Source organism: Sphingomonas sp. Y38-1Y (assembly GCF_032391395.1).
Lineage (GTDB): Bacteria > Pseudomonadota > Alphaproteobacteria > Sphingomonadales > Sphingomonadaceae > Sphingomonas.
Map to the genome: position 1 here is coordinate 2252974 of NZ_CP135916.1, position 55640 is coordinate 2308613.

At 68.4% G+C, this 55640-nt stretch carries 54 protein-coding genes (1 of these 54 running past the window's edge); 30 read left to right on the top strand and 24 right to left on the bottom strand.

The window, feature by feature from the left end; translation table 11 throughout:
- Nucleotides 1-12 precede the first annotated feature (12 nt).
- Nucleotides 13-1155: a phenylalanine--tRNA ligase subunit alpha gene (pheS, locus tag RS883_RS10785; RefSeq protein ID WP_315760204.1), complete on the bottom strand. Its 1143-nt coding sequence runs from the start codon at nt 1153-1155 to the stop codon at nt 13-15.
- Between the two features lie 104 nt (nt 1156-1259).
- On the opposite strand from pheS, the gene RS883_RS10790 reads away from it, so the two are divergent.
- On the top strand, nt 1260-2255 hold the full coding sequence (locus RS883_RS10790) for a quinone-dependent dihydroorotate dehydrogenase (protein ID WP_315760205.1): 996 nt from the start codon (nt 1260-1262) through the stop codon (nt 2253-2255).
- Here the strand turns inward: RS883_RS10790 and RS883_RS10795 are convergent.
- The 3 genes from RS883_RS10795 to hppD all read right to left on the bottom strand — a co-directional run bounded on the left by RS883_RS10795 (nt 2245) and on the right by hppD (nt 5162).
- Nucleotides 2245-2616 (bottom strand): Rieske (2Fe-2S) protein, encoded by a 372-nt coding sequence (locus RS883_RS10795; RefSeq protein ID WP_315760206.1) that lies wholly within the window; start codon nt 2614-2616, stop codon nt 2245-2247. The genes RS883_RS10790 and RS883_RS10795 overlap by 11 nt on opposite strands.
- Nucleotides 2613-3890, bottom strand: coding sequence for a homogentisate 1,2-dioxygenase (gene hmgA / locus RS883_RS10800; RefSeq protein WP_315760207.1), 1278 nt, complete (start codon nt 3888-3890; stop codon nt 2613-2615). The genes RS883_RS10795 and hmgA overlap by 4 nt, the downstream gene beginning before the upstream one ends.
- A gap of 204 nt (nt 3891-4094) precedes the next feature.
- Complete coding sequence (hppD, locus tag RS883_RS10805) at nt 4095-5162, bottom strand: 4-hydroxyphenylpyruvate dioxygenase (RefSeq protein ID WP_315760208.1); 1068 nt, start codon at nt 5160-5162, stop codon at nt 4095-4097.
- 124 nt (nt 5163-5286) lie between these two features.
- On the opposite strand from hppD, the gene RS883_RS10810 reads away from it, so the two are divergent.
- The 10 genes from RS883_RS10810 to RS883_RS10855 all read left to right on the top strand — a co-directional run bounded on the left by RS883_RS10810 (nt 5287) and on the right by RS883_RS10855 (nt 13120).
- Nucleotides 5287-5820 (top strand): superoxide dismutase family protein, encoded by a 534-nt coding sequence (locus RS883_RS10810; RefSeq protein ID WP_315760209.1) that lies wholly within the window; start codon nt 5287-5289, stop codon nt 5818-5820.
- A gap of 330 nt (nt 5821-6150) precedes the next feature.
- A complete protein-coding gene (locus tag RS883_RS10815; RefSeq protein ID WP_315760210.1) occupies nt 6151-6978 on the top strand; it encodes a DUF6597 domain-containing transcriptional factor in 828 nt (275 codons plus the stop codon).
- Nucleotides 6979-7034: 56 nt separating this feature from the next.
- Nucleotides 7035-7469, top strand: a complete 435-nt coding sequence (locus tag RS883_RS10820) for an SUF system Fe-S cluster assembly regulator (protein WP_315760211.1) — start codon at nt 7035-7037, stop codon at nt 7467-7469.
- On the top strand, nt 7466-8944 hold the full coding sequence (gene sufB, locus RS883_RS10825) for a Fe-S cluster assembly protein SufB (RefSeq protein WP_315760212.1): 1479 nt from the start codon (nt 7466-7468) through the stop codon (nt 8942-8944). The genes RS883_RS10820 and sufB overlap by 4 nt, the downstream gene beginning before the upstream one ends.
- Nucleotides 8941-9243, top strand: a complete 303-nt coding sequence (locus RS883_RS10830) for a hypothetical protein (protein ID WP_315760213.1) — start codon at nt 8941-8943, stop codon at nt 9241-9243. The genes sufB and RS883_RS10830 overlap by 4 nt, the downstream gene beginning before the upstream one ends.
- A 30-nt stretch (nt 9244-9273) precedes the next feature.
- Nucleotides 9274-10017 (top strand): Fe-S cluster assembly ATPase SufC, encoded by a 744-nt coding sequence (gene sufC / locus RS883_RS10835; RefSeq protein ID WP_315760214.1) that lies wholly within the window; start codon nt 9274-9276, stop codon nt 10015-10017.
- A 20-nt stretch (nt 10018-10037) separates the two neighbouring features.
- On the top strand, nt 10038-11087 hold the full coding sequence (locus RS883_RS10840) for a SufD family Fe-S cluster assembly protein (protein ID WP_315765072.1): 1050 nt from the start codon (nt 10038-10040) through the stop codon (nt 11085-11087).
- Nucleotides 11084-12298 carry a cysteine desulfurase gene (locus RS883_RS10845; RefSeq protein ID WP_315760215.1) on the top strand — a complete coding sequence of 405 codons (1215 nt, stop codon included), beginning with the start codon at nt 11084-11086 and terminating at the stop codon, nt 12296-12298. Before RS883_RS10840 ends, RS883_RS10845 begins: the two co-directional genes overlap by 4 nt.
- Entirely contained in the window at nt 12298-12765 is a 468-nt protein-coding gene (locus RS883_RS10850) for an SUF system Fe-S cluster assembly protein (protein WP_409977343.1), read from the top strand. The genes RS883_RS10845 and RS883_RS10850 overlap by 1 nt, the downstream gene beginning before the upstream one ends.
- 1 nt (nt 12766) lies before the next feature.
- Nucleotides 12767-13120, top strand: coding sequence for an iron-sulfur cluster assembly accessory protein (locus RS883_RS10855; protein WP_315760217.1), 354 nt, complete (start codon nt 12767-12769; stop codon nt 13118-13120).
- 3 nt (nt 13121-13123) lie between these two features.
- Here the strand turns inward: RS883_RS10855 and RS883_RS10860 are convergent, their stop codons facing one another.
- A complete protein-coding gene (locus RS883_RS10860) occupies nt 13124-13540 on the bottom strand; it encodes a DUF2147 domain-containing protein (RefSeq protein ID WP_315760218.1) in 417 nt (138 codons plus the stop codon).
- A gap of 55 nt (nt 13541-13595) precedes the next feature.
- Here RS883_RS10860 and RS883_RS10865 point away from each other — a divergent pair, with 55 nt between their 5' ends.
- Nucleotides 13596-14483 (top strand): S-methyl-5'-thioadenosine phosphorylase, encoded by an 888-nt coding sequence (locus tag RS883_RS10865; RefSeq protein ID WP_315760219.1) that lies wholly within the window; start codon nt 13596-13598, stop codon nt 14481-14483.
- 73 nt (nt 14484-14556) lie between these two features.
- On the opposite strand, the gene RS883_RS10870 is transcribed toward RS883_RS10865, so the two are convergent.
- From RS883_RS10870 to RS883_RS10895, 6 genes are all read right to left on the bottom strand, one after another.
- Nucleotides 14557-15168, bottom strand: coding sequence for a hypothetical protein (locus RS883_RS10870; RefSeq protein WP_315760220.1), 612 nt, complete (start codon nt 15166-15168; stop codon nt 14557-14559).
- 108 nt (nt 15169-15276) lie between these two features.
- A complete protein-coding gene (locus RS883_RS10875) occupies nt 15277-15684 on the bottom strand; it encodes a hypothetical protein (RefSeq protein ID WP_315760221.1) in 408 nt (135 codons plus the stop codon).
- 105 nt (nt 15685-15789) lie between these two features.
- Nucleotides 15790-16710: an Hsp33 family molecular chaperone HslO gene (locus tag RS883_RS10880; RefSeq protein ID WP_315760222.1), complete on the bottom strand. Its 921-nt coding sequence runs from the start codon at nt 16708-16710 to the stop codon at nt 15790-15792.
- Between the two features lie 280 nt (nt 16711-16990).
- A complete protein-coding gene (gene argF / locus RS883_RS10885) occupies nt 16991-17908 on the bottom strand; it encodes an ornithine carbamoyltransferase (RefSeq protein WP_315760223.1) in 918 nt (305 codons plus the stop codon).
- Nucleotides 17909-18045: 137 nt separating this feature from the next.
- A complete protein-coding gene (locus tag RS883_RS10890) occupies nt 18046-19242 on the bottom strand; it encodes an aspartate aminotransferase family protein (protein WP_315760224.1) in 1197 nt (398 codons plus the stop codon).
- A gap of 260 nt (nt 19243-19502) precedes the next feature.
- On the bottom strand, nt 19503-20333 hold the full coding sequence (locus tag RS883_RS10895; RefSeq protein WP_315760225.1) for an ABC transporter permease: 831 nt from the start codon (nt 20331-20333) through the stop codon (nt 19503-19505).
- A 75-nt stretch (nt 20334-20408) separates the two neighbouring features.
- On the opposite strand from RS883_RS10895, the gene RS883_RS10900 reads away from it, so the two are divergent.
- The 4 genes from RS883_RS10900 (at nt 20409) to fdxA (ending at nt 24489) form a co-directional block, all read left to right on the top strand.
- On the top strand, nt 20409-21089 hold the full coding sequence (locus tag RS883_RS10900) for a GcrA family cell cycle regulator (protein ID WP_315760226.1): 681 nt from the start codon (nt 20409-20411) through the stop codon (nt 21087-21089).
- A gap of 203 nt (nt 21090-21292) precedes the next feature.
- Entirely contained in the window at nt 21293-23815 is a 2523-nt protein-coding gene (locus tag RS883_RS10905) for a helicase-related protein (RefSeq protein WP_315760227.1), read from the top strand.
- Nucleotides 23808-24110 (top strand): RNA-binding S4 domain-containing protein, encoded by a 303-nt coding sequence (locus RS883_RS10910; protein WP_315760228.1) that lies wholly within the window; start codon nt 23808-23810, stop codon nt 24108-24110. The genes RS883_RS10905 and RS883_RS10910 overlap by 8 nt, the downstream gene beginning before the upstream one ends.
- A 37-nt stretch (nt 24111-24147) precedes the next feature.
- Nucleotides 24148-24489, top strand: coding sequence for a ferredoxin FdxA (gene fdxA, locus RS883_RS10915; RefSeq protein ID WP_315760229.1), 342 nt, complete (start codon nt 24148-24150; stop codon nt 24487-24489).
- 288 nt (nt 24490-24777) lie between these two features.
- On the opposite strand, the gene alaS is transcribed toward fdxA, so the two are convergent.
- On the bottom strand, nt 24778-27426 hold the full coding sequence (gene alaS, locus RS883_RS10920) for an alanine--tRNA ligase (RefSeq protein ID WP_315760230.1): 2649 nt from the start codon (nt 27424-27426) through the stop codon (nt 24778-24780).
- 53 nt (nt 27427-27479) lie between these two features.
- Complete coding sequence (locus RS883_RS10925; RefSeq protein ID WP_315760231.1) at nt 27480-28355, bottom strand: alpha/beta hydrolase family protein; 876 nt, start codon at nt 28353-28355, stop codon at nt 27480-27482.
- 214 nt (nt 28356-28569) lie between these two features.
- On the opposite strand from RS883_RS10925, the gene RS883_RS10930 reads away from it, so the two are divergent.
- On the top strand, nt 28570-29898 hold the full coding sequence (locus RS883_RS10930) for a dicarboxylate/amino acid:cation symporter (protein WP_315760232.1): 1329 nt from the start codon (nt 28570-28572) through the stop codon (nt 29896-29898).
- 39 nt (nt 29899-29937) lie between these two features.
- On the opposite strand, the gene RS883_RS10935 is transcribed toward RS883_RS10930, so the two are convergent.
- Entirely contained in the window at nt 29938-32448 is a 2511-nt protein-coding gene (locus RS883_RS10935; protein WP_315760233.1) for a TonB-dependent receptor, read from the bottom strand.
- Between the two features lie 225 nt (nt 32449-32673).
- Between RS883_RS10935 and RS883_RS10940 the strand changes: the two genes are divergently transcribed.
- The gene (locus tag RS883_RS10940) at nt 32674-33141 is read left to right on the top strand and encodes an Hsp20 family protein (protein ID WP_315760234.1); all 468 of its coding nucleotides are present in this window, start codon (nt 32674-32676) and stop codon (nt 33139-33141) included.
- Between the two features lie 226 nt (nt 33142-33367).
- Here the strand turns inward: RS883_RS10940 and RS883_RS10945 are convergent, their stop codons facing one another.
- Both RS883_RS10945 and secG read right to left on the bottom strand, forming a co-directional pair.
- A complete protein-coding gene (locus RS883_RS10945) occupies nt 33368-35002 on the bottom strand; it encodes a CTP synthase (protein ID WP_315760235.1) in 1635 nt (544 codons plus the stop codon).
- A 95-nt stretch (nt 35003-35097) separates the two neighbouring features.
- Complete coding sequence (gene secG, locus RS883_RS10950) at nt 35098-35493, bottom strand: preprotein translocase subunit SecG (protein ID WP_425475054.1); 396 nt, start codon at nt 35491-35493, stop codon at nt 35098-35100.
- 264 nt (nt 35494-35757) lie between these two features.
- On the opposite strand from secG, the gene RS883_RS10955 reads away from it, so the two are divergent.
- Genes RS883_RS10955 through argC form a run of 3 tightly spaced genes read left to right on the top strand, consistent with a single transcriptional unit; the run spans nt 35758 to nt 37842 of the window.
- Nucleotides 35758-36084, top strand: coding sequence for a MarR family transcriptional regulator (locus RS883_RS10955; RefSeq protein WP_315765077.1), 327 nt, complete (start codon nt 35758-35760; stop codon nt 36082-36084).
- The gene (locus tag RS883_RS10960; RefSeq protein WP_315760236.1) at nt 36014-36913 is read left to right on the top strand and encodes a hypothetical protein; all 900 of its coding nucleotides are present in this window, start codon (nt 36014-36016) and stop codon (nt 36911-36913) included. The genes RS883_RS10955 and RS883_RS10960 overlap by 71 nt, the downstream gene beginning before the upstream one ends.
- Nucleotides 36910-37842: an N-acetyl-gamma-glutamyl-phosphate reductase gene (gene argC, locus RS883_RS10965; protein ID WP_315760237.1), complete on the top strand. Its 933-nt coding sequence runs from the start codon at nt 36910-36912 to the stop codon at nt 37840-37842. The genes RS883_RS10960 and argC overlap by 4 nt, the downstream gene beginning before the upstream one ends.
- Before the next feature lie 102 nt (nt 37843-37944).
- Here the strand turns inward: argC and RS883_RS10970 are convergent, their stop codons facing one another.
- Entirely contained in the window at nt 37945-39852 is a 1908-nt protein-coding gene (locus tag RS883_RS10970; RefSeq protein WP_315760238.1) for an EAL domain-containing protein, read from the bottom strand.
- 101 nt (nt 39853-39953) lie between these two features.
- On the opposite strand from RS883_RS10970, the gene moaA reads away from it, so the two are divergent.
- Together moaA and RS883_RS10980 are read left to right on the top strand one after the other, a co-directional pair.
- The gene (gene moaA / locus RS883_RS10975) at nt 39954-40952 is read left to right on the top strand and encodes a GTP 3',8-cyclase MoaA (RefSeq protein ID WP_315760239.1); all 999 of its coding nucleotides are present in this window, start codon (nt 39954-39956) and stop codon (nt 40950-40952) included.
- Nucleotides 40949-41725 carry an NAD kinase gene (locus tag RS883_RS10980; protein ID WP_315760240.1) on the top strand — a complete coding sequence of 259 codons (777 nt, stop codon included), beginning with the start codon at nt 40949-40951 and terminating at the stop codon, nt 41723-41725. Before moaA ends, RS883_RS10980 begins: the two co-directional genes overlap by 4 nt.
- Before the next feature lie 6 nt (nt 41726-41731).
- On the opposite strand, the gene RS883_RS10985 is transcribed toward RS883_RS10980, so the two are convergent.
- Entirely contained in the window at nt 41732-41956 is a 225-nt protein-coding gene (locus RS883_RS10985) for a hypothetical protein (RefSeq protein ID WP_315760241.1), read from the bottom strand.
- A gap of 252 nt (nt 41957-42208) precedes the next feature.
- Between RS883_RS10985 and RS883_RS10990 the strand changes: the two genes are divergently transcribed.
- The 4 genes from RS883_RS10990 to RS883_RS11005 all read left to right on the top strand — a co-directional run bounded on the left by RS883_RS10990 (nt 42209) and on the right by RS883_RS11005 (nt 46737).
- Entirely contained in the window at nt 42209-42952 is a 744-nt protein-coding gene (locus RS883_RS10990) for a DUF1080 domain-containing protein (protein WP_315760242.1), read from the top strand.
- Nucleotides 42952-44658, top strand: coding sequence for a GMC family oxidoreductase (locus RS883_RS10995; RefSeq protein ID WP_315760243.1), 1707 nt, complete (start codon nt 42952-42954; stop codon nt 44656-44658). Before RS883_RS10990 ends, RS883_RS10995 begins: the two co-directional genes overlap by 1 nt.
- Nucleotides 44655-45347 (top strand): gluconate 2-dehydrogenase subunit 3 family protein, encoded by a 693-nt coding sequence (locus RS883_RS11000; protein WP_315760244.1) that lies wholly within the window; start codon nt 44655-44657, stop codon nt 45345-45347. Before RS883_RS10995 ends, RS883_RS11000 begins: the two co-directional genes overlap by 4 nt.
- 64 nt (nt 45348-45411) lie before the next feature.
- Nucleotides 45412-46737: a Gfo/Idh/MocA family oxidoreductase gene (locus RS883_RS11005; RefSeq protein ID WP_315760245.1), complete on the top strand. Its 1326-nt coding sequence runs from the start codon at nt 45412-45414 to the stop codon at nt 46735-46737.
- Here the strand turns inward: RS883_RS11005 and RS883_RS11010 are convergent, their stop codons facing one another.
- On the bottom strand, nt 46738-47088 hold the full coding sequence (locus RS883_RS11010) for a VanZ family protein (protein WP_315760246.1): 351 nt from the start codon (nt 47086-47088) through the stop codon (nt 46738-46740).
- A 137-nt stretch (nt 47089-47225) separates the two neighbouring features.
- On the opposite strand from RS883_RS11010, the gene RS883_RS11015 reads away from it, so the two are divergent.
- Nucleotides 47226-48224, top strand: coding sequence for a bile acid:sodium symporter family protein (locus tag RS883_RS11015; RefSeq protein ID WP_315760247.1), 999 nt, complete (start codon nt 47226-47228; stop codon nt 48222-48224).
- Nucleotides 48225-48233: 9 nt separating this feature from the next.
- On the opposite strand, the gene RS883_RS11020 is transcribed toward RS883_RS11015, so the two are convergent.
- Together RS883_RS11020 and RS883_RS11025 are read right to left on the bottom strand one after the other, a co-directional pair.
- The gene (locus RS883_RS11020; protein ID WP_315760248.1) at nt 48234-49265 is read right to left on the bottom strand and encodes a lysylphosphatidylglycerol synthase domain-containing protein; all 1032 of its coding nucleotides are present in this window, start codon (nt 49263-49265) and stop codon (nt 48234-48236) included.
- Nucleotides 49262-50500, bottom strand: a complete 1239-nt coding sequence (locus RS883_RS11025) for a glycosyltransferase family 1 protein (RefSeq protein ID WP_315760249.1) — start codon at nt 50498-50500, stop codon at nt 49262-49264. The genes RS883_RS11020 and RS883_RS11025 overlap by 4 nt, the downstream gene beginning before the upstream one ends.
- A 109-nt stretch (nt 50501-50609) precedes the next feature.
- Here RS883_RS11025 and RS883_RS11030 point away from each other — a divergent pair, with 109 nt between their 5' ends.
- Together RS883_RS11030 and RS883_RS11035 are read left to right on the top strand one after the other, a co-directional pair.
- Entirely contained in the window at nt 50610-51287 is a 678-nt protein-coding gene (locus tag RS883_RS11030) for a response regulator transcription factor (protein ID WP_315760250.1), read from the top strand.
- The gene (locus RS883_RS11035; protein ID WP_315760251.1) at nt 51284-52624 is read left to right on the top strand and encodes a sensor histidine kinase; all 1341 of its coding nucleotides are present in this window, start codon (nt 51284-51286) and stop codon (nt 52622-52624) included. The genes RS883_RS11030 and RS883_RS11035 overlap by 4 nt, the downstream gene beginning before the upstream one ends.
- Nucleotides 52625-52823: 199 nt before the next feature.
- Here RS883_RS11035 and RS883_RS11040 read toward each other — a convergent pair whose 3' ends face one another.
- The 3 genes in view from RS883_RS11040 to RS883_RS11050 are tightly spaced (each overlapping or abutting the next) and all read right to left on the bottom strand, a layout consistent with a single transcriptional unit that may run on beyond the window.
- On the bottom strand, nt 52824-54185 hold the full coding sequence (locus RS883_RS11040) for an LLM class flavin-dependent oxidoreductase (RefSeq protein ID WP_315760252.1): 1362 nt from the start codon (nt 54183-54185) through the stop codon (nt 52824-52826).
- Entirely contained in the window at nt 54182-54895 is a 714-nt protein-coding gene (locus RS883_RS11045) for an ABC transporter ATP-binding protein (protein WP_315760253.1), read from the bottom strand. Before RS883_RS11045 ends, RS883_RS11040 begins: the two co-directional genes overlap by 4 nt.
- Nucleotides 54892-55640 carry the 3' portion of an ABC transporter permease gene (locus RS883_RS11050; protein ID WP_315760254.1) on the bottom strand. 148 nt of this gene lie beyond the right edge of the window, so 749 of the gene's 897 nt are visible here — the last part of the coding sequence; its start codon lies off the right edge, out of view; the stop codon is at nt 54892-54894. Before RS883_RS11050 ends, RS883_RS11045 begins: the two co-directional genes overlap by 4 nt.

The window sequence follows — 55640 nt, forward strand, 5'->3', positions numbered from 1 at the left end:
GACGTGTGTGGGTCAGGCGGCGACGCCGACACCGCCCGACAACGTCGGTACGTCCAGCGCCCCAAAGCCGTAATGGCGCAGCCAGCGCAGGTCGCCGTCAAAGAACGCGCGCAGGTCGTCCATGCCGTATTTGAGCATCGCCAACCGATCGACGCCGGTCCCGAACGCGAAACCCTGCCACTCGCTGGGATCGAGGCCGCACGCCTCGATCACCTTGCGGTGGACCATGCCGCTGCCCAGCACTTCCATCCAGCCCTCGGATCCGCCGATCACGCGCTTGCCGTTCACGATCGAGTAGCCGACATCGACCTCCACCGACGGTTCGGTAAAGGGGAAGTAGCTGGAGCGCAGGCGCAGGACGATGTCGTCGCGCTCGAAGAACGCCTTGAGGAACGTCTCCAGCGTCCATTTGAGATGGCCGAGCGTGATGCCGCGATCGATCACCAGCCCCTCGATCTGATGAAACATCGGCGTGTGCGTCGCATCGCTGTCGCTGCGATAGACGCGGCCCGGCGCGATGATGCGGATCGGCGGCTTGTCCTTCAGCATCGTGCGGATCTGCACGGGGCTGGTATGCGTACGAAGCAGCATCCGCGCAGCGCGGCCCGCGGCGCTGGCGGAGCCAGCGCCGTCGGACGGCGGGCTTTGCCCGCCGCCGGCCGTGCTCGGTTCCTCGCAATAGAAGGTATCGTGCATCGCCCGCGCCGGGTGGGTCTCCGGAATGTTGAGCGCGGTGAAATTGTGCCAGTCGTCCTCGATCTCCGGCCCGCTCGCCACTGCGAATCCCAGGTCGGCGAAAATCTCGGCAAGCTCGTCCATGACCTGGCTGACCGGATGCACGCTGCCCGCGGGCACACGATCGGCGGGAAGCGTCATGTCGAGCGTCTCGGCCGCGAGCTTCGCATCGAGCGCAGCACGCTCCAGCGCCGCCTTGCGCTCGCCGATCGCGGCGGTCACCGCTTCGCGCAGGCCGTGGATCGCCGGGCCCTCGACCAGCCGCTGCTCGGGGGTCATCCCGCCCAGCGACTTGAGGAGAGAGGTGATGCGCCCCTGCTTGCCCAGTGCCTCGACACGGATCGACTCGACCGCATCGGCGCTGTCGGCGGCGGCGACGCGCGCGATCAGGTCAGTTTGGAGGGTCTCAAGCTCGCTCATCATCATCCTTTGCGGTCCGACACGACCATTGCCGCCTCGAAACGCCATGCCGCGCGACAAATCAACCCTAGCGTGAGTCCGGAGCGGCTGGCAGGAGCGCCGACATGCCCGCGCCCTTCTATCGCCCTGCCCTGTTCGCGCTCGATCCGGAAGCGGCGCACCGCCTGACGATCCGGATGCTGTCGGCCTGGGGCAAGGCGGGGACGCCGTTCGCGCCGAGCGTGACCGCGGCGCCGGTGCGGATCGCCGGGCTCGACTTTCCCAATCCGGTGGGGCTCGCAGCGGGCGTCGACAAGGATGCCGAGGCGATCGCCGGCTTCCTCGCGCTCGGCTTCGGCTTCGTCGAGGTCGGCACGCTGACGCCGCGGCCGCAATCGGGCAATCCGAAGCCACGGCTGTTCCGGCTGGTCGAGGACGAGGGCGTCGTCAACCGGATGGGCTTCAACAATGGCGGCATCGACGCCGCACTGCCCCGGATCGCAGCGGCGCGGCGCCGGCATGGCCTGCTCGGCATCAATGTCGGCGCCAACAAGGATTCGGAGAACCGCATCGCCGACTATGCGGCGGCAGTGGCAAAGGCGGCGCCGCTCGGCGACTATGTGACGATCAACATCAGCTCGCCCAACACGCCGGGCCTCCGCGACCTCCAGTCGCAGCCGGCGCTCAGCGAGCTGATCGCGGCGAGCAGCGAGGCGCGTTTGGTCGGGGGCAAGCGAGTGCCGTTGTTCCTCAAGATTGCGCCGGACCTCGACCGCGGCGGACTGGACATCGTCGCGCGCGCGGCGATCGACGGCGGCATCGACGCGCTGATCGTGTCGAACACGACGATCTCGCGGCCCGATACGCTGCGGTCCGCCAATGCACGTGAGGCGGGCGGGCTGTCGGGCCAGCCGCTCGCGCCGCTCGCCCGCCAGATGCTCGTCGCGGCGCGGGCGGCGACGGGCGGGTCGCTGCCGCTCATCTCGGCCGGCGGGATCGGCTCGGCCGAGGAAGCGCAGGCGCGGCTGGATGCGGGCGCGTCGCTGGTGCAGATCTATTCGGCATTGGTCTTTCAGGGGCCGGGGCTTGCGGCCCGGATCGTCCGCGGGCTCAGGCGGTAACGATCTTTCCGTCCTGAACTGTAACCGGCCACGACGTCAGCCGCGTGCCGGGGCACGGGCCGCCCAGACACTCGCCATCCTCGATCCGGAACACCGCGCCGTGCCAGGCGCAGACGATGCGCGATCCGTCGGGGCTGAGGTAATCGTCGAGCGACTGGGCGAGCGGCACGCCCATGTGCGGACAGCGATCGACATAGCCGATGACGTCATGGCCCCGCCGCACGACAAAGCCGTGGAAGCGCCCGGCCCGAAGCTGGAGCACGAAGTTGCGCGCCGCGCCATCGGCGATCAGGTCGATCGACCCCAGCGTGACACCCGCCGGCGTCTCGAACACGCGCGCGCCGGCCGGCGGTTCGCTCATCCGGGCAGCTTCGCCTTGGGAAAGTCGGCCCAGGCCGCGTCATAGTCGGGCTGCGAAGTCTCGCTGGCGTGCCGCGTTGGGCGATAGGGCCAGCAGCTTTCGACCATGAACGCCATCGTGCCGTCGATCCGGTGCGGCTGGAGGTCGGCGGCGCTCGCCTTCTCCCAGGTCGCGAGATCGGGGCCGTGCCCCGCCATCAGATTGTGGAGGCTGAGGCCACCGGGCTGGAACCCCTCCGCCTTGGCATCATAGGCGCCGTGGATCAGCCCCATCGCCTCAGACATCACGTTGCGGTGGAACCAGGGCGGGCGGAACGTGTCATCCGCTACCATCCAGCGCGGTGGGAAGATGACGAAATCGGCATTGGCGCGGCCGGGCACGTCGCTGGGGCTGGTCAGCACCGTGAAGATCGACGGATCGGGATGGTCGAAGCTGACCGTATTGATCGTGTTGAATCGCGTCAGATCGTAGCGATAGGGCGCCAGGTTCCCATGCCATGCGACCACGTCGAGCGGGCTGTGGTCGAGCGTCGTCGTCCAGAGTGAACCCATGAACTTCTGCACGACCTCGACCGGTTCGTCGCGATCCTCGAACCAGGCGCCTGGCGTCTCGAAGTCGCGGGGATTGGCGAGCCCGTTGGCCCCGATCGGGCCGAGATCGGGTAAGCGGAACAACGCGCCGTGGTTCTCCGCGACATAGCCGCGCGCCGCGCCATCCGGCAGCAGCGCGCGAAAGCGGACGCCGCGCGGGATGACCGCCACCTGCCCGGGCGAAAGGTCGATGCGGCCCATCTCGGTTAGGAGCGTCAGCCGGCCATGCTCCGGGATGAAGAGGAGCTCGCCGTCCGCATCCTGAAAAACGCGCGCGTCCATGTCGCGATCGGCGGCGTAGATGTGGAGCGCCACGCCCTCCAGATCGGCGGGATCGCGACTGGCGAGCATCGTCGTCATGCCGTCGATCAGGTCGACGCCGGTTGCCATCGGCTGAGGATCCCAGCGCAGGCGATTGGGCGCGAGCGGCGCGTCGTCGGTGCCGGGCGCGAACCTGGTGGCGCCTTCGTAGCGGACGAACGGCGGATGCTCGGCGGTGGGGCGAAGCCGATAGAGCCACGAGCGCCGATTCTCATGCCGCGGCGCGGTGAAGGCGGTGCCGGAGATCTGCTCGGCATAGAGGCCGAAGGCCGGCCGCTGGGGCGAGTTGCGCCCGACCGGCAGCGCACCGGGCACCGCCTCGGTCGAGACATGGTTGCCGAAGCCGGGGATGTATTCGGTCATCGCTACCTCTCCTCCCTCTCCCCTTGAGGGAGAGGGTTGCGCAGACTTAGGCCCATAGGCCTTAGTCGAAGCTGGGTGAGGGGTAAGTGGTCGCATCCGCGACCACGCGAGCCAGCGGCTCGCTTACCCCTCATCCAACCTCCGCTAGGCCGCTTCGCAGCCAAGCTTCGGTATCCTTCTCCCGCAAGGAGAGAAGGTTTGGCGTTACGCGTCGACCGTAATCACCCCGCGCCGAATCTGATCCAACTCGATCGACTCGTACAGCGCCTGGAAGTTACCGTTGCCGAACCCTTCATTGCCCTTGCGCTGGATGATCTCGAAGAAGATTGGGCCGAATTGGTTCTCGGTAAAGATCTGGAGAAGGATGCCCTCCTCACCGACATTGCCGTCAATGAGGATGCGGTTCTTGCGAAGCCGCTCCAGGTCCTCGCCATGCCCGGGCACGCGCTTGTCGACGAGTTCGTAATAGGTCTCGATCGTATCCTGAAGCTTCACGCCGCGCTCGCGCAGCTTCTCGACGGTCGAGAAGATGTCGTCGGTGGTGAAGGCGAGATGCTGGATTCCCTCGCCATTATAATCGCGGATGAACTCCTCGATCTGGCTCTTGTCGTCCTGGCTCTCGTTGAGCGGGATGCGGATCGCCTTGTCGGGGGCGATCATCGCCTGGCTGAACAGGCCGGTCGCCTTGCCCTTAATGTCGAAATATTTCTGCTCTTCGAAGTTGAAGATGCGATTGTAGAACTCCGACCAGACGCGCATCTGCCCGCGCTTCACATTGTGCGTCAGGTGGTCGAGCAGATCGAGGCCGACCGAGTTGCGCGCCTCCGCTTCCTCGGCGCCGTCGACCATCGTCCAGTCGTCATAGAGGCTGCCCGCATCGCCGTGGCGGTCGACGAGGTACAGCATCGATCCGCCGATCCCCTCGACCGCATAGCCTTCGCCCAGCGAGCCGCGGCTCGCATCCGCCGGCTTGGCGCCGCGCGCGACGGCGTTGTCGAACGCCGCCTTCGCATCGGCGACGCGGAACGCCATGCCCGCGGCCGACGGCCCGTGCGCCTCGCGGAACTCGGCGGCGTGGCCTTCTGCCATGCGGTTCAGCAACAGGTTGATACGGCCCTGCTTGTAGCGGACGACGTCGCGGGTCGGGTGCTTGGAAAAGGCGGTGAAGCCCATCTGCTCCAGCTGCGCGGCCATGCGATCGGGGTCGGGCGAGGTGAACTCGCAGAACTCGAACCCGTCGAGCCCCAGCGGGTTGACGTCCATATGGTCCATGGCGGCACTCTCCAGATGGTATCAGTTGATACCACTATCGTACGCGCGACGCGACGGGTCAAGTCGTGAGCGGAACGACTCGCGGCGCGGCGCATTCGGCTGAAACAAAAGGCAGGAGGAAAAGATGCGGATCGACAAGGCGATGCTGGTCGGGGCGGCGCTCGGCGCGGCGATGCTCGGCGGATGCACCATGAACAACGGTTCGGGCGGCGGCAGCGAGCCGAGCGCGGTTGCGGATCTCGTCACGGCAAATGGCCAGTCGGTCGGCCGTGCGACCGCCACCGCGACGTCGGGCGGTATCCAGATCATGGTCGATGGGCGCAACATGCCTCCCGGCCCGCACGGCGCGCACGTCCATACCGTCGGCCGCTGCGACGCGCCGACGTTCGAGTCGGCCGGCGGCCATTGGAACCCGGACACGAAGAAGCATGGCATGCAGAACCCGGCGGGCCCGCACGCCGGCGACATGCCCAACCTGGACGTGGCGAGCGACGGCACCGGTACGCTGACCTTCACACTGCCCGGCGGCACCTTCGACGGGCTGTTAGACGCAGACGGATCGGCGATGATGATCCATGCCGGCCCCGACGACATGCGGACCGACCCATCGGGGAACAGCGGCGGCCGAATCGCCTGCGGCGTCTTTCGCCGCGCCTGATCCGACCGCATAACGATCATGTTGCCGAAACGCCTCGCCAAGCGGTGTCGGATTGGCAGAGCCCGTATCTTTGTCATTTCCGTACAAGACCGACTCGGCGAACCGGGCCTAGAGCAACCCCGCGACCCAAGAGGTTCCTAACAGGGGCCTTTTTCTCAGGGCGGTCTCCTCGTGAGGGGAGACCGCTCTTTTTTTGTGTCGTGGCGAGGCGTTGCCGCGCAACGATGCGTAAACGGCACTTTCCCGTCGCATCAAAGTAAACCAAAGCTTACCGGGCGGCAGCGATCCGGTGGGGGCACTCGGACGTCTGTCGCCAAATGGGGCGCACGGATGCAGCTTGAGTTCCTGCAGCCATCGCCGGCGATCGCGTCGCTGGTGACGGTCTTCTATTGGTATCGGTCGGACGACCGAGTGGTCGAGGGGGTCGAGCGCGCCGATGTCGGCCAGGTCCGCTTCATGCTGAAGGGGACGGGCGAACTCCACTTTGCCGACGGCTATGCCGAGGCGTCCACCCCGATCATGATCAACGGCCCCGGCACCGGCGCCGCACGATATCGCGTCGACGGGCCGTTCCACTGCTTCGGCATGGCGCTGCGCCCGGTCGGCTGGTTCTCACTGATCGGCGTGCCCGCGCATGAGCGCGCCGACCACGTCACCGATGGCGAGGCGATCTTCGGTCCCGATGGCACCGCGCTGCTCGAAACGCTGCGGACGCTCGACACGATCGAGGCGATGGCGGCCGAGGTCGAGCCGTTCCTGCTGGCCCGCGCCCGCCCGATCCCGGCTGAGCATCAGCGCCTGTGTGAATCGGTCCGCGCCTGGCTCGCCAGCAGCGACGCGCCGCGAATCCAGGCATTGTTCGACGCGATCCCCCTCTCCTCTCGTCAGGTCGTTCGGCTGGTGAACCAGTATTTTGGCGCACCGCCCAAGCTCCTCGAACGCAAGTTCCGCGCACTGCGCGCCGCCGCCGCGCTGGCGGACGGTGCCGAACCGCGGATGGTGGCAGAGGTTTTCTACGACCAGCCGCACATGATCCGGGAGATCCGCCACTTCACCGGCCACACCCCCGGCACGCTCGCCGCGAAGATGGATCCGGTGCTGGCGATGACGCTGGCGCCCACCGCCTTCAACGAACTGGCGCCGCCGGACCGGGGTTGACCCCGCGTGCTCGCGGTCCCATTTGGCAATCGGAACGAAAACGTCCGATTGGAACCATGCGCCTTTCCGCCCAGGCCGACTATGCCGTCGTGATGATGCGCGCCGCCGCCCGCCAGTGCGGGTCGGTGCGCCTCAATGCGACGCTTCTCGCGGCGGAAACGGGCCTGCCGCTGCCGACGGTGCAGAAGCTCGTCAGCCGGTTGTCGGCAGCGGGTCTGATCGAGAGTTCGCGCGGCACCGGCGGCGGCTTTCGCCTCGCCCGGCCGCCGGCGGCGATCACGCTTGCCGACATCGTCGAGGCGATCGAGGGGCCGATCGCGATGACGCCCTGTGTCGAGCATGGTCGGCACGACTGCGCGATCGAGGGCGCGTGCGAGGTCCGCCCGCATTGGGATGCGGTGAACGGCGCCGTCCGCGGCGCGCTCGCCGGCGTCACCTTGAGCCATCTGATCGGCGCGCATGAGCCTGCGCGCCTTGGAGTTGAAGCATGACCGAGACTGCCGTGGCGGTGAAGAACGCCGAGGCGCTGGCCGCCGCCAACAAGAAGTATGAGTGGGGCTTCGCGACCGAGGTCGAGCAGGAATTCGCGCCCAAGGGGCTGAGCGAGGACACGGTTCGCTATATCAGTGCCAAGAAGAACGAGCCCGAGTGGATGCTCGAATGGCGGCTGAAGGCGTTTCGCCTGTGGCAGACGCTGGAGGCGCCGGACTGGGCCAAGCTGAACATCCCGCCGATCGACTATCAGGACGCGTACTATTACGCGGAGCCCAAGCAAAAGAAGACGATCCAGTCGCTGGACGAGCTCGATCCGGAGATCCGCCGCACGTACGAGAAGCTGGGCATCCCCATCGCCGAGCAGGAAGTGCTGGCGGGGGTCGAGGGCGCACGCAAGGTCGCGGTCGACGCGGTGTTCGACAGCGTCAGCGTCGCGACCACGTTCCGCGAGGAGCTGAAGCGCGCGGGCGTGATCTTCCTGTCGATCAGCGAGGCGATCCGTGAGTACCCCGATCTCGTCCGCCAGTGGCTGGGCAAGGTGGTCCCTCAGCGTGACAACTACTTTGCGACGCTCAATTGCGCGGTCTTCTCCGACGGCACCTTCGTCTACATTCCGGAGGGTGTTCGCTGCCCGATGGAGCTGTCGACCTATTTCCGCATCAATGCCGAGAATACCGGCCAGTTCGAGCGAACGCTGATCGTCGCCGATAAGGGCGCGTACGTCAGCTATCTCGAGGGCTGCACCGCTCCGATGCGCGACGAGAACCAGCTCCACGCTGCGGTGGTCGAGCTGGTCGCGCTCGACGATGCCGAGATCAAATACTCGACCGTCCAGAACTGGTATCCGGGCGACGAGAACGGCGTCGGCGGCATCTATAACTTCGTTACCAAACGCGCGCTGTGCCAGGGCAAGAACAGCAAGGTGTCCTGGACCCAGGTCGAGACCGGCAGCGCGGTGACGTGGAAGTATCCGAGCTGCGTGCTGAACGGCGAGAACAGCGTCGGCGAATTCTACTCGGTAGCCGTCACCAACGGCCGCCAGCAGGCCGACACCGGCACGAAGATGATCCACAACGGCAAGGGATCGCGTTCGACGATCGTGTCGAAGGGGATCAGCGCCGGCCGGTCGGACAACACCTATCGCGGTCTCGTCCGCGTGGCTCCGGGTGCGGAGGGGGTGCGCAACTTCACCCAGTGCGACAGCCTGTTGCTGGGCGACCAGTGCGGCGCGCATACGGTGCCGTATATCGAGGTCCGCAATCCCTCCGCGCAGATCGAGCATGAGGCGACGACCTCGAAGATCAGCGAAGACCAGATGTTCTACGCTCAGCAGCGCGGCCTCGACAGCGAGGCGGCGGTGGCGCTGATCGTCAACGGCTTCGCGCGAGAGGTGCTTCAGCAGCTCCCCATGGAGTTCGCGGTCGAGGCGCAGAAGCTGCTCGGCATCTCGCTCGAGGGGAGCGTCGGGTGATCCTGGCGCTTGCCCTCGAAATGCAGGCGGTGCCGAGCGGGTCGGTCGCGGCCTATGCCGATTGCCTGTCGTCGCGGATCAATGCCGATCCGGCGATGATCGACCCACCCACCGAACTCGCCGCCCGCCTCGCCATCCACGACGCGGCGCTCAAGGCGTGCGCCGACCGCCGCCGCGCCGCCCGGCCGGAGGATGCCGCGATGCTCGATCGTGTCGACGCCTCCACGCGCAAGGTGCTCGAGGACCCGGCCTCCGCCGAGCAGGTCGACGGCGACCTGGCCGACGAACCACAGCCCTGACGTCCAATCGGAAGAAGAACAGCCAAGTCCATGCTTCAGATCGATAATCTCCACGCCGAAATCGACGGCAAGCCCATTCTCAAGGGCCTTTCGCTCACCGTGAATGCGGGCGAGGTGCACGCGATCATGGGGCCGAACGGCGCGGGCAAGTCGACCCTCGGCTATGTCCTGGGCGGCCGCGATGCGTATGAGGTGACGGACGGGTCGGTCAGCTTCGACGGCGAGGACCTGCTGGAGATGGACGCGCATGAGCGCGCCGCCGCCGGCCTGTTCCTCGGCTTCCAATATCCGGTCGAGATTCCCGGCGTCTCCAACCTTCAGTTCCTGCGCGAGGCGCTGAACAGTCAGCGGCGCGCGCGGGGGCAGGAGCCGCTGTCGGGCGGCGACTTTCTCAAGCTCGCGCGGGCGCAGGCCTCCGCGCTCGGCATGGACGCCGAGATGCTGAAGCGCCCGGTCAATGTCGGTTTTTCGGGCGGTGAGAAGAAGCGGAACGAGATGGTGCAGATGGGCATCCTCGACCCGCGCCTGGCCGTTCTCGACGAGACCGACAGCGGACTCGACATCGATGCGCTGCGCATCGTCGGCGACGGCATCAACCGCATCATGCGCGCGCCCGACAAGGCGGTGGTGCTCATCACCCACTATCAGCGCCTGCTCGATTATGTGCGGCCCGACTTCGTCCATGTCCTTGCCGACGGGCGGATCGTCCGCTCGGGTGGCGCGGAGCTTGCCGCCGATCTCGAGCGTGAGGGTTACGGAGCGATCGCGGCGTGACGCAGCTTCCCACCAACCGGATGGAGGCGTGGCGCTGGGCCGACCTCGCCGCGCTCGAAGCCGGCCGCGCAACGCCACGCGGCGAGGCGGCAGCGATCGACGGCCTGTGGATCGAGGGTGATGGCCCACGGCTCGTCTTTGAAGACGGCGTGTTCCGCCCCGGTCTTAGCAATCCGTGCGAAGTCGTGGTCGAGGCGATCACGCCAGAAACCGCGCATCCGCTTGGCGCCGCCACCGCGGGCACCGGCTGGCGACTGAGCCTCGAGGCCGAGCGCGCCGTCACCGGCGTGCAGATCGTGCACGTTGCGACCGGCGGCGAGAACCATGTGCCGGGTCTCATCGAACTTGGTCGTGACGCCGTCGCTTCGGTCGTCGAGACGTTCGTCGGCACCGGCTGGACCAACCGGCTGACGACAATCCGGCTGGCCGAGGGCGCGCGCCTGATGCGCTCGGTCCGGCTGCTTCAGTCGAGCGGTTTCGTCAGCATCCGCGAGGAGGCCGAGATCGGTCAGGCGGCGAGCCTCGCCAGCCTGTTCCTGGGCGCGGGCGGCGCGTCGAGCCGGATCGACGGCGAACTCATCGTCACCGGCGATGGCGGTTTTGCCGAAATGGGCGGCGCCCTTCTCACCCGCGGCGAGCAGCGGCATGAATGTGCGGTAACGGTCCGCCACGCCGCGCTCGACGGATCGAGCCGCCAGATCTGGCGCGCGGTCGCGGCCGATCGGTCGGTCGCGAGCCTCGCCGCGCGGGTTGATGTGGTGCGCGGCGCGCAGAAAACCGATGGCGAACAGTCACTTCGCGGACTTCTTTTGCAGCGCACGGCAACCGTGAACCTAAAGCCCGAGCTGGAGATCTTTGCCGACGACGTGAAATGCGCGCACGGCGCGACGGTCGGCGAACTCGACGCTCGCGCGCTGTTCTACCTGCAATCGCGCGGCATTCCCGAGGGGTCGGCCAAGGCGATCCTGACACGCGCCTTCGTCGCCGACGCGATCGACCGCATCGGCGAGGACGCCGTGCGCGAAGCATTCGCGGCGGATGCCGAGGCATGGCTGGCGGCGGCGCTATGAGCATTGTCACAGAGGCCCGGCCGCTCGATCGCCTCGCCGACTTCCCGGCGATCCCCGACGGTTGGGCATATCTCGACACCGCCGCGACGGCGCAGAAGCCGAAGCCGGTGATCGACGCGATCACCCGCGCCTACGACACGACCTATGCCACCGTGCATCGCGGCGTGTACCAGCGTTCGGCCGACATGACGCTCGCCTATGAGGCGGCGCGGCGGCGGGTGGCGGACTTCATCGGTGCCGCAGCGCCGGAGGAGTGCGTGTTCGTGCGCGGTGCGACCGAGGGGATCAATCTCGTCGCGCAATGCTGGGCGGCGACGCAGCTCAAGCCCGGCGACCGCATCCTCCTGTCGCAGCTTGAGCATCATTCCAACATCGTGCCGTGGCAGCTCGTCGCGTCGCGGATCGGCGTCGAGATCGACGTGGTGCCGCTGACCGCCGATCACGCGATCGATCTGGACGCGATGGCGGCGATGCTGACGCCCGCGCACAAGCTGGTCGCGCTGGCGCATGTCTCGAATGTCACCGGCGCGATCCTGGATGCCGGGCGTGCGGCGGCGCTGGCGCACGGCGTCGGGGCCAAGCTGCTGCTCGATGGATGCCAGGCGGTGCCCCGCATGCCTGTCGACGTCGCCGCGCTCGGCTGCGACTTCTACGTCTTTTCGGCGCACAAGCTGTATGGACCAACCGGGATCGGCGTGCTGTGGGGCCGCGGTGAGCTGCTGGAGGCGATGCCGCCCTATCAGGGGGGCGGCGCGATGATCGACAAGGTGTCGTTCGCCGGCACCAGCTTCGCCCCGCCGCCCGCACGGTTCGAGGCGGGGACGCCGCACATCGTCGGCGTGCTCGGGCTTCATGCCGCGATCGACTATGTAGAGGGCATTGGGCTGGACGCGATCCACGCGCATGAGAGCGCGCTGGTGGCCGAGACACGCGCGGCGCTCGCCTCGCTCAACTCGGTGCGGCTGTTCGGGCCGGAGACTTCGGCGGGCATCGTCAGCTTCGAGGTCGAGGGGGTGCATCCGCACGACGTCGGCACCATCTTGGACGAGGGACGCGTGGCGATCCGCGCGGGCCACCATTGCGCTCAGCCGCTGATGGAAGTGCTCGGCGTCTCGGCCACCGCGCGCGCCAGCTTCGGCGTCTATAACGGCCCGCGCGATGTCGCCGCTCTCGTCGAGGGAATACAACGCGTTACACGGATTTTCGGATGATGGATGAGAACATCAAGATCGAGGAAGTTGACGCGGTCAGCGCCCCGCCCCGCGCGCGCGTGAGCGACGTCGAGGAAGCACCGGCTCGCGCCGAGCGCACGCGCGACTATCTCGACGGCTTCCTGGCCGAAAAGCCGCAGGGCGTCGCCGCCGGCCAGCCCGGCGGCGCGGTCTATGACGGCATCATTGAGGCGCTCAAGGACATTTTCGACCCCGAGATCCCGGTCAACATCTATGACCTGGGCCTGATCTATGGCGTCGAAGTGTCGGAGGAGGGCCATGCCGCGGTCACGATGACGCTGACGACGCCGCACTGCCCCGTCGCCGAATCGATGCCGACCGAGGTCGAGCTTCGCGTCGGCAGCGTACCGGGCGTCGGCACCGTCGACGTCAACCTCGTCTGGGATCCGCCCTGGGACCCGATGAAGATGTCCGACGAGGCGCGCCTCGAACTCGGGATGCTTTGAGATGACGACCACCACCCGCGCCCGCCCCCAGGCGATCCATCTGACCCCGACGGCCGAGGCGCGTGTCGCCGACCTCATGTCGCGCGCGCCCGATGGCGCGATCGGCGTCAAGCTGTCGACGCCGCGGCGCGGGTGCTCGGGCCTCGCCTATTCGGTCGATTACGTGACCACCGCCAACCCGATGGACGAGCGGATCGAGACGCCCGGCGGCACCTTTTTCGTCGATGGCGGGTCGGTGCTGTACCTGATCGGATCGACGATGGACTGGGTCGAGGACGACTTCACCGCCGGCTTCGTCTTCAACAACCCCAACGCCAAGGGCGCGTGCGGTTGCGGCGAAAGCTTTACGGTCTGAAGCTTACTTGACCCGCGTCCAGGTCTGAGAGCGGCAGAACACCGCGACGCAGCCCTTGACCTCGAGATTGTTGCCCGCGGCCTTGAGCATCGAGCGATAGGTCTTGCCTGACTTCGGGTCGTAGATCTGGCCGCGCCAGTCGCTTCCCGCGTCCTTGAAGTTCGAAAGGATCGTCAGCCCCACATAAGGGCGACTGCGCAGCGCCGGGTTGGGGTTCTTGGCATCGGTCGTCGGCGCGCCCGGCGTCGGCTTCACCACCCGCTCGATCGCGCCGCACAGGTTCGCCCCGCACGGACGGATGGCGACGATCGCCTGCCCACCCTCAGTCAGCCAGCGTCCGGCGACCGGATCGGCGGCATGCGCCGGCGCGGCAATGGAGAGTGCCGAAAAGGCGGCGGCGATCAGGGCGTTGCGCTTCATGGCGATCTGACTAGGGCCTGGAAGCTGTCGCGGCAATGACTGGCGGAGGACGGACATGGGCGGATGGACGATCGGGATCATCGGCGGGTCCGGCCTCTATGACGTCGAGGGGATCGAGGACGGTCGCTGGGTCGAGGTCGAGACGCCGTGGGGGGCGCCGTCGGACGCGATCTTCACCGGGCGGATCGGCCATGTCGGCGTCGCGTTCCTGCCGCGCCACGGCCGCGGCCATCGCCTCTCGCCGGGCGAGCTCAACGCGCGCGCCAATATCGATGCGCTGAAGCGGCTGGGTGTCACCGACGTGCTTGCGGTCTCGTCGGTCGGTAGCCTGGCGGAAACGCGGGCGCCCGGCACGTTCACGATCGTCGACCAGTTCATCGATCGGACCCAGGGCCGCGTGTCGAGCTTCTTCGGCAGCGGCATGGTCGCGCATGTGTCGATGGCCGACCCGGTCTGCTCGCGCCTGTCGAGCATCGCCGCCGATGCGGCGGAAGCGGCGGGCGCGGCGGTGCATCGCGGCGGCACCTATCTGGCGATGGAAGGGCCGCAATTCTCGACCCGGGCGGAGAGCAACCTCTATCGCCAGTGGGGCTGCGACGTCATCGGCATGACCGCGATTCCCGAAGCCAAGCTCGCGCGGGAGGCTGAGCTCCCCTATGCGCTGGTCGGGATGGTCACCGACTATGATTGTTGGCGCGAGGACGAGGCGGCGGTGGACGTCGCTGCGGTGATCCGCCAGCTTTCGGCCAATGCGGCAAAGGCTCGGGCAATGGTCGTCCACCTGCTCCGCTCGCTGCCGGCCGAGCGCCCGCCCTCGCCGATCGACACCTGCCTGGACGCAGCGCTCATCACCGCGCCGAGTGCGCGGGATCCGGCCGTGATCGCGAAACTGGATGCCGTTGCCGGGCGGGTGCTCAAACCTGCTTCGTCACCCCGGACTTGATCCGGGGTCCCGCTTTTGAAGGTCGGGACAGAAGAAGAAGCGGGACCCCGGATCAAGTCCGGGGTGACGGGGTTCAGGGCAGGATCGCCGCCCACTCCGCTTCGTGGCTCCCCTCGTGGTTCGCCATGCCGGGCTTGGTCAGATAGCCGCGCTCGTCGGGGACGTGGCTGTAGATCATCCGCGACGGCGTCTCATGCCAGCCCAAGTTGAACGCCCAGCGGACGGGGAAGAACTCCATCGTGGCATAGGGCAGATGGTCGTGGACCCACCAGGCGATCCGCTTCCAGTCGCCGGGCTGGTCGAAGCGGTTGGCGAAGCTGGGCACGACGATACACGCGGTCGCGCCCATCTGCCCCTTGGCATCGCGCACGTCCCAGATGTGCGCGGCGTAGTTGCGCTCGTTCGGCGCGCAATTATGCCCCTTGGCGTTGCCGAGCTTGTTGACCTCTGCCGAGCGATAGGCCGAGCGGATGGTGATCCGCCCGAACGCGTCCTGAAGCGGTTCGAGCAGTTCGGTGCACAGCCGCTTACCCGCTTCAATCGCGAGATCGGGATTGTCGGGGATGTTCGACAGGCCGTGGATCGCCGCAACCTCCGAATAGAGGAAGTCGCGCATGAAGAAATTGGGCGACAGCTGCACGCGGCCCAATTCGGTCAGCGCGGCAACGGTCATCGGCTTGCGCACGGCTCTTATCCTTCCGCCCGCCGGCGTGTGGCGGACGGCCGGTTTAGCGGCGGCGTGGGCGACGTGGCAACCGCTCGGCGGGCGCTTCGTCCCGCCGCGGTACGCAGTTCAACAGCCGCCCAGGCGCCGGGCCTCGATCTTGCTCTCGAACGGAAGGCCGTTTGCGAGCCCCTGCGTCTCGATCTGCAACAGCCGCGGCGTCTCCACCGACAGGGTCGTGCGGCCATGACCGGCACCCGAGCAGGTATAATGTACGGTCCCGGCATCCGCCTGATTGTCGATGACGAAGCGCGAGCATTGCGCGCTGCCATGATGAAGCTGGATCAGGATGCGCGGATCGCTGATGCAGACGGTCCGCTCGGTCTTGCTGTCGACTTCGCGCAGCTGCCAGCGACCCGGCTCGATCTGGCTCAGCACCTTGAGCACCGGCGCCTGTGCCGGGGCGGCTGTCGCCACACTCGCGCCCAAAGCCAGCACGCCGCCCAGCACGGCGCGCAAGCGACGATCGAAACCCATGACTCTACTCCCCGAGATCATCGGCTGCGTCGGCGACCCCCAATTGGCCGACGCAACCGTTCAATAATCATCTGGGGAGCCGGCTGCCGAGTTGCAAGCGCTCGTTCAGCCTGCGCTCACTTCGGCAAGCGTGACCGGGAACTTCGTGGCGCAAAAGGCGCAGTCCACGGAGATGATCCCCGCCTCGTCCGCCATCTCCGCCCGCTCCGCTTCCGGGAACTTGGCGATCACCGAGCGGATGTACTCGGGGTCGCAGCGGCACCCGCGGCTGAGCTCGACACCAACCAGCGTGCGCACCTCCCGCTCTTCGTTGAACAGGCGCCAGACGAGGTTCTCGAGCGAGATCGCCGGATCGGCGAGCTCGTCCTGACCCATCGTCGCCGCCAGCGCCTCGACATGCTTCCATTCGGGCACGTCGTCGCGGACGTGCAGCCGCTCGCGGCCCTCCTCGCCCTCCGGCAGATACTGGAGGAACAGGCCGCCCGCGACCAGCTTGCCGTCCTCGTCCCGCCGGCTGCCCAGCGTGACCAGGCTCGGGATCTGCTCCGACTGCATGAAGTAGGTCTGCGCCGCCTGCGCCAGCGTGTCGCCGTCCAGCGGCACGATGCCCTGATAACGCTCGCCCGACGACGCCTGGTCGAAGGTCACCGCCAGATGCCCCTTGTTGAAGAGCGCATGAATCGACGGGTTCTTACCGAGCTGCGACAGGCGATGCGCGTCGAACTGGACATAGCCGCGGAGTCGCCCGCCCTGATAGTCGCAGACCATCAGGCTGACGATGCCGCGCTGCGTCTGCGCCTGAAGCGTGAGCTGTCCGCCGGCATCCTTGAGCGTCGATCCCAGGAGCGCGGTCAGCGTCAGCGCCTCCGCCAGCAACCGCTCGATCACCGGGGGATAGGCGTGCGCCGACAGGATCTCGTCCAGCACCGGCCCCAGCCGCGCGACGCGCCCACGCGCATGCTGGTCGGGCAGCGTGAAGCCGATCGCACGATCGATGTCGGTGGGGGGAAGCGGCAGATGGGACATGTCGATTACCGTTCGGGCTGAGCGTGTCGAAGCCCCGTCCTGCCTTCTTCCCAGCCCGAGAAGAAAGGACAGCGCTTCGACAAGCTCAGCGCGAACGGGTTGTGATGGCGAGTACCGTAGATAGGCGCGCGGCGCGGCTTCGCAACGGTCGACCGCGTAAGGAGAATAAGCGGGACCCCGGGTCGAGCCCGGGGTGACGGGAGTTGGGAGAGCTACCCTCCCCAATCTCGTCACCCCGGACCCGATCCGGGGTCCCGCTTCGTTCTCTACTACGGCAACCTCAGCCGATCTGGCCGAAGCACCAGCGCAGGATCGACTTCTGGGCGTGCAGCCGGTTCTCGGCCTCGTCCCAGATCAGCGACTGCGGGCCGTCGATGACGTCCGCCGTCACTTCCTCGCCGCGGTGTGCGGGCAGGCAGTGGAGGAAGGCGGCGCCGGACTTGGCCCTGGCCATCAGCGCGGCGTCGACCTGGTACGGCATCATCGCGGCGAGCTTGGCGTCGGCATGGGCCTGACCCATCGAGATCCAGGTGTCGGTGACGACGATGTCGGCCCCTTCGACCGCTTCCGCCGGCGTCGCGACACAGGTCGCGCGCCCTTGCCCCAGCGCGAGCACCGCCTCGTCGGGCTGAAACCCCTGCGGACAGGCGGAAACGACGTCGAAGCCGAAGAGTCCGGCCGCCTCGACGATCGAGGCGAGCACGTTGTTGCCGTCCCCCAGCCACGCGACCTTGAGCCCCGGCAGCGAGCGGCCGGTGTCGAGAATCGTCAGCAGGTCCGCCATGATCTGGCACGGGTGCGATGCGTCGGTCAGGCCGTTGATGACGGGCACGGTCGCATGGGCTGCCATCTCCTCGACCTTGGCATGGTCGTCGGTGCGGATCATGATCCCGTCGACATAGCGCGACAGGACGCGCGCGGTGTCGGCGACCGTCTCGCCGCGGCCGAGCTGCATCGTCCCGGCATCCATGACCATCGCCTGCCCGCCGAGCTGGCGCATCGCCATGTCAAAGCTGACGCGGGTGCGGGTCGAGTTCTTCTCGAAGATCATCGCCAGCACGTGTCCGGCGAGCGGCGCATCGGCATCGACGCGGCCTTTGGTCCAGCCGGTACGGGCGCGCTTGCGGTCGAGCGCGTCGGCCAGGATCGCGGCACATCCGTCGGCACCGGCATCGGACAGGTTCAGGAAATGGCGCATTTTAAATCCTCCCCGCTCGCGGGGAGGGGGACCGCCGGAGGCGGTGGAGGGGGTCTGGCCCCGCACGCACCGCTTGCCGCTCTCCCCCTCCACCAGCCTACGGCTGGTCCCCCTCCCCGCGAGCGGGGAGGATCAGGTTATTCCTCGCTGACCGGCACGTAGCTGCGTGCGGCCTCGGACAGCTTCTCGATTGCCTCGGCAATGTGCGCTTCCTCGATCACCAGCGGCGGGAGGATGCGGACGACGTTCTCGCCCGCCGCCACCGTCAATAGGCCGTGATGGTCGCGACAATGCGCGACGAAATCGCGGCTGACCGCCGGGTCCTTGAGCTTGAGCCCCAGCATCAGGCCGATCCCGCGAACGCCGTCGAACAGGTCGTCATGGTTGGGGATCATCTGTTCGAGCCCCTGGCGCAGGCGGTCGCCCTTGGCCTTCACCTCGTCGAGGAAACCGGGCTCGAGCATCACGTCGAGGATCGCCTGCCCCGCCGCCATCGCCAGCGGATTGCCGCCATAGGTGGAGCCGTGGGTGCCGAACACCATGCCCTTGGCCGCTTCCTCGGTCGCCAGGCACGCGCCGAGCGGGAAGCCGCCACCGATGCCCTTGGCGACCGCGGCAATATCGGGCGTGATGCCGTAATTCTCGTGCGCCAGGAACTTGCCCGTGCGGCCATAGCCGGCCTGAACCTCGTCGAGGACGAGCAGCAAGCCATGCTCGTCACAAGCCTTGCGCAGCCCCTGCATGAAGTCCTGGCTGGCGGGACGAATGCCGCCCTCGCCCTGGATCGGCTCGACCAGGAAGCCGGCGGTGTTGCCGTCGATCAGCGCCAGCGCGCCTTCGAGATCGTTGAACGTCGCATAGGCGAAGCCCGGCAGCAGCGGCTCGAACCCGTCGCGCATCTTGGCCTGGTTGGTGGCCGAGATTGCGCCGAGCGTCCGCCCGTGGAACGCGGTGTCGAAGGTGATGAGCGTATGCCGCTCCGGATTGCCGCTCACATGGTGATAGCGGCGCGCGGTCTTGATCGCGCACTCGACAGCCTCGGCGCCCGAATTGGTGAAGAAAACCGTGTCGGCAAAGCTGTTGTCGACGATGCGCTGCGCCAGCGCCTCGCCCTGCGGGCTGCCATAGAGGTTGCTGACGTGCATCAGCGTCGCCGTCTGCTCCTGGATCGCCTTGGTCAGGTGCGGGTGGCCGTGGCCGAGTGCGTTGACGGCGATGCCGCTCGCGAAATCGAGATAGCGCTCGCCGCGCTCGCCAATCAGGTAGCAACCCTCGCCTCGCACCGGACGCACATCGCACCGCGGGTAGACGGGCATGAGCGCTGGGATCGACATGGGATCACTCCTGACGTGAGAAAGACCGGAACGCGAAAGGGCGACCGTTCGGCCGCCCTGCCGCTCGCTCTACGACCGGGGGTGGCCGGGGGTCAAGGCGGCGAAAGAAGAACTAGGGGGTTCACGCAAAGGCGCGAAGGCGCGAAGCGATTTTGGATCACACCGCGAAGCGGCTCGAACCCACCTGCATCAGAGAGCCGCTTCGCGGCAATTAGAAGCCTCTTCGAGCCTTTGCGCCTTTGCGTGAACCAGCCTTCTTCCTAGCTCTTGATCCGCCAACCACGCCTCAGCAGCGTGTAGCAGAGCACCGCCAGCGCCACGTCGACCGCCAGCAGCACCGCCCCGCCCACCAGCACGTTCGAATCCGCCCGCTCCAGGAACCCGAAGCGGAAGCCGGAGATGATGTAGAAGAACGGGTTGGCGTGACTGATCGCGCGGAAGGTGGGGCTAAGCGCGTCAACCGAGTAGAAGGTGCCCGACAGCAGCGACAGGGGCGCGATGACGAAGTTGGTCACCGCCGCGGCATGGTCGAACTTTTCCGCCCACATCGAGGTGACGACGCCGAACAGCGCCAGCATCGCCGATCCGAACAGCCCGAACCACAGGATCGCGAGCGGATGCCGCGGCCACACGTCGACGCCCCACAACGCCATCGCCAGCCACACCGCCGCGCCCACGAACACCGCGCGCGTCACCGACGCGCCGACCAGCGCCGCGAGCAGTTCTCCGGTGGACAACGGTGGCATCAGGTAATCGACGATCGTGCCCTGGATCTTGCCGACGAGCAGCGAGAAGCTGGCGTTCGCGAACGCGTTCTGGAGCATGCCCATCACGATCAGCCCCGGCGCGATGAAGGTGGCGAAGGGCGTGCCCATCACCGTCCGCCCCGATCCGCCCAGCGCGACCGTAAAGATCACCAGGTAGAGGAGCGTCGTCACCGCCGGCGCCCAGATCGTCTGGAGCTGCACCTTGAAGAACCGGCGCACCTCCTTCACATAGAGCGCCTTCAAGCCCCCCCAATTGACGCTCCGAATCACCGGCGCGCCGGGCGGGGGCAACATGTCGTCGGTGGGCAGGGGTTCGCTGGCCATGGCCATGCGACTAGTCGGTGCGACCGGCGGTCGCAAGGCGACATGCACCGATCTGGATTTGGGAACGACATAGAGATGAGCTGGACCGAGGAACGCATCGACACGCTGACCCGGATGTGGGAATCGGGCAGCACCGCCAGCCAGATCGCCGAGGAGTTGGGCGGGATTAGCCGCAACGCGGTGATCGGCAAGGCACACCGCCTGGGCCTCAAGCCGCGCCCCTCGCCCGTCAAGTCGAACGCCGATGTCGAGGCGGCGCCCGCCCCGGTCGCCGAGGCGCCGAAGCCCGAACCCGTCGCCGCGCCCAAGCCGCAGCCCGCGCCGCCGCCGCCCGCCCCCGCGCCTCAGGCCGAAGCGGACGAGGATGACGACATGTTCGACGATGAGCCCGCCGCCGCCACGCCGGCACCGCGGCCGCAGACGGAGCTCCGCTCGGTCGGGCCGGGCGGCTTCGTCCGCCAGAACCCCGGCGAACAGGCGCCGCCGAGCACGCCCGCCCCGCCCCGCCGCCTGGTGCCCGCGCGTCCGTCCGACGCGATCGCGGGCAAGACCAGCCTGCTGGAGCTGAGCGACAAGGTGTGCAAGTGGCCGATCGGCCATCCGGGCGAGCCCGACTTCCACTTCTGCGGCGATAAGGTGAACCCCGGGTTCCCCTATTGCGTCGACCATTGCGGCCACGCCTATCAGGCACAGCTTCCGCGCCGCGATCGCCGTCCCCCGCCGCCGCTCCCTTATGGCGGTCCGCGCGTTCGCTAACGGTCCGCTTGCGGCACGTGCTTCGACAAGCTCAGCACGAACGGTGGGGTGACGAAACGCCTCCAGACCGTTCGTCCTGAGCCTGTCGAAGGCGTGTTCCAAGCGCTACGTCCGACGCACGTCCTTCGACAGGCTCAGGACGAACGGCTGTTTTGCGGTAAGCCCTTGCGTCCCGCGCTGCCCGGCCCGATGATGACCGCATCATGACGCAGTTCGCGCGTAGCCCGGTCACCGCCGTCCTGGGGCCGACCAACACGGGCAAGACCCACCTCGCCGTCGAGCGGATGATGGGTCACGCGAGCGGCATCATGGGATTTCCGCTCCGCCTGCTCGCACGCGAGGTCTATGACCGCGTCGTCAAGGTGAAGGGCGAGCATCAGGTCGCGCTCGTCACCGGTGAGGAGCGGATCGTCCCGCCCCAGGCGCGCTGGTTCCTCTGCACCGTCGAGTCGATGCCTTTGCTCACCGACGCCAGGGCCAAGGCACCCGGCGCGCTGGAGCGCGAGGCGGCGTTCGTCGGGATCGACGAGGCGCAGCTCGGCGCCGATCCCGAACGCGGGCACGTCTTCACCGACCGGCTGCTCCACGCACGCGGATACGCCGAGACGATGATCCTCGGCTCCAACTCGCTGCGGCCGATGCTGGCGGGGCTGGTGCCTGATGCCGAGGTTATCGGGCGGCCGCGCTTCTCGACGCTCAGCTATGCCGGCGCGCGCAAGCTTTCGCGGCTGCCCAAGCGGTCGGCGATCGTCGCCTTCTCGGCGGAGGAGGTCTATGCCGTGGCCGAGGCGATCCGACGGATGCGCGGCGGCGCGGCGGTCGTCATGGGCGCGCTCAGCCCACGCACCCGCAACGCTCAGGTCGCGATGTTCCAGGCGGGCGAGGTCGACTATCTCGTCGCCACCGACGCGATCGGCATGGGCCTCAACATGGACGTGGCGCATGTCGCGTTCGCCGGCCTTCACAAGTTCGACGGCCATCGCCGCCGGCGGCTGACCGTCGCCGAGATGGCGCAGATCGCGGGCCGCGCCGGCCGGCATCAGCGCGACGGCACGTTCGGTGCGCTGGTCGACGAGGGCCCCGGCGCCTTCACGCCGGAGGAAGTGCTGGCGATCGAGGGGCACAAGGTCCCGCCACTCAGCCATCTTTACTGGCGCGAGGGCACGCCCGATTTCGCCTCGATCGAGGCGCTGGTGGCCAGCCTCGAGCGGCGGCCCAGCCACGAGCTGCTGCGCGCCGCGCCCGAAGCGGTTGATTTGGCCGTGCTGAAGAAACTGGTCGAGGAGGATTGGGTGCGCCAGCGCGCGCGCCATCCGATGATCGTCCGGCGGCTGTGGGCGGCATGCGGCCTGCCCGATTTCCGCAAGCTCGGCGTCGATCCGCATGCGCGGTTCGTCGGGCGCGTGTTCAAGCATCTGTCGGAGGGGCGCGGGCACCTTCCGCACCAATGGTTCGCCGACGAGATCGCGCGGCTCGATCGGCTGGACGGCGATGTCGAGACGCTGGCGGGCCGGATCGCCGCCGCGCGAAGCTGGGCGTACATCGCGCATCGCAGCGACTGGCTGGAAGATCCGGCGCATTGGGCGGGCCGCACGCGCGAGCTGGAGGAGCGCCTGTCCGACGCGCTCCACGCCAGCCTGACGCAGCGCTTCGTCGACAAGCGCACGACCGTGCTCCTTCGCCAGATCGGCGCCGGCGCGGGGCATCTCCCCGTCGTCATCGGCGATCAGGGCGAGGTGATGGTCGAGGAGCATGAGCTCGGCCGAATCGACGGCTTCCGCTTCCGCGTCGCGCCCGAAGCGCGGGCGGCGGACAAGCGCCTGCTCCTGTCCGCGGCCGAGAAGCGGCTGGCCGGCGAGTTCGCGCGGCGCGGTACCGCGCTGGTCGATGCGGAGGATGCGGCGCTGTCGCTGGGCGAAGGCGCCACCATACGCTGGGGCGACCATGTCGTCGCGCGGCTGGTACCGGGGCCGGTGCTGACGCGGCCGCAAGTGGTGCTCGACCGCGCGCTCGACTGCCTGGATCTTGCCCTCCGCGACAAGGTGCGGGCGCGGGTGGAACGCTGGATCGAGGGGCAGGTCGCGCGGCACGTGCCCGCGCTCGTCGCGCTCGACCGCGCGTCGCGCGATCCGGCGGCGCCGGGGCCGCTGCGCGCGTTCGTCGCCGCGCTTTCCGATGCGGGCGGGCTTGCGCCGCGGGAGGCGCTCGCCGCCTCGATCGACCTGCTCGATCCGGGGCTGCGGCGCTGGTTGCGGCGTGCCGGGATCGTGCTCGGCACCCTCGACGTCTTCGATCCGCGACTGCTCAAGCCCGAGCCGACGCGCTGGCGCGATGCGCTCGCCGCCGCGCGGGGCAGGAATCCGGCCGAGCCTGCGCCGCCGGGCGCGACGGTGCTCCCCCGCCCCGCGCCCGGCTTTCGCCGCGTCGGCGGGCAGTTCGTTCGCGTCGACCTGGTCGAGCGGATCGCCCGCGCGGCGCACGACGCGCGGGAGGGGCGCAAGCCCTTCGTCCCCGACCCTGCGCTGGCGACCTCGATCGGGCTGTCGCCGGAAACCTTTGCGCGCTTGATGGCGATGCTGGGCTTTCGCCACGGCACGCGCGGCGACGAGCCGCCCGCCTGGACCTGGCGCGGCCGGCCGCGACGGCGGGAGGCGGCGCCCGTGGCTGCGCCGCGCCCGGGCAACGCGTTCGGCGCACTGGCCGAGCTGGACTTCGGCCGTGGCTGACGGCCAGCGCCTCGACCTGTTCCTGTGGTACACGCGTTTTGCCAAGACACGGAGCGCCGCACAGGCGATCGCGGAGGCAGGCACGCTGCGGCTCGACGGGCGGCGGATCGATCGTGCGCATGCGTGCGTGCGGGTGGGGTCGATCCTCGCCTTTCCGTGCCACGGCCGCGTGCGCGTGATCCGCGTCGAAGCGCTGCCGAACCGCCGCGGACCCGCGCCCGAAGCACAGGCCTGTTACGCGGACCTGGACCCGGGCGCCGCCAAGGGCGTTGACGCACCAAGCGCCGCCGCATAGGCGGGGCCCGCGATTTCCGACTGGAGCTGACCCGACAATGACCTACGTCGTCACCGACGCCTGCATCCGCTGCAAGTACATGGATTGCGTCGAGGTCTGTCCGGTCGACTGCTTCTATGAGGGCGAGAACATGCTCGTCATCAACCCCAGCGAGTGCATCGACTGCGGCGTGTGCGAGCCCGAATGCCCGGCCGAGGCGATCCTGCCTGATACCGAGAGCGGGCTGGAGAAGTGGCTGGAGCTCAACAACACCTTCTCCGCCCAATGGCCCAACGTCACGCGCAACGCGCAGCAGACGCCGCCCGACGCCGACGAGTTCAAGGGCGTCGAGGGCAAGTACGACAAGTATTTCTCGCCGGAGCCCGGCGCGGGGGATTGAGGTTTTCCCGCAATTGAACTGAAAAGGGCGCAGCGATCGGTCGCAGCGCCCCTTTTCAGTTTAGAGGAGAGAGAAGCGGGACCCCGGATCAGGTCCGGGGTGACGATAGTGGGTTGGATGCACCCACTCCCCAAACGTCATCCCGGACCTGATCCGGGATCCCGCTTCTTCTGGTAATCGACGCCGCCGCCCGTTCGTCCTGAGCTTGTCGAAGGACGTGTCGCAAACGCCAGCGCTCGTTACACGTGCTTCGACAAGCTCAGCACGAACGGGTTGGGGGCGCTCGCGTTACCCCGCCAGCGCCGCCTTCACCGCTTCGATCGCCGCCGCGCCCGCCGACCCGTCCGGCCCGCCGCCCTGCGCCATGTCGGGCCGCCCGCCGCCGCCCTGGCCGCCGAGTGCCGTGACCGCGACCTTGACCAGGTCGACCGCACTCCGGGCGTCCTTGAGGTCGTCGGTCACGCCCACCGCCACCGATGCGCGCCCGTCGTTGACCGCGACCAGCGCGACCACGCCCGAGCCGATCCGCGCCTTTTCCTCGTCGACCGCGCCGCGCAGCGCCTTGGCCTCCAGCCCGTCGAGCACACGGCCGACGAACGCGACGCCGCCGACCTGCTCCGGTCCCGCCGCAGGCGCACCGCCGCCGCCGCCGAGCGCCAGCGCCTTCTTCGCCTCGGCGAGCTCGCGCTCCAGCCGGCGGCGATCCTCGACCAGCGCCGCGACGCGCGCGGGCACCTCGTCCGGCGTCGCCTTCAGCACCGCCGCGGCCTCTCGCAGCTTTTCGTCGCGCGCCGCCAGATAGGCACGCGCCGCCTCGCCGGTCAGCGCCTCGACGCGGCGCACGCCCGAGCTGACCGCGCTTTCGCCGACCACCTTGAACAGGCCGATATCGCCCAGCGCACGAACATGCGTGCCGCCGCACAGCTCGAGCGAATAGGTCGAGCCGTCGCCGTTGGTGCCCATCGACACGACGCGGACCTCGTCGCCATATTTCTCGCCGAACAGCGCCATCGCGCCCTCGGCGATCGCGTCCTCGGGCGTCATCACCCGCGTCGCGACCGCGCCGTTGCCGCGGATCTGCGCGTTCACATCGGCCTCGACCGAGGCCATCTGCTCGGCCGTGACCGCGGTCGGCTGCGAGAAGTCGAACCGCAGGCGCTCGGGCGCAACCAGGCTGCCCTTCTGCGCGACGTGGGTGCCCAGCCGCTCCCGCAGCGCCTCGTGCAACAGGTGCGTCGCCGAGTGGTTGGCGCGGATCGCCCCGCGGCGGGCATGATCGACGGTCAGGTGGACGGCGTCGCCGACCTTGAGCTCGCCCGCCTCGATCACCGCCTGATGCGCGAAGATACGGCCGAGATGCTTGTGAACGTCGGTCACGGCCGCGCGCACGCCGCCCTCGGTCGTCAGGCTGCCGGCATCGCCGACCTGGCCGCCGCTCTCGCCATAGAAGGGGGTCTGGTTGACGACGATTTCCACCGCCTCGCCGGCGCCGGCGCGATCGACGCGCGCGCCGTCCTTGACGATCGCGACGACCTGGCCCTCGCCCTCCTCGGCCGAGTAGCCGATGAACTCGGTCGCGCCCGCCGCTTCGGCAAGGTCGTACCAGAGCTCGTCCGACGCCTTCTCGCCCGATCCCTTCCACGCCGCCCGCGCCGCGCGCTTCTGCTCGGCCATCGCCGCGTCGAAGCCGCTGCGGTCGACCGACAGCCCCTGCGTGCGCAGCGCGTCCTCGGTCAGGTCATAGGGAAAGCCGTAGGTGTCGTAGAGCTTGAACGCGGTCTCGCCGGGCAGCGTCGCCCCCTCGCCCATCCCCGCGGTCGCCTCGTCCAGCAGGCGCAGGCCGTTGGCGAGCGTGCGGCGGAACCGCGTCTCCTCCTGTTCCAGCGTCGTCTCGATCAGCGACTGCGCGCGCGACAGCTCGGGGAAGGCGGCGCCCATCTGCGCGACCAGCCCGCCGACCAGGCGATGCATCAGCGGGTCCTTGGCGCCCAAGAGGTGCGCATGCCGCATCGCGCGGCGCATGATGCGGCGGAGAACATAGCCGCGCCCTTCATTGGCCGGCAGCACGCCGTCGGCGACGAGGAAGCCCGACGCGCGCAGGTGATCGGCGATCACCCGGTGGCTGGCGCGCGCATCGCCCTCGGCCGGGGTGCCGGTCAGCGCGACGCTCTCGGCGATCAGCGCCTTGAAGGTGTCGGTGTCGTAATTGTCGTGGACGCCCTGCATGACCGCCGCGACGCGCTCCAGCCCCATGCCGGTGTCGATCGACGGGCGCGGCAGGTCGCCGACGATCTGGTCCGCCTCCTGCAGGTGTTGCATGAAGACGAGGTTCCAGATCTCGACGAAGCGGTCGCCATCTTCCTCGGGCGATCCCGGCGGCCCGCCCCAGATATGGTCGCCATGATCGTAGAAGATCTCCGAGCAAGGCCCGCACGGCCCGTCCGCGCCCATCGCCCAGAAATTGTCCTTGGTGGCGATGCGGATGATGCGCTCGTCGGGCAGCCCGGCGATCTTCTTCCACAGGTCGAACGCCTGGTCGTCGGTGTGATAGACGGTGACGGTCAGGCGATCCTTGGCCAGCCCCCATTCGCGCGTAACGAGGTTCCAGGCGAGTTCGATCGCGCGATCCTTGAAGTAATCGCCGAACGAGAAGTTGCCGAGCATCTCGAAGAAGGTGTGATGCCGCGCGGTATAGCCGACATTGTCGAGGTCGTTGTGCTTGCCGCCCGCGCGCACGCACTTCTGGCTGGACGTCGCGGTCGAATAGGGGCGGCTTTCCAGGCCGGTGAACACGTTCTTGAACGGCACCATGCCCGCGTTGACGAACATCAGCGTCGGGTCGTTCTGCGGGATCAGCGGCGCCGAGGGCACCTTCGCGTGCCCCTCCCCCGCGAAATAGTCGAGGAACGAGCGGCGAATGTCGTTGGTCGAGGTCATGTTCGCCGCTTATGCGACGCCGCGTCCGGGCTCAAGCATCGCGTTGATGGCCCCTACTTCAAAGCAAGCGCACGTTCGATCAGCGCCTCCGTCTCGGTCCATTGCGGGCGGCCCGGCGCGATGATGTTGAAATGGTCGCCGCCCTTGGGCTCGATCACCGTGACGCGATCGCCCTTTGCCTCGGCTTGGGCACGCCACTTGGCGACGATGTCGGGTGCGAGCACCGGCGATGCACTGACCAGATAGGTGGGCACGCCGAGCGGCAGGTGCGCCGCCGGCGACACCGACCGATAGCGCGCGGGCTGCTCCGCCTGAGTGCCGCCCATGAGGGCCTTGAGCACGGGCTGACCACAGATCGCCTCGTCCCGCCCTTCCAGCCCCGACAGGTCGGGTGGTCCGTCGACGATCACCGCCGCGCGCACCCTGATCGGGTCGCGCCCGCGAGCATCGCCCGACAGCTTCGGTCGTGCCGCCACGAACGCCGCGGCCGGCGCGCCCGCCGAGTGGCCGACGACGATCACCCGGCTGAGGTCGAGCGGATAGCGCCTGGCCACCGCACGCAGCGCGTCGGCCCCCGCTGCCCAATCCTGATAGCTTCCCGGCCAGCCACCGCCCGCATCGCCGATCGCGCGGTACTCGACATTCCAGGTCGCGATGCCCTTGGCCGCCAGCGCCGTGGCGATCGGTGCGGTCCCATCGAGCCCCTCATAGGCACGAAGGAAACAGCCGCCGTGAAAGAGGATCGCGACCGGGAACGGTCCCTTGCCCTTGGGCACGCGAAGCTCACCGAACTGCATCGGCGCCGGGCCGTATCGGTGGACAAAATCGGCCTTGGACCGCGGCAGCTTGTCAATATCTTGCGGCGACATCTCCTGCGGCGCCGCCGCCATCAGCAACAGCCCCGCCAGCCCCAGACTCATCCCCCGCATCGCCGCCCCCGTCGATCGTTTCGGCGATGCTCTCACGCGCCGCAGCGATGCGCAACCGACTCACCCGGTCCATTCCAGACCGGCGGGCAGTGAGCGACATCAGGTCGGATGGCGGCATCTGACATCGGTCGGCGGAGAGCGGCCCCAACCTCCCCGACTTGACCCGGCCCGCGCAATCCCCTTGGTTGCGGGCGGAACCAATCGGAGTGACTGCGTGGCCAAGCGGCTGACCCTCTATATCCTCATCGGCCTGGTGCTCGGCATCGTCGTGGGGCTTGCGCTAAATCTGTCTTTCACCGGGACGGAGGCGGGGGATGCGCGGCTGAAGGAGCTTGCCGGCTATTTCTCGATCGTCACGACGCTGTTCCTGCGGCTCATCAAGATGATCATCGCGCCTTTGGTGTTCGCGACGCTCGTGTCCGGCATCGCGCACATGGGCGATACCGCGGCGCTGGGGCGCGTCGGCGGGCGGGCGATCGGCTGGTTCCTGTGCGCCAGCCTGGTGTCGCTGACCCTTGGCCTGATCCTGGTCAATCTGTTCCAGCCGGGCGCGAGCCTAGGCATCCCAATTCCCGACGCAGCGGCGGCCTCTGGCGTCGACAAGGCGGCCTTCAACCTCAAGGATTTCGTCACCCACATCGTCCCCGCCTCGATCGTCGAGGCGATGGCGACCAACGAGATTCTCCAGATCGTCGTCGCCAGCCTGTTCATCGGCGTGGCGATGACCGCCGTCGGCGAAAAGGCCGCGCCGCTGCTGCGCGGGGTCGAGGCGCTGGCGCAGGTGATCCTTCAGGTCACCAACTATGTCATGCGGTTCGCGCCCTTCGCCGTCTTCGCGGCCGTGGCGGGGACGCTGGCCGAGCGGGGGCCGAGCATCATCGGCGCCCTCGCCTACTTCATGGGCACCTTCTACATCGGCATGGCGTCACTGTGGGCGCTGCTGATCGGCGTCGGCTTCCTGATCGTCGGGCCGCGCATGGCGGAGCTCGTCCGCTACATCCGCGATCCGCTACTCCTCGCCTTCTCGACGGCGTCGTCGGAGGCCGCCTATCCGCGCACGCTGGAGGCGCTCGACCGCTTCGGCGTGCCACCGCGGATCGCCAGCTTCGTGCTGCCGCTCGGCTATTCGTTCAACCTCGACGGGTCGATGATCTACATGACCTTTGCGACGATGTTCATCGCGCAGGCCTATGGCATCGACCTGAGCCTGGGGCAGCAGATCACGATGCTGCTGGTGCTGATGGTCACGTCGAAGGGCGTCGCCGGCGTGCCGCGCGCGTCGCTGGTGGTGATCGCGGCGACGCTGGCGTTCTTCGACATTCCCGAGGCGGGGCTGCTGCTGATCCTGGCGGTCGACCACTTCCTCGACATGGGCCGGTCGGCGACCAACGTGGTCGGCAACGCGGTCGCGAGCGCGGTGATCGCCAAGTGGGAAGCGGGACGACTGGATCGGCCGGAGCCCGCCGAGATCGAACCGCTGCCCTCGCCAAAGGGCGGGCCGCCAGCGACGGGGCCGGACAGCTTTTCCAAGCTGGGGGAGTAACTAGTACCCCGGCGAAGGCCTTCGCCGGGGTACAAAGTCTCAGAAGTTGAGCTTCACCGTTCCGCCGAACGTCTGCGGATCGCCCACCTGCGCCGCGATCAGGCCGGTGTTGCCGCCGGTGCCCGCGAGCAGCAGGTCGATATAATCCTGGTCGAACGCGTTCCGGACCCAGGCGAACAGGTCGAACTTGTCCGTCCGGAAGCCGGCACGGAAGTTGTGCAGCGAATAACCGTCGACATTGGTGTAGATCGACGGTGTCGGGTTCGACGACCAGTCGGAGCGGTAGCTGCCGTCATAGCCGAGGTAGAACTGCCCCGCCTCGCCGAACACATTGCCTTCGGTATTGGCCTCCGCACCCCAGGAGAACGCCCATTTGGACACGCCGGGCAGGTCCTGGCCCGAGGCGTCGACGAAGGGCGGGCTGTTGCCGCCCGGCTGACCCGGCGCGCCGACCACGCCCGAATAGCTGCACGGCCCCGTCGCGGGCAACGTCGTGCCGCCCGACAGCTCCGGCGGCGGCGGTGCGTCGCAGAACTTGACGTATTCGGCATCGGTGAACGCGCCCGTCGCGTATGCGTTGAAGCGCGCGCTCGGCCGGACTGAAAAATCGGCCTCGAGCCCGCGGCTGCGAACCTTCTCGGCATTGGCGAGATAGCCGCGAACGGTGCCGAACTGGCCGTTGCTGACGTTGGCCTGGAAATCCTTGATGTCGGTCCAGAAGCCGGTGAGGTTGAAGGTGATGCGGCGGTCCCAGAACTGCGTCTTGATGCCGCCTTCGAAGTGATCGACCTTTTCAGGCTTGATCGTCGCCGCCGCCAGGATCGGCGCGCCGTTTGCGTCGGCGGGCACGCCGTTCAGGTTGATCCCGCCCGTCTTGAACGCCCGCGAATAGGTCGCATAGAGGTTGATGTCGTCGGCCAGCTCGTACCGCAGATTGAGGTCGTAGCTGAGGTTCCAGGCGCTGAATTCCGGCTCGAAGAACTGCGACGCCTGGATGCCGCGCTGCGCCGCGGTCCACGGATCGTTGTAAGAGGGCGAACCGGGGACCGGCGAGACGACCTGACGCGTGCCGTTCGACGCGGTGCCGGTCACGACCGAGTTATAGAGCCCGTCCTTCTTGTCGTAATTGATGCGGACGCCCGGGGACACGACGAAGCGGTCGGTCACTTCCCAGTTGAGCTTTCCGAACGCCGCGATGCTGGTGTTGTCGAGGCGAATGTCGTTGACCGCCACGACGTTGTTGAGCACCGCCGGATTGGTCGACAGCGCGCTGGTCGGGGCGAGCAGCCACCGGCTCGCCGCGGGCCCGGTTTCCTGAATGCCGCTCGTCCGGATCTTCTGGTGGAAGCCGAACAGGCCGAACGTGACGTCGAACCCCGAGCCCTGGTGGTTGAAGCGGAACTCCTGCGTGTACTGGTTCTGCTTCGTCGGGTTGTTGACCTTCGTATAGATCGGCAGGCCGGTGTAATCGCGGTCGTTGGCGGGGGTCCAATCCCAGTACCGCCAGGCCGAGATCGACGTCAGCGTGTTGGCATCGTCGATGTCCCACACCAGCCGCGCCGACAGCCCGCCATGCTCGTTGCGCGCGCGAAGCTCGGCATCGACGTCGGTCACGCGATCATAGGGGTTGGTGCTCGGCACCGCATAGCCGGGAAAGTAGGAGACGAGCCCCGGATACTGGCGGTTCGCGGGTCGCTGCGTCGGACCATAGCTGCCATAGGTAAAGGCGCAGCAGATCGGGTCCTGAAGGTTCCAGTCGCCCGACAGCGTGATGTCGAGATCGGGCTTCACCTTCCAGAGCAGCGACCCGCGCACGCCGACGCTGTCCTGCGACTGGATGAACCGGCGCTGCGTGGTGTTGTAGAGCGTACCGCGCCGATCGGTGGCGGTGGCGCTCAGGCGGACCGCCAGATTCTCGGCCAACGGACCGGTGACCGAGACCTTGCCCTGCTTGAAGTCGAGATTGCCGAGCGACACCTCGGCCTTGCCGCCGAACTCGAACGACGGCGCCTGGGTCGTGATGTTGATCGCGCCGGCGGTGGTGTTCTTGCCGTAGAGCGTGCCCTGCGGTCCGCGCAAAGTCTCGATCCGCTCGACGTCGACGAAGTCCAGCGTCGCCGAGGCGATGCGGTTATAATAGACGTCGTCGATATAGATTCCGACGCCCTGCTCGAACCCGTCATTGGTCAGCCCGAACGGCGCGCCGATGCCGCGGATGTTGATGAAGGTGTTGCGCGGGTTCTGCGAATAGAATTGCAGCGTGGGCGTCAGCTGCGTCAGCCGCGAGAGATTGTAGGTGCCCTGTGCGTCTAGTGTCGCGCCGCTGACGACCGAGACGGCGATCGGCACCTGCTGGACATTTTCCTGACGTCGCCGCGCGGTGACGGTGATGTCGCCCTGCCCCGGCGCCTCGTCCTCTGCGGCCGGAACCGGATCGTCCTCGGCCGGCGCGGCGGCGACCGGCGCCGGCACGCGCGGCGGCTCTGCGGCGGCATAGACCTGGGGACTGGCGGCAAGCAGCAATAACCCTTTGACGGCGACGAGGCTCATGATGTCTTCTCCCTAGACCATCATACCTCCCATATTCCTATCGGCTTAGTCGATAAAGAACCGCTTTGCTGGTGCGAAGTCGCCATGCGGGTGGTCGTAACGCTTGAAATCAGCCCGATCCGGCCCATCTTCTTCGTGTCGTCGATGCCGAAGACCGGGTCGCCGACCACGCCGCGCCAGATGGGCGGCGCGCTTCGTCAACATTGCTTCCTTGGAGGATTTGACATGCGTCAGTTCGACTTCACCCCCTATCGCCGTTCGGCCATCGGTTTCGATCGCCTGTTCGACATGCTCGAGACGAGCACGCGCCAGCAGCAGGGGGACAATTACCCGCCCTTCAACCTCGAGAAGACGAGCGACGATCATTACCGGATCACGCTCGCGGTCGCCGGCTTCAAGGCCGACGAGATCGACATCACCGCGCAGCAGAACCTGCTGGTGGTCTCGGGCCGCAAGGGCGAGGACAATGACAACCAGCGTGGCAGCTTCCTGCACCTGGGCATCGCCAATCGCAGCTTCGAGCGGCGGTTCGAGCTTGCCGACTTCGTGCGGGTGGAGGCGGCCAACCTTGCCGACGGCCTGCTGACGATCGAACTCGTCCGCGAAGTGCCCGAGGCGATGAAGCCCAAGAAGGTCGCCATCGCGACCGGCACTCCCGCCGGCGCCGCGATCGAGCATCAGGCGGCGGCGTAACGCCCCCGCCCGCTCGGGCGATGCACCGTTCCGCTAAGGCGCCTTGCTCCCTTGGGCGTCGCGGCGAAAGGCGTCCGGACCCTCGCGTCCGGGCGCCTTTTGATTTTCGGATGAGCGTATCCCTTGTCCGTCACCCCGGACTTGATCCGGGGTCCCGCTTTCCCCTTCTCTAGCTCGAAAGAAGAAAGAAGCGGGATCCCGGATCAAGTTCGGGATGACGATGAGCTCAGACCAGCCGCGACTGCGCCACTGCCGCCGCGATGAAGCTCGCGAACAGGGGGTGCGGGTCGAACGGCTTGGACTTCAGTTCCGGATGGAACTGCACGCCGACGAACCAGGGATGGTCGGGCCGCTCGACGATCTCTGGCAGCATGTCGTCGGGCGACATGCCCGAGAAGACGAGCCCCCCCTCCTCCAGCGCGTCGCGATAGCCGGTGTTCACCTCGTACCGGTGACGATGGCGCTCCGAAATCTCGTTGTCGCCATAGATCGACGCGACGACGCTGTTGCCCGCCAGCTTGGCCGGATAGGCACCCAGCCGCATCGTGCCGCCCAGGTCGCCGCCCGCCTCGCGAGTTTCGAGGCCCTTGTCGCTCATCCATTCGGTGATGATGCCGACGACGGGCTCCTTGGTGGGCCCGAACTCGGTCGAGGACGCGTCCTCGATCCCGGCGAGGTTCCGCGCCCCCTCGATGCAGGCCATCTGCATGCCGAAGCAGATGCCGAAATAGGGCACGCGCCGCTCCCGCGCGAAGCGGACGCTGGCGATCTTACCCTCCGCACCGCGCTCACCGAACGCGCCGGGGACTAGGATCGCGTGGCACGGCTCGAGCGCGGCGGCGACTTCCGCCTCGTCGCCCTCGAACAGCTCCGCGTCGATCCAGCGGATGTTGACGCGCACCTTGTTGGCGATGCCGCCATGGACGAGCGCTTCATTGAGCGACTTGTACGCGTCCTGAAGGCCGACATATTTACCGACAACGCCGACCGTCACCTCGCCCTCCGGATTGAAGAGGCGGTCGGTGATCTCCGACCAGCGGTCGAGCGGCGGCTTCTCGCCCGGCTCGATCGCAAAGGCGCGCAGCACTTCCTCGTCCAGCCCCTCGGCATGGTACTGGAGCGGCACGGCATAGATGCTCGGCGCGTCGAGCGCGGCGATCACCGCTTCGGGCCTGACGTTGCAGAATTGCGCGATCTTGCGCCGGTCGCCCTCGGGCAACGGCTTCTCGCAGCGGCAGACGAGGACGTCGGGCTGGACACCCAGCGCCGCCAGCTCGCGCACCGAATGCTGCGTCGGCTTGGTCTTCAGCTCGCCCGCGGCGGCGATGTAGGGAACGAGCGTGACATGCACGCTGATCGACTGCCCGCGGCCCAGGTCGTTGCGAAGCTGGCGGATCGCCTCGATGAAGGGCAGCGATTCGATGTCGCCCACGGTGCCGCCGATCTCGCACAGGACGAAGTCGAGATCCTCGGTCTGGTCCTGCGCGAACGACTTGATCGCGTCGGTGACGTGCGGGATCACCTGCACCGTCGCGCCCAGATAATCGCCGCGCCGCTCGCGCTGGATGATCGTCTGATAGATCCGGCCGGACGTCACATTGTCCGACTGGCGCGCCGACACGCCGGTGAAGCGCTCATAGTGGCCGAGATCGAGGTCGGTCTCCGCCCCGTCGTCGGTCACATAGACTTCACCATGCTGATAGGGACTCATCGTCCCCGGATCGACGTTCAGATACGGATCGAACTTGCGGATCCGAACGCGATAGCCGCGTGCCTGGAGGAGGGCCGCCAGGCTGGCCGCCATGAGACCCTTGCCGAGCGACGAGACCACGCCGCCGGTGATGAAGATGTACCGCGCCATGGGAGGAAACGCCTAACGCCGAAAGTCATGGGGACCAAGCGCGCGAATCCGCGACGCCTGAAAATAGTCGCGCCTGAAACGCGATCACGAAGCGATTATTGAGCGGGCGCCGCCGTGTTGCCAGCGGGCGCCGCCTGGTTGGCGATCACCGCGCCCGCCGCCGCGTCGAGCGGATCGACGCCGGGCGCCGCCGGTGCCGGGCCGCTCGCAGGTGGCGGCGCCGCCGTCGTCGGCCGCGCCAGGCTGGTGTCGATCGAGTCGCTCTTCCGCGTCGCCGCCAGCACCGCCAGAAGGATGCTCATCGCGATGAACAGGCCCGCCAGCACCGCAGTGGCTCGGGTCAGGAAGTTCGCCGCGCCGCGCGCCGACATCAGCCCCGACGGGCTGCCGCTCGACGTCAGCCCGCCACCCTCCGACTGCTGCATCAGGATCACGGTGACGAGCATCGCGGCGATGACGGCATGCACGACGAGGAGGAAGGAGAACAGCATCGGCGGGGTCGGAATCCAAGAAAGGGACGCAGCAACCGGCGTCCGGATAGCCGCGCACATAGGCCGACAGGCGCGACGGATCAACCGGCGCCTCCACGGCACCGAAACGGACCGCGAACTGGATGAATGTGACATTTGCAAAACGGTGCGAAACCGCAGGGCCACAAGGGCGTTCAGTGCCGCAGGAAGCCTCCGTGCTTGCGGAGCTGTAACGATATGGATTCGCGCGTGAATGCGATCAGCCCTACGGCTCTATCATCCTGGATGCACACGCTGGTGGATTATGTCCGCTCGGGCGAGCCCGACCTGACCAATCGCCAAATGGCACTCCTGATGCTCGTCTATCTCGATGAAGGTCCGCATACGGTGCGGGGATTGGCCCGCGCGCTCAACGTATCGAAACCGGTCGTCACGCGCGCCTTGAACAGGCTGGGCGCGCTCGGCTATCTGCGCCGACAGCGCGACGATAGCGACAAGCGCAACATCTTCGTGACGCGCACACCGGAAGGGGCGGACTTTCTTGCAGAATTCGGGCATTTCCTCGGCGTCGACGACGGATTATCGCGGCGCAGCGGCGTCGGCAACGCGTGATCGCCACGCGCTGACGGGCCGTTCTGTCCGTCTCGACCCCCGCATCGACCCGGTTCGCCCCGACCTCACCGACCTGCGCCTCGCCGACCGAGTGTTCGCACCGCATTACGCGGCGGCGAGCGCGCGCACCGCGCTGACGATGGCGCCGCTGCGGGAGACCTCGGCGAAGGGCGCGGCGGTGCTTTCGGAACTGTTGCCCGGCGACAGCTTCGACCTGCTCGAACTGAGCGCAGGGATGGCCTGGGGTCGTTCGCTGACCGATGGCCTGGTCGGCTATGTCGACGAAGACGCGCTGGGCGAAGCGGTCGAGGCGACGCACCGCGTCGTCGCCCGCGAAGCAGCGCTGCGAGAGGCGCCCGACGCCGATGCCGCCGCGTTGGCGACGTTGCCGATGGGCAGCCGGCTGACCGCGCTGGGCGAGCGCGGCGCGTTTCTCCTGACCGATCACGGATATGTCGCCGCCGACGCGGTCGCGTCGGTCGAGGCGAGCGATCCTGCCGGGGTGACGGCCGCCGCGCTGCGCCTGCTCAGCGCGCCGGAGCGCGTCGGCGGCCGGTCCGGCGCGGGCGTCGACGGCACCGGCTTCATCTTCCTGGCCCACGACGTGGCCGGGGTCGTGATCCCGCGCCTGCCCGACCTGATCGCCGCTACCCTGACACCGGGAAGCGGCACGCCCGCCGCCGGCGACGTCGTCATGTTCGCCGATCACCTCGCGATCATGGTCGACGCGGTCAGCGCGGTGCATGTCGAGGGCAAGGTGATGCGCGAGCGGCTGTCGACCCTGGTGGAGCGGCACGGCGCGCCCGTTTCGTTCGGAAAGGCGGCATGATGCGCAGCGTCTTCATCGACGGCGCCGCCGGCACCACCGGCCTCGAAATCCGCGAACGGCTTGCCGGCCGGGCCGAGTTCCACGTCGTCGCGCTGGAGGGCGAGGCGCGCAAGGATGCCGCCGCGCGAGCGCAGGCGCTGAACGACGCCGACTTCGTCATCCTCTGCCTCCCCGACGACGCCGCGCGAGAAGCGGTCGAGCTGATCCGCAACCCGGCCGTCCGCGTCGTCGACGCGTCGAGCGCGCATCGCGTTGCCGATGGCTGGACATACGGCTTTCCCGAGCTCGAGCCGGTGCAAGCCGCCGCGATCGCCGAGGCGGCACGTGTCAGCAATCCGGGCTGCTATCCCACCGGCTTCCTCGCGCTCGTCCGGCCGCTGGTTAGGACCGGCCTGATCCCGCACGACTGGCCGATCAGCGTCAACGCCGTCTCCGGCTATTCGGGCGGCGGCAAGGCGATGATCGCCGAGTTCGAGAATGGCGAGACCGGGACGGCGCACCGCGCCTACGGCCTGTCGCTGTCGCACAAGCATCTGCCCGAAATGCAGCGCCACGCGCGCATCGCCGACCCGCCGATCTTCCAGCCCGCGGTCGCGCACACCTATCGCGGGATGCTGGTCGAGGTGCCGCTGCCGCTCCACGCACTCCCCCGCAAGCCGTCGCTCGCCGCGATCGAGGCGGCGTGGCGCGAGGCGTATCGCGACCAGTCGCTCGTCCGGGTGGCCGCGAGCGAGGAAGCGACGACGATCGAGATCGAGGCGGATGCGGGCACCGACCGGATGACGCTCCACGTTTTCGGCAATGCGGCGACCGGCCAGGCACGGCTGATCGCAACGCTCGACAACCTGGGCAAGGGCGCGGCGGGTGCGGCGGTGCAGAACCTCAACATCATGGCGGGGCTCGACCCGGTGGCGGGCCTTCTCACCTGACTCCTCGTTCGTCCTGAGCTTGTCGAAGGCCGTGCCAAGAGCGTTCCGCTTCGGGCACGTGCTTCGACAGGCTCAGCACGAACGGATTGTTGTACGGGGCCGTTACCCCACCAAGGCCGCCAGCGCCTCCAGCGCCAGCGGCGGGGCGCACAGATAGCCCTGGAAGTACTGGCAGCCCTCGGCCGCCAGCAGTTCGAGCTGCGCGTCGGTTTCGACCCCCTCCGCCACCACCGCGAGGCCCAGCGAGCGCGCCATGTCGATCACGCCGCGCACGACGATGCGGTCGCGCGCATTGCCGGCGATATCCTGCGCCAATGCCTTGTCGATCTTAAGATAGTCGAGCGGCAGCGACTTGAGATACGCAAGGCTCGAATAGCCGGTGCCGAAATCGTCGATCGCGACGCGCAGCCCGGCCCGGCGCAGTTCGGCGAGCAGCCGCGCCGCCTCGCCCAGCTCCGCCATCAGCCCGCTTTCCGTGATCTCGACCGTCAGCCGCGCGCGCGGGAAGCCGCTTGCATCCACACGGTCGAGCAGCCGGTCGGCGAAGCCGCCGCGCGCCACGTCGCCCGCGGTAACGTTGATCGAAAGCCGCAGATTTCCCAGCCCCGCCGGCCACGCCGCGGCGCGTGTGAGCGCCAGCGCCTGCACATGGTCGGACAATGCGGTCGACAGACCCGCGCGATCCGCCGCGGCGAACAGGGTCTCCGCGCCGAGCTCGCCCAATGCCGGGTGCCGCCACCGGGCCAGCGCCTCGACGCCGACAATCGCCCCGCTCGCGATCGCGACCTGCGGCTGCCAGAGCACGTCGACCTGGCCGCCCTCCATCGCCTCGCGAAGCTGGACGGCGAGCGTGTCGAGCGACGCCGCCTCGGTCGGCTCCCCTTCCCCCAGCCGCAACAGCAATGCGGCGGCGTCGTCGCCCGGCCTGCTGGCGACACTGCGCAGCTCGGCGCCGAGCGGCACGAGCTCGCCCTCGACCACGAATGGCCGCGCCAGCGCCGCTTCGATCGCGGGAGCCGCTTCCGCCAGCATATGTCGAGCGGCGATCGCGAATTCGGCGCCGCCCAGTCGCGCGACGATCGGCCGCGCGCCGGGTATCGACGCCAGCGCATCCTCGATCCGCCGCGCCGCCGACTGGATCAGCCGGTCGCCGGCACCGCGGCCATAGGCAAGGTTGACGATGTCGAGCCGCGCCAGCGTGACCGCCAGCACGTGCACTTCGCCCTCCTCCAACGCATGCTCGATCCAGCGCCGCGCGCCCGCGGCATCGCGCGCACGCGGCATCGCTTCGCGCAGCAGCGCCGCGACGTCGGGCGGGCTGCCGAGCGGCTCGATCAGCGCAAGGAGCCGGCCGGTGCGCGCGTCGAGCTGAAGGTGCTGGACCGCGCGCCCCAGCGGCGCGAGCGTCTGGACGAGCGCCGTCGTCCCGTCGATCGAACGCAGCACGCGGGCAAGTTCGCGCCGCGGCGCGGGCGGCAACAGCCTGAGCGCCGCGCGGCGCGACAGCGAATCGGGCTGGTCGATCAGCCGCGCGAGCAATGGCGACAGCTGGACGCGGGCCCGCTCGGGATCCCAGCGCCAGCCGATCAGGTCGCGTGCCGCCGTCCCGCCGCGCGGCTCCGCGCCGCGCGCGGCGAAGCGCAGCGCGTGGAGCAATTCGTCCTCGCCGAACGGGCTCGCCAGGAAATGCGTGGCGCCGGCGTCATAGAAGCCGCCGAGCCGCGACAGGTCGGTCTTCGACACGCAGACCATCATCGCCGCGGGGGGCTCGACCGCCTCGCCCAGCGCGCGCGCCGCGATCAGCCCGTCCTCGAACGCGCCGCGCGCGTCGATCAGCGCGATCGAGGCGCCCGACGCGCGGAAGCGCCGCTCGACCGCCTCGCCGCGGCGTGCGGCAACCGCCTGCCACCCACCGCGCGCGACGATCGCGGCAAGCTCGTCCCGCTGGCGAAAGGACAGCACGAACAGCGGCGGCTGGCTGCGCGGTGCACTCTCGGCGTCGCTCGTCACCCGCTCCCCTCTCTTGATCCCCATGGTGGTGTAGCGTGGAGAAGCCTCGCCGCCAATGCGGGCTTGTTCGCGGACACGCCGCAACCTAGGTTCAGCGCGCCATGTCGAGCCCCGCGCCCCTTGTCGATCGTCATGGCCGTGCCATCCGCTATCTTCGCGTGTCGGTGACCGACCGCTGCGACCTTCGCTGTCGCTATTGCATGGCCGAGAAGATGACCTTTCTGCCGCGCTCGGCGCTGCTGACGCTGGACGAGATGGCGTTGATCGCCGAGCGTTTCGTCGCGCGTGGCGTGACCAAGATCCGGCTGACGGGCGGCGAGCCGCTGGTCCGGCGCGACGCGATGGACCTCGTCGCACGGCTCGGCCGCCATATCGGCGCGGGCCTCGACGAGTTGACGATGACGACCAACGCGACGCGGCTTGCCGACCATGCCGATGCGCTCGTCGCGGCGGGCGTGCGCCGGATCAACGTCAGCCTGGACAGCCGCGATCCCGCGACGTTCCGCCACGTCACCCGGCATGGCGACGTCGATCAGGTGCTCGCCGGCATCGCCGCGGCAAAAGCGGCGGGGCTGCAAGTCAAGATCAATGCCGTCGCGCTTGCCGGACTCAACGAGCATGAGCTGCCCGACCTGCTCGACTGGTGCGTGAGCGAGGGCCACGACCTGACGCTAATCGAGACGATGCCCGTGGGCGCGATTGACGAGGATCGCGCCGATCGCTTCGTGCCGCTGACGCGCGTGCTCGCCGATCTGAAGCAGCGTTTCGACCTTGAGCCCGACGCGCACAGTTCGGGCGGGCCGGCGCGGTACTGGCGCGTTGGCGACAGCGGCGTGCGCCTGGGCCTCATCTCGCCGCTGACCGGCAATTTCTGCGCCGGTTGCAACCGCGTGCGGCTGACGACCGAGGGGATGCTCTACACCTGCCTCGGCCACGAGGACTCGGTCGACCTGAAGGCCGCGATCCGCGACGGCGGCCTTGCCGGCGTCGATGCCGCGATCGACGCCGCGCTCGCCGCCAAGCCGCTGGCCCATGATTTCAAAATCGAACGCGGGTCGGCGCCCGCGCATGCGCGCCACATGAGCGTTACCGGCGGATGAGCATGTTCGAGCGGGCCGCGCTGGTCGCCTCGCCCACCGGTCCGGCCCAGGCGGCGGTCTCCGACCTGCGCGACCGTTACGACTGGGTGCCGCTCGATCAGGCGGAGATGGTGGTCGTGCTGGGCGGCGACGGCTTCATGCTCCAGACGCTGCACATGATGCTGGAGCGGCGCCGGATCGTGCCGGCGTTCGGCATGAACCTCGGCACCGTCGGTTTCATGATGAACGAGTGGCGGCTCGACGGGCTGGAAGAGCGGATCGGGCGTGCCCGGCCCTTCCGCGTCTCGCCGCTCACCATGACCGCGACGACGATCGCCGGCGAGCGGCTGGTGATGCCCGCGATCAACGAAGTGTCGCTACTTCGCGAAACGCGCCAGACCGCCAAGCTGCGGGTCGAGGTCAACGACCGCGACGTTCTCCCCGAACTCGTCTGCGACGGCATCCTCGTCGCGACGCCCGCGGGGTCGACCGCCTATAATCTGTCGGCGAACGGCCCGATCCTGCCGCTCGGATCGAAGATGGTGGCGCTGACTCCGATCAGCCCGTTTCGCCCGCGCCGCTGGCGCGGCGCGATCCTGCCGGAAAAGGCACGCGTCAAGCTGACGGTGCTGGAGGCAGAGAAGCGTCCGGTCAGCGCCGTCGCCGACCAGCGCGAGGTCCGCGACGTCGCCGAGGTCGAGATCGCGATCGACCATATTCGCGATCTGACCTTGTTGTTCGATCCCGAGCACGCGCTCGACGATCGAATCACGATGGAACAGTTCATCGCCTGAGCGACGTCAGTCGGCGTCGGTGGTCTGGTTGTCGCCCGGCTGAAAGGTGATCTGCTGGGCGCCGTGACGACTCATCTTGTTCTGCCAGAGCCAGTTATTTTGCCGCGCCGCCTCGCTGCGCCGGCGCGATCGCTCGCGACGCCGTGATATTTGACGTTGTTTTAGAACGGCATAGATCAATCCGCCCCCGACCAGTACAGACGCGGCGAACAGAACAAAAGGCTTGAACATCGACCCGCTCCCCAACGGATGCGTCTTTCTGGGTTGGATGCGTTACTTTCGCAACTGCAAACTATGCGTTTTTCGACTCAGGAAGCACAATCGTATCATCGTGGGATCGCTTTGATTTGACAGCTGCTTACTTCGACTACGCTAAATCAACATGTTGTCGAGACATGTTCACATCGACGGCTTCCGACCCGGTTTACCTTGCGACCAACATATGGTTGGCTGCACCCGCGCGTACGAAGCTGGAGAAGTGGGATGGGGATCAAGGTGTTGGCGGCGGCGCTGCTGATGGCGGCGGCGACGGGATCGGCAGCGAGTTCGCAGCCCACGGCGCTCAACACGCTGACCGCGGCCGAGCGGCAGGCGGGCTGGACGCTCCTGTTCAACGGCCGCGACCTGACCGGATGGCGGTCGTTCGCGGGCGGACCGCCGCCGTCGACCTGGCGCGTGCGCGACGGCATGATCGAGCTCACCAAGGACGATGGCCAGATGAGCGGCACCGACCTGGTCACCGCGGGCAGCTATGGCGCGTTCGAACTAACGCTCGACTGGAAGGTCGAGGCGGGCGGCAACAGCGGCGTGCTCTATCTCGCGCGCAATGTGCCGCAGGCGAGCCAGGTCTATCAGACCGGGCTGGAGATGCAGGTGCTCGACGATGCCGGTCATGCGGACGGCAAGATCCCGTCGCACCGCGCCGGGTCGCTCTACGACATCACCGTGCCGCCCGCCGGCGCGTCGCGGCCCGCGGGGCAGTGGAACCGGGCGCGATTGCTGGTCGAGCCCGGGCGTATCCGCCAATGGCTGAACGGCATTCCGACCGCCGCTGTCAGTTATGGTGACGATGCCTGGCGCAAGCGTGTGGCCGCATCGAAATTCGCGAAGATGCCGCTGTTCGGCACCTTCCCCAGCGGCGTCATCGCGCTTCAGGATCATGGCGAGCCCGTCGCGTTCCGAAACGTCAAGCTGCGCCGGATCGGTGCCAGCGCGGTGGCGAAGTGATGGCGCAGGCTCGCACCTCCGCCGACGCGCCCGCGGACGTCATCATCGTCGGATCGGGCGCGGCAGGCGGCATGGCCGCTTACACGCTGACGAAGGCGGGGCTCCGCTGCCTGATGCTGGAGGCGGGTCGCGACTATGACCCGCAGGCCGAGGTCAACATGTTCGCGCCAGAGAGCGACGCACCGCTCCGCGGATCGTCGACGCCGGACAAGCCCTTCGGCTATTTCGACGCAACGGTCGATGGCGGTTGGGAGATCGACGGCGAGCCCTTCACCAATCGCGAGGGCACCGATTTCCGCTGGTGGCGGCCGCGGATGCTGGGCGGGCGGACCAACCATTGGGGCCGGCACGTCCCGCGCTGGGGCCCGTACGACTTCAAGCCCTTCTCTCGCGATGGACTGGGGGTGGACTGGCCGATCGCCTATGACGACGTCGCGCCCTTCTATGACCGGGTCGAGAAGATGATTGGCGTGAATGGCGGCCCGATCGGGCTGGAGAACCACCCGGACTCGCCGCCCGACTGTCTGATGCCCCCGCCCAAGCCGCGCGTGACCGAGATGCTCATCAAGGCCGCGGCCGAGAGCGTCGGCATTCCCGTCCGTCCCGCACACACCGCGGTGCTGACGCGCGACATGCCCGACCCGGTCGCGCCTCGAAAGGCGTGCTTCAACGCGACGCCCTGCACCCGCGGCTGCACGATCGGCGCGATGTGGCAGACGACAACCTCGTTCCTGCCGATGGCCAAGGCGACGGGTCGACTGACGCTCGTCACCGACGCGATGGTCGCTCGCGTGCTGACCGGCACCAAGGGACGCGTGTCGGGCGTCGAATATATCGATCGCAAGACCGGCAAGCGGCAACAGGTCCGCGCCCGCGCCGTCGTGCTGGCGGCCGGCACGCTGGAGACGACGCGGCTGCTGCTCAACTCGGGCGAGGCGGGGCGCGGGCTCGCCAACTCGTCGGGGCAGCTCGGCAAGAACCTGACCGATTCGACCGGCGCGACGTTCAGCGCCTACATCCCCGGCCTCGCCGACCGGCCGCGCTACAATGAGGACGGGATCGGCGGGCAGCACATCTACATTCCGTTCTGGGACTATGACCGGCAGAAGCGCGGCGAGCTCGACTTCGCGCGCGGCTATCATTTCGAGATCGGCGGCCGGTTCGGCATCCCGCCGATGGGGGTGATGCCGCGCGTCTGGGGCGGCGACCTCAAGAAGGCGGTGCGTCACGCCAGCGGCGCGACGATCAGCCTGGTGCTGCGCGGCGAGATGATCCCCAACGCCGACACCTTCTGCGAGGCCGATCCGCAGGTGAAGGACCGCTTCGGCATCCCGGTCCTCCGCTTCGCCTTCAAATGGTCCCGCCACGAGATCAATCAGGTCGCGCACGGCCGGCGCTCGGCACAAAGCGTGTTCGAGAAGATGAAGGGCACGCTCCTGTTCGATCCGAACGTTCCGCCCGAGAAGATGATGACCGCGGGCGGCGAGATCATCCACGAGCTCGGCACCGCGCGGATGGGGCCGGATGCCAGGACGTCGGTCGTCGACAGCTATGGACAGGCGTGGGATGCGGACAATCTGGTGCTGATGGACGGCGCGATCTTCGCCTCGGGTGCGCACAAGAACCCGACGCTCACCATCCTTGCGCTCGCGCTTCGCTCGTCCGAGCGGCTGGCGACGCGGATCAAGTCGGGAGCGATCGCATGACCCCCTCGCGCCGTGAAACGCTGCAATGGATGATCGCTGCCGCCGCGCTGCCGCTCGCGCGCTGGACGCCGCCGGCGATGGCCGGCGAAGCGGCCGCGCCGTTCCAGACGGTGGCCGACTGGCCGGCGAGCGTGCCGTCGCTCCCGGCGACCAAGGGCTATGGCCGCGATCCCGACCTGATGGACCCTAAGGTCCCATGGCCGCTGACGCTGACCAAGCCGCAGCGCGCGACCGTCGATCTGCTCGGCGACATGATCCTGCCCGCCGACGACGTGTCGCCCGGCGCCGGCCAGCTTGGCGTCGGTGCGTTCATCGACGAATGGATCAGCGCCCCCTACCCCGCGCAGCAGGCCGATCGCGCGCGAATCGTCGGCGGGCTGATGTGGCTCGACGCGCAGGCACAGGCCCTCCATCGCCGGGCGTTCACCGGACTCGACGTCGGCCAGCGGAGCGCCATGCTCGACGCGCTGTGCACCGCCGCGCCCGCCGGTGCGATGGAGAAGCCGGTCGCCTTCATGGATCGGCTGCGCGGGCTGTTCGTGCTCGGCTTCTACAGCCTGCCGGAGGGCAAGAAGGACATGGGCTATGTCGGCGAGACGCCGGTCGAGGGCCCCTATCCCGGCCCGACGCCGGAGGCGCTGGCGCATCTGTCGCAGCTCCTGGGGACGCTGAAGCTGACGCCCGCCTGATCCGCACTTGCCTGGGCAGGGTCGGCCGTTATCCTGCTGAAAACAGGGTTGAGGGGAGAGGATGATGACCGCACGCTTCGATCGACGGATGCTGCTGGGCGGCGGACTGGCGGCGTCGGCCGGTGCGCTGATGCCACTTGGCAAGGCGATCGCCCAGCGGCGCCGCACGGCCCCCAGCGACCGGCTTCAGGTCGGGCTGATCGGCTGCAAGGGGATGGGCTGGTCCAACCTGACCGCGGTGCTGAAGGGCGCCGGGGTCGAGGCGGTGGCGCTGTGCGACGTCGATGCGCGCGTCCTTGCGCAGCGGGGCCCGGAGCTTCAGAAGCTGACCGGGCGCGCCCCGCGCCTCTATGACGATTATCGCCGGATGCTGGACGATCGCGACATCGACGCGGTCATCATCGCGACGCCAGACCATTGGCACGCGCTACAGCTCACCGACGCGATGTCGGCGGGCAAGGATGCCTATTGCGAGAAGCCGCTCGGCAACTCGATCGCCGAATGCCGCGCGATGGTCGCCGCCAAGCAGCGCCACAACCGCGTCGTCCAGGTCGGCCAGTGGCAGCGGAGCAACCGGCACTGGGCCGATGCGATCGCGCACGTCCATGGCGGCGGCATCGGCCGCGTGCGCAAGGTCAAGGCGTGGGCCTACATGGGCTGGATGAAGCGCGTCGCGCCGCAGCCGGACCAGCCGGTGCCCGCGGGCGTCGATTACGACCGCTGGCTGGGCCCGGCACAGCAGCGCCCCTTCAACCCCAACCGCTTCCATTTCAGCTGGCGCTGGTATTGGGACTATGCGGGCGGACTGATGACCGACTGGGGCGTCCACCTGATCGACATCGCGCTTCTGGGCATGAAGGCGCAGGTTCCGCGGTCGGTGAGCGCGCTGGGCGGCGCCTATGGCTATCCGGACTCGGCGATGGAGACGCCGGATACGCAGACCGCGATCTTCGACTTCGGCAACTACTCGGTCGAATGGGAGCATGCCGTCGGCATCAGCCAGGGCCCCTATGGCGGCCGCGATCACGGCGTCGCGTTCGTCGGCGAGACGGGCACGCTGATCGTCGACCGCGGCAAGTGGGAAGTCGTGCCCGAGACGAGCGACGGCAAGCCGCTGACACGCGCGGTGCCCGTCACCAAGTCGGCCGACAACGGACTGGAGCGGCACACCGCCGACTTCGTCGCGTGCATCAAGGATCGGACGCGCACGCCCGCCTGCCCGATCGAGTCCGCCGCCAACACCGCCATCGTCTGCCAGATGGGCAATGTCGCCTGGCGGACGGGTCGCAAGGTCGATTGGGACGCCGACAAGGGCCGCTTCGGTGACGATGGGGAGGCGAATGCGCTCATCACGCCCCGCTATCGCGCGCCCTATCGCCTGCCGCGCTAGTCAGACCGCCCAGCGCATCCGCCGCCGGACGGCCACGCCGATCGCGATGGCCGCCCCGGCGGTGGCGACATCGAGCGCGAAGTCGCCCCAGTCGCCGTGTCGGCCGACCGCCATCCAGAGCTGCGCCAGTTCGATGCCGCCGCCGAACACCGCGCTGATCGCCAGGATCCACCAGGGTGACAGGCGCGGATAGGCGATCATCATCAGCCAGGGCAGCGCGAGGAAGGCGAGCATGTGCCGCACGGTACCGTCCTCGATCATCGCGCCCGCCGGGCCGGGGGTGAGCGCAAGATACAGGGTCACGGCCGCTGCCACCCACAGGGTGATCCGGGCCGACGAAAGCGAGATCATGGTTGCTCCGATCGGTTGAGCGTCAGGAAGGATGCGGCCGCGCGGTTGCGCCGCACCGCCGAAGGGACGAAGGGGGGAGCCATATCGCGAGCGCGCCGCCCTGATCGGTGCGGCGCCGCCCATCCCCGGGAAATCGAATGCTGACCCTCGTCAAACGCATCGACCGCTACAGCCTGATGCTCCTGGCGACGGTCTTGATCGCGACCCTGCTGCCCTGCCGCGGCGACGTGGCCGTGGGATTCCGGATCGCGACGTCGGCGGCGATCGCGCTGCTGTTCTTCCTGCACGGGGCCAAGCTGTCGCGTGCGGCGATCGTGGCGGGCATGACGAACTGGCGGCTGCACCTGATGGTGTTCGCGCTCACCTTCCTGTTCTTTCCCGGCCTCGGTCTGGGGTTCCAGGCGGTGGCGGGGGCGATCATCTCGCCCTCGCTGGCGGCCGGTTTGCTGTTCCTGACGCTGCTCCCCTCGACGGTCCAGTCGTCGATCGCCTTCACCTCGATCGCCCGCGGCAACGTGCCGGCGGCGGTGTGCAGTGCGTCCGCGTCCAACCTGATCGGCATCCTGCTGACGCCCTTGCTGGTCGCGTTGCTGATGGACGGCGGCAACGGACAGGTCAGCGGCAGCGAGGTGCGCACCATCGCGCTCCAGCTCCTGCTGCCGTTCGTGCTCGGCCACCTGTCCCGCCCGCTCACCGCGCGGACGGTGGAGCGTCACAAGAGCGTGCTGTCGCTCGTCGATCGCGGATCGATCCTGCTCGTCGTCTATACCGCCTTCAGCGAGGCGGTGGTCGAGGGGCTGTGGACGACGGTGCCCGCGTGGCAGTTGCTGGCGGTCGTCCTGCTCAGCGCGGTGATGCTGGCGATCGTCATGGTCGTCGCGCGCGTTGCCGCCCGCCGCTTCGGCTTTTCGACGCCGGACGAGATCGCGATCGTCTTCTGCGGGTCGAAGAAGAGCCTCGCGTCGGGCGTGCCGATGGCGGGCGTGTTGTTCCCCGCGGCACAGGTGGGCGCGATCATCCTGCCGCTGATGATTTTCCACCAGCTCCAGCTCCTCGCCTGCGCGGCCATCGCGCAGCGTTATGCCGGGCGTGCCCCCGACCCGAACGAGGCCGAGGACGCCGTGATCGCCAGCTGACCGCACCGCTCAGGCCACCTGCGACCGGATGGGGACCGCGCGGCCATTGGGCCGGCGCCAGTGGATCAGCTCGTGCCCGGCGAACAGGATCAGGCCTACCGCCAGCGGCAGCAGGAAATAGACTGCCCGATAGACGAGCAGCGCCCCGAACAGGGTCGCGCGGTCGAACTGCGGCAGCGCGAGTAGCATCACCACCTCGAACACGCCGACACCGCCCGGCGCATGCGTGATGAGCCCGGAAACGAGCCCCGCCAGATAGGCGAACAGCACCAGCGGGAAGTCGGCAAGGCTTGCGCCCGGAAGCAGCACGAACAGCGCCGCCGTCGCGATCGACAGGTCGAGCACGCCGATGCCGAACTGGACCAGCGTCATGCGGACGGTCGGCAGCGGGAACGACCAGCCGAACAGGTCGATCGGCCGCCCGGCGCGCCAGTGAAGATAGCCGAGATAGGCGAGCAGCCCCCCGACCCCGACCCCGCCCACCGCGACCTGAAGCGAGCGGCCGATATACAGCCCCTCCTCGACGAAGGTCGCCGGCTGGACGATCAGTCCGATCGAGAAGAGGAGCGCGATGCCGAGCCAGAGGGAAACGCCGGCGATCGTCAGCACCTGTGCCACCTCGCCGATCGTCAGCCCGGCGATGCGATAGACCCGCGCCCGCGCCGTCCCCGACGTCAGCGGCGTGAACCCGAAATTGTGGCTGAAGATGTAGCTGGTGAACGAGGCGAGTGCGGTCCGCGGATAGCTGACATGCCGGTTGATGACCCGGAGGGCCGCGACGTCATACGCGGTCAGCACGATGTAGCTCGCGACCGTAAAGCCGATCGAGATCATCAGCCGCCGCGATCCGATCTGATGGATGGAGGCGTTGATCTCGTCCCAACTTGTGTCCGACAGCACCCGCTTAAGCGCCAGCACGGCAATGGTGACGACGACCAGCATGATCGCCGCCAGCACGCTGTTGCGCACCCGCCCGGGGCGGAGCAGCCGCTGGCCGGTGCGGATGACCGCCGACGAAGCGGACAAGAGCGCGACCCTCACGACGCCGCCGCCCGCCGCCGCGGTGCCGCCTCCAGATCGAGCGCATCCACATCGCCGCGGCCGAGCAGCTGATGATATTGCACCCAGACCTGTTCGGACGCGCGGTCCCAGCCATAGCTCGCGCTTGCGTCGCGCGCGCGCCGGCCCATGCGGCCGCGCATCTCGGCGAAGGCGGCGAGCCGGGCGACATGCGCCGTCGCGGCATCCAGGTCGCCGGGCGTGTAGAGCAGGCCTGACCCATTGTTCAGCAGCGCGCTCGCGCTCGCCACGTCGACGCTGACGCTCGGCAGGCCGGACGCCATCGCCTCCAGCGTCACGTTGCCGAATGCCTCGGTGATGCTGGGGTTGAGGAAGATGTCGGCGCTCGCCACCGCTTCGCCCAGCGCCTCGCCCTGGAGGTGCCCGGTCAGCCGCGCGGCGGGCAGGCGCTTGGCGAGCCAGCCCCGCTCCGGCCCCTCGCCGACGACGACGGGATGGACCTTGACGCCAGAGGCCGTCAGCCGGTCGCAGACGTCGGCGAAGTCGGCGAGCCCCTTTTCGCGCACCAGCCGTCCGAAGAACAGCAGCGCGACACCATCCGGCGGGATGCCGTGGCGCGCGCGCCAGGCCTGCGATCGGCGCTGCGGATCGAACCGGACGCGGTCGACGCCCCGCCCCCAGATCGCGATCCTGCCGCCCAGCCCGGCCGCCTCGAACTCGTCCGCGATCGCCTGCGTCGGGACGAGCACCCGATCGCTCCGGCCATAGAAGCGGTCGAGATGGCGCTCCATCGCCGGCCGCACGAAGCGCGCGCCATAGAAGTCGGCATATTTTTCGAAGCGCGTATGTAGGCTGGCGACGACCGGCACGCCGAGGCTGCGCGCAAAGGTCTGCGCCGCGGTGCCGGTCCAGTCGGGCGCCGACAGGTGGAACAGGTCGGGCGCGAACGCGCGAACGTCGCGGCGGATCGATCGCGGCAGGCCGAGCCCGAGCCGATATTCGGCCCGCCCGGGGATCGAGAGCGACGGCACGCCGACCAGCGTCCCCTGCGGCACGAAGGCGGGCGTGCGGGACACCGGCGAATAGACGCGCACCGCCGCCCCGCGCCGCTCGAGATATTCGACGAGGCGATTGAGCGCCTGGTTCGCGCCATCGCGAACATAATTGTAGTTGCCTGAAAACAGCGCGATCCGCAGCGGCGTGCCGGAATCGGCAACGGGCGCAGCGGGACCGAACCCGGCGGTGTTGTGATACATGTGATTTCCCGGTGTATGCGTCCGGCGCGTTCGCCTGGCGACCAGTCGGGCCGAGCTAACCCGGCGCGCTTACATGGGCCTTACGGAGACGCGCCGGCGGAGGGGCACGATGAGATTGCTGGTGGTCGAGGACAATGCCGACCTGGTGCCGATGCTGGGCCGCGTCCTTGAGGATGCGGGCTTTTCGATGGATCATGCCGGATCGGTCGAGGATGCCAGCCTGTCGCTTCTCACCGGCACCTATGCCGCGGTCGTGCTCGACCTGGGGTTGCCGGACGGGTCCGGGCTGTCCGTCGTCCAGGCGATGCGCGACCGGCGCGACCTAACGCCGGTGATCGCGCTCACCGCCCGCGGCGCGGTGGTGGACCGGGTGGCCGGCCTTGCCGCCGGTGCCGACGATTACCTCACCAAGCCCTTCGCGCCCGAGGAACTGGTTGCGCGTCTTCAGGCTTTGCTTCGCCGATCGGGGTCGATCGTCGACCGCGTGATCGAATGCGGCAATGTCGGCTTCGATCCGGCGACCCGCGACGTCGTCATCGCCGACACGCCCGTCGTCCTCTCCGCCCGTGAGCTGGAGCTGCTCGACGTGCTGATCCGCCGCCACGGCCGCGTCGTGTCCAAGGCGACGGTGGAGGCGCAGCTGTTCGGCATCGGCGATGACCTGGGTTCGAACGCGGTCGAGGTCTATGTCCACCGCCTGCGCCGCCGTCTGGCCCAGGCGGGCGCCTCCGCCGAGATCGTCACGATCCGGGGGCTCGGCTATATGCTGGGTGTGCGCGAGGCGTGAGGTTCCGTGCCCGATCGCTGCTGTCGCGCATCCTCTGGCTGCACGGCATCGCCGTCCTCGTCACCGCGGTTGCGGTGTCGGCCGGCGTCTATCTCTTCCTCGACACCACCGCCGATCGCTTTCAACGGGAAATCCTGCGCGAGCATGCCGAGGCGGCGGCCAAGCGCCTGACCCGGACCGCGGACGGACGCCTCGAACTCGGCCCGCTGCGGCCGGGATCACCGGCGCCCTCGCGGCCATTCTCAGTCATCCTGATCGACGCCGCGGGCCTTGAGATCGCGAGCACCGGGACGCGGGTGACCCCCCTCGCCCGGATCCCGCGACAGGCGAACCCCGTCTATTTCACGCGCCAGTCACGCGCGGCGATCTATTCCGGATACAGCCTGCCGATCCGGCGTGACGGGTCGCCTGCCTGGCTGGTGGCGATCCAGAATCTCGAGCATCCGGACTATATCGTCGACGACATCCTCCGGCAGTTCCTGGTCTATGGCGGCGCGATCGTCCTGCCGCTCCTGTTGCTGCTGCTGGCCGCCGATGCGTGGATCATCCGGCGGGCGCTGCGCCCCGTACGCGACGCCTCCGCGCTCGTCCGCACGCTCGGCCCCAAGCAGCTGGACGTGCGCGTACCGGAGGCGGACCTGCCGCGCGAGGTCAGGCCGCTTGCCGAGGCGATGAACGCCGCGCTCGACCGGGTGGTCGAGGGCTATCAGACGCAGCGCGACTTTATCGCCGACGCCGCGCACGAGCTGAGAACGCCGATCGCGCTCGCCCGGATGCGCGCCGAGGAGGTGGCGGACGAGGCGCTCCGCAAGCGGCTCAAGAGCGACCTCGACCATTTCGGGCGAACCGTCGGGCAGTTGCTGGAGATCGCCGAACTCGATGGCGCCGCACTCGATTTCGACGATTGCGTCGACCTGCGCCGCGTGGCGGCCGAGGCGGCGTCCGCCTTCGCCCCCCTCGCCTTTCAGCGGCGTCAGGGGATCGCGCTGGTCGCGGGCGACGATCCGGTCTGGGTCCGCGGCCATGCCGAGATGATCGCGCGCGTGCTGAAGGCGCTGACCGAGAATGCCATCGCGCACACGCCGCCCGGCACCGCCATCGAGATATCGGTCACCCCGGACGGCACGCTCGCCGTCACCGACGACGGTCCCGGGATTGGCGAGGGCGACGAAGCGCTGATCTTCCGCCGCTTTTGGCGTCGCGACCGCAGCGCCGGGCACAGCTCGGGCCTGGGCCTCGCCATCGTCGCGCGGATCGCCGAGGCGCACGGCACCAACGTCTCCGTCCGCTCGCGCAAGGGCGAAACCCGGTTCGAGATCAGGTTCAAGCCGATCTGACGCGGCTTCGGCCTGTAGGAAGGAAGCGGCCGACCTCAGGGTCGCACACGATCGTAAACGGCCGCTGACGTTATCATTGAGGACACTAGCAGGGGCCAACGATCCGGTCGACGCGCAGGACGGGCTTGTCGCTGATGAGCCGCGCGTCGATCGCCAGGCAACTACGGTCTGCCCACGCCTCGGCAGCGGCAGCCAACCGCTACTCGGCAGCAACCGTGATCGCGGCGTCACCCCGCACCGCCGGGTGCGCCGGCCGCTCCAGCCCCAGATTGTCTCGCAGCGTGGCTCCGGCATAATCGGTGCGGAACAGGCCGCGGCGTTGCAGGATCGGCACCACTTCGCTGGCGAACACCTCCAGCCCACGCGGCAGCGTCGGCGGCATGATGTTGAAGCCGTCTGCCGCGCCCTCCTTGAACCAGCGCTCGACCGTGTCGGCGATCTGCTCGGGCGTGCCGACGGTGGTGAAGTGGCCGCGGGCGGTCGCAACCTCGCGGTAGAGCTCGCGCAGCGTCGGACGGCGGCGCTCGACGAAGTCGGAGACGAGCTTCAACCGGCTCTTGTTGAGGTTGGTGTCGGTGGGCAGCGGCGGAGCGATGTCGTCGAGCGAATAACCCGACAGATCGACGCCGGCATAATGACGGCGCAGGATGCTCCAGGCGACCTCCGGCGTCACGAGTGCCTGGAGCGCTTCGTACCGCGCCCGCGCCTCCGCCTCTGTCCCGCCGATCACCGGGAAGATGCCCGGCATCACGAGCAATTGGTCGGGCCTGCGGCCATAGCGGGGAAGTCGCGCCTTCACGTCGGCGTAGAAGGCCTGTGCATCCTCAATGTTGAGGTTCGCGGTGAAGATCACTTCGGCAGTGCGTGCCGCGAGTTCGCGGCCGGGTTCGGAGGCACCGGCCTGGACGATGACGGGATATCCTTGCGGCGGCCGGCCGATGTTGAGCGGCCCCCGCACGCTGAAATGCTGACCGACATGGCCGAGCACGTGAAATTTGGACGTGTCGAGATAGGTCGCGTTCGCGCGGTCGCGTACGAACGCGTCGTCCTCGTAACTGTCCCACAGGCCGCGGACGACGTCGATGAACTCCTCGGCGCGGGCATAGCGGGTCGCATGGGCGGGATGCGCCTGGAACCCGAAATTGGCGGAGACGTCGGCGCCCGTCGTCACCACGTTCCATCCCGCACGTCCACCCGACACCCAGTCGAGCGACGCGAACTTGCGCGCCGTCGTGTACGGGTCCTCGTACGTGGTGGTGGAGGTCGCGACGAAGCCGAGGTGCGACGTAACCTGTGCAAGCGCCGCCCACAGCGTCACCGGTTCGAAATGCGCGGCCTTCGCGTTCTGACGAAAGGCGCTTTCGTCGGTGAAGTCGGCATAGCCGCCCGGACTGTCGGCGACGAACATCAGGTCGAACTTGGCCGCCTCGGCAATACGGGCGAGATGCTTGTAATGGTCGAGGTCGTGGCCAGCATTCGCCTCCGTATTGGGGTCGAGCCACGCCGAGACATGATGGCCGGTCGCCTGGACGAAGGCGCCGAGATGAAGCTGTCGGGTCATGCGGTGATCCTTTCCCCGACGCCGAGCCGGGCAAGCAGATGATCGGAAAGCGCGGCCGCCGCCGTGCGGCGATGGTCGGGATCGTCGGGCAAGGCGATCGCCAGATCCTCGGCGATGCGCCCGTCCTCGAGCACCAGCACCCGGTCGGCGAGGGCGATCGCCTCTCCGACGTCATGCGTCACCATCAGCGTGGCGGGTCGGTGGGTCGCCGAAAGGCGGCGGAGCAGATCGTGCATCCGCAGCCGGGTGAGCGCATCGAGCGCGCCGAACGGCTCGTCGGCCAGCAGCAGCACCGGGCGGCGGACAAGCGACCGGGCAAGCGCCACGCGCTGCTGTTCGCCGCCCGACAATTCGTGCGGCCAGGCGCGCTCGCGTCCGACCAGGCCGACCTCCTCCAACGCCGCCCGGCCGCGGTGCGCGGCATCGGTGCCGTCGAGGCCGAGCACGACATTGTCGATTACGCGCTTCCACGGCAGCAGCCGCGCATCCTGAAAGGCGACGGCGATCCGGTCGGGCGCCTCGATCGTCCCCTCGCCTTCGGCTTCGTGGTCGAGGCCGGCGACCGCGCGCAGCAGCGTCGACTTGCCCGACCCACTCGCCCCGATCAGCGCGACGAACTCGCCGTGCCGGATGTCGAGATCGATGCCGTTGAGCACGCCCTTCTGCGTGAAGCGGCGCGTCAGGCCGCGGATGCGGACCGCGACGCTCATTGCGCGAGCGTCCGGCGCCAGCCGAGCGCGCGGCCCTGGATCAGGCGGACGACGGCGTCCGAGGCGAAGCCGAGCAGCGCATAGATGACGAGGCCGACGAGCATCACGTCGGTCTGCGCATAGTTGCGCGCCAGCGTGACCATGTAGCCGATGCCGCTGGTCGCGTTCAGCTGTTCGACGACGACCAGCGCCAGCCAGGCGGCGGTGACGCCGAACCGCAGGCCGAGCAGCAGGCCGGGCAGCGCACCGGGGAGGACGACATGACGGATGAAGCTCGTCCGCGAGAGGCCAAGCGTCTCGGCGAGCTCGACATGGCGAAGGTCGATCGCGCGCAGGGCGTTGTGGGTGTGGATGTAGATCGGGACGAAGACGGTGACGGCGATGGTCGTGACCTTCATCGCCTCCCCCACCCCGAACCACAGCACGAGGAAGGGAATGAGCGCGAGGACGGGAACGCCGCGCTTCAATTGCACCAGCCCATCGACGACATAGCCGCCGAGCAGGCTGAGCCCGGAAACCAGCGCCAGCGCGATGCCGACGAGGACGCCCAGCGTCAGCCCCTGCGCCGCGCGCCAGGCCGAGATCGCGAGGTCGGCCTGAAGCCGTCCGCTCTCGACCAGCCCGGCGGCAGTGCGCGCCGCCACCCAGGGCGCGGGCAGCACGCGGTCGTCAATCCAGCCGCCGGCGCTCAGCACGGACCAGTAAAGAAGGAACAGCGCCGGGCCGAGCAGCCAGCCCCAGCGGT

Excerpts from the sequence above, each read along its gene's own strand:
- RS883_RS10900 (WP_315760226.1), top strand. The coding sequence starts at position 20,409 with ATGAGCTGGACCGAGGAACGCATCGACACGCTGACCCGGATGTGGGAA.
- hmgA (WP_315760207.1), bottom strand. The coding sequence starts at position 3,890 with ATGACCGAATACATCCCCGGCTTCGGCAACCATGTCTCGACCGAGGCG.
- RS883_RS10850 (WP_409977343.1), top strand. The coding sequence starts at position 12,298 with ATGGATGAGAACATCAAGATCGAGGAAGTTGACGCGGTCAGCGCCCCG.
- RS883_RS11005 (WP_315760245.1), top strand. The coding sequence starts at position 45,412 with ATGACCGCACGCTTCGATCGACGGATGCTGCTGGGCGGCGGACTGGCG.
- RS883_RS10990 (WP_315760242.1), top strand. The coding sequence starts at position 42,209 with ATGGGGATCAAGGTGTTGGCGGCGGCGCTGCTGATGGCGGCGGCGACG.
- RS883_RS10880 (WP_315760222.1), bottom strand. The coding sequence starts at position 16,710 with ATGTCCCATCTGCCGCTTCCCCCCACCGACATCGATCGTGCGATCGGC.
- RS883_RS10940 (WP_315760234.1), top strand. The coding sequence starts at position 32,674 with ATGCGTCAGTTCGACTTCACCCCCTATCGCCGTTCGGCCATCGGTTTC.
- RS883_RS10890 (WP_315760224.1), bottom strand. The coding sequence starts at position 19,242 with ATGTCGATCCCAGCGCTCATGCCCGTCTACCCGCGGTGCGATGTGCGT.
- RS883_RS10820 (WP_315760211.1), top strand. The coding sequence starts at position 7,035 with ATGCGCCTTTCCGCCCAGGCCGACTATGCCGTCGTGATGATGCGCGCC.
- RS883_RS11045 (WP_315760253.1), bottom strand. The coding sequence starts at position 54,895 with ATGAGCGTCGCGGTCCGCATCCGCGGCCTGACGCGCCGCTTCACGCAG.
- argC (WP_315760237.1), top strand. The coding sequence starts at position 36,910 with ATGATGCGCAGCGTCTTCATCGACGGCGCCGCCGGCACCACCGGCCTC.
- RS883_RS11015 (WP_315760247.1), top strand. The coding sequence starts at position 47,226 with ATGCTGACCCTCGTCAAACGCATCGACCGCTACAGCCTGATGCTCCTG.
- RS883_RS10945 (WP_315760235.1), bottom strand. The coding sequence starts at position 35,002 with ATGGCGCGGTACATCTTCATCACCGGCGGCGTGGTCTCGTCGCTCGGC.
- secG (WP_425475054.1), bottom strand. The coding sequence starts at position 35,493 with ATGCTGTTCTCCTTCCTCCTCGTCGTGCATGCCGTCATCGCCGCGATG.
- RS883_RS10795 (WP_315760206.1), bottom strand. The coding sequence starts at position 2,616 with ATGAGCGAACCGCCGGCCGGCGCGCGCGTGTTCGAGACGCCGGCGGGT.
- RS883_RS10845 (WP_315760215.1), top strand. The coding sequence starts at position 11,084 with ATGAGCATTGTCACAGAGGCCCGGCCGCTCGATCGCCTCGCCGACTTC.
- RS883_RS10995 (WP_315760243.1), top strand. The coding sequence starts at position 42,952 with ATGGCGCAGGCTCGCACCTCCGCCGACGCGCCCGCGGACGTCATCATC.
- RS883_RS10980 (WP_315760240.1), top strand. The coding sequence starts at position 40,949 with ATGAGCATGTTCGAGCGGGCCGCGCTGGTCGCCTCGCCCACCGGTCCG.
- RS883_RS10790 (WP_315760205.1), top strand. The coding sequence starts at position 1,260 with ATGCCCGCGCCCTTCTATCGCCCTGCCCTGTTCGCGCTCGATCCGGAA.
- sufB (WP_315760212.1), top strand. The coding sequence starts at position 7,466 with ATGACCGAGACTGCCGTGGCGGTGAAGAACGCCGAGGCGCTGGCCGCC.
- pheS (WP_315760204.1), bottom strand. The coding sequence starts at position 1,155 with ATGAGCGAGCTTGAGACCCTCCAAACTGACCTGATCGCGCGCGTCGCC.
- RS883_RS10865 (WP_315760219.1), top strand. The coding sequence starts at position 13,596 with ATGGGCGGATGGACGATCGGGATCATCGGCGGGTCCGGCCTCTATGAC.
- RS883_RS11010 (WP_315760246.1), bottom strand. The coding sequence starts at position 47,088 with ATGATCTCGCTTTCGTCGGCCCGGATCACCCTGTGGGTGGCAGCGGCC.
- moaA (WP_315760239.1), top strand. The coding sequence starts at position 39,954 with ATGTCGAGCCCCGCGCCCCTTGTCGATCGTCATGGCCGTGCCATCCGC.
- RS883_RS10815 (WP_315760210.1), top strand. The coding sequence starts at position 6,151 with ATGCAGCTTGAGTTCCTGCAGCCATCGCCGGCGATCGCGTCGCTGGTG.
- RS883_RS11040 (WP_315760252.1), bottom strand. The coding sequence starts at position 54,185 with ATGACCCGACAGCTTCATCTCGGCGCCTTCGTCCAGGCGACCGGCCAT.
- alaS (WP_315760230.1), bottom strand. The coding sequence starts at position 27,426 with ATGACCTCGACCAACGACATTCGCCGCTCGTTCCTCGACTATTTCGCG.
- RS883_RS11025 (WP_315760249.1), bottom strand. The coding sequence starts at position 50,500 with ATGTATCACAACACCGCCGGGTTCGGTCCCGCTGCGCCCGTTGCCGAT.
- RS883_RS10875 (WP_315760221.1), bottom strand. The coding sequence starts at position 15,684 with ATGGGTTTCGATCGTCGCTTGCGCGCCGTGCTGGGCGGCGTGCTGGCT.
- sufC (WP_315760214.1), top strand. The coding sequence starts at position 9,274 with ATGCTTCAGATCGATAATCTCCACGCCGAAATCGACGGCAAGCCCATT.
- RS883_RS10955 (WP_315765077.1), top strand. The coding sequence starts at position 35,758 with ATGCACACGCTGGTGGATTATGTCCGCTCGGGCGAGCCCGACCTGACC.
- fdxA (WP_315760229.1), top strand. The coding sequence starts at position 24,148 with ATGACCTACGTCGTCACCGACGCCTGCATCCGCTGCAAGTACATGGAT.
- RS883_RS10935 (WP_315760233.1), bottom strand. The coding sequence starts at position 32,448 with ATGAGCCTCGTCGCCGTCAAAGGGTTATTGCTGCTTGCCGCCAGTCCC.
- RS883_RS10855 (WP_315760217.1), top strand. The coding sequence starts at position 12,767 with ATGACGACCACCACCCGCGCCCGCCCCCAGGCGATCCATCTGACCCCG.
- hppD (WP_315760208.1), bottom strand. The coding sequence starts at position 5,162 with ATGGACCATATGGACGTCAACCCGCTGGGGCTCGACGGGTTCGAGTTC.
- RS883_RS10810 (WP_315760209.1), top strand. The coding sequence starts at position 5,287 with ATGCGGATCGACAAGGCGATGCTGGTCGGGGCGGCGCTCGGCGCGGCG.
- RS883_RS10895 (WP_315760225.1), bottom strand. The coding sequence starts at position 20,333 with ATGGCCAGCGAACCCCTGCCCACCGACGACATGTTGCCCCCGCCCGGC.
- RS883_RS10840 (WP_315765072.1), top strand. The coding sequence starts at position 10,038 with ATGGAGGCGTGGCGCTGGGCCGACCTCGCCGCGCTCGAAGCCGGCCGC.
- RS883_RS10985 (WP_315760241.1), bottom strand. The coding sequence starts at position 41,956 with ATGTTCAAGCCTTTTGTTCTGTTCGCCGCGTCTGTACTGGTCGGGGGC.
- RS883_RS11000 (WP_315760244.1), top strand. The coding sequence starts at position 44,655 with ATGACCCCCTCGCGCCGTGAAACGCTGCAATGGATGATCGCTGCCGCC.
- RS883_RS10925 (WP_315760231.1), bottom strand. The coding sequence starts at position 28,355 with ATGCGGGGGATGAGTCTGGGGCTGGCGGGGCTGTTGCTGATGGCGGCG.
- RS883_RS10860 (WP_315760218.1), bottom strand. The coding sequence starts at position 13,540 with ATGAAGCGCAACGCCCTGATCGCCGCCGCCTTTTCGGCACTCTCCATT.
- RS883_RS11030 (WP_315760250.1), top strand. The coding sequence starts at position 50,610 with ATGAGATTGCTGGTGGTCGAGGACAATGCCGACCTGGTGCCGATGCTG.
- RS883_RS10905 (WP_315760227.1), top strand. The coding sequence starts at position 21,293 with ATGACGCAGTTCGCGCGTAGCCCGGTCACCGCCGTCCTGGGGCCGACC.
- argF (WP_315760223.1), bottom strand. The coding sequence starts at position 17,908 with ATGCGCCATTTCCTGAACCTGTCCGATGCCGGTGCCGACGGATGTGCC.